The 55,771-nt window shown below is 72.9% G+C and carries 51 protein-coding genes (1 of these 51 cut by a window edge); 23 read left to right on the forward strand and 28 right to left on the reverse strand.

Features of this window, described 5'->3' with window-relative positions:
• From ACFY04_RS13940 to ptsP, 3 genes are all read left to right on the forward strand, one after another.
• The coding region (locus ACFY04_RS13940) for a hypothetical protein (protein ID WP_389116547.1) at positions 1-260 on the forward strand (260 nt) is incomplete at its 5' end.
• Between the two features lie 337 nt (positions 261-597).
• The gene (locus ACFY04_RS13945; protein ID WP_373040016.1) at positions 598-1,047 is read left to right on the forward strand and encodes a PTS glucose transporter subunit IIA; all 450 of its coding nucleotides are present in this window, start codon (positions 598-600) and stop codon (positions 1,045-1,047) included.
• Between the two features lie 74 nt (positions 1,048-1,121).
• Positions 1,122-2,792, forward strand: a complete 1,671-nt coding sequence (gene ptsP, locus ACFY04_RS13950; RefSeq protein WP_389116549.1) for a phosphoenolpyruvate--protein phosphotransferase — start codon at positions 1,122-1,124, stop codon at positions 2,790-2,792.
• A gap of 70 nt (positions 2,793-2,862) precedes the next feature.
• On the opposite strand, the gene ACFY04_RS13955 is transcribed toward ptsP, so the two are convergent.
• Both ACFY04_RS13955 and ACFY04_RS13960 read right to left on the reverse strand, forming a co-directional pair.
• Positions 2,863-3,792: a hypothetical protein gene (locus tag ACFY04_RS13955; protein ID WP_389116551.1), complete on the reverse strand. Its 930-nt coding sequence runs from the start codon at positions 3,790-3,792 to the stop codon at positions 2,863-2,865.
• Positions 3,793-3,854: 62 nt separating this feature from the next.
• Positions 3,855-5,831 (reverse strand): acetoacetate--CoA ligase, encoded by a 1,977-nt coding sequence (locus tag ACFY04_RS13960; RefSeq protein WP_389116553.1) that lies wholly within the window; start codon positions 5,829-5,831, stop codon positions 3,855-3,857.
• 221 nt (positions 5,832-6,052) lie between these two features.
• On the opposite strand from ACFY04_RS13960, the gene ACFY04_RS13965 reads away from it, so the two are divergent.
• From ACFY04_RS13965 to ACFY04_RS13980, 4 genes are all read left to right on the forward strand, one after another.
• On the forward strand, positions 6,053-8,401 hold the full coding sequence (locus tag ACFY04_RS13965; protein ID WP_389116554.1) for a TIM-barrel domain-containing protein: 2,349 nt from the start codon (positions 6,053-6,055) through the stop codon (positions 8,399-8,401).
• A 188-nt stretch (positions 8,402-8,589) separates the two neighbouring features.
• Positions 8,590-9,075, forward strand: coding sequence for an SRPBCC family protein (locus ACFY04_RS13970; protein ID WP_389116556.1), 486 nt, complete (start codon positions 8,590-8,592; stop codon positions 9,073-9,075).
• Complete coding sequence (locus ACFY04_RS13975) at positions 9,072-9,416, forward strand: ArsR/SmtB family transcription factor (protein ID WP_389116558.1); 345 nt, start codon at positions 9,072-9,074, stop codon at positions 9,414-9,416. The genes ACFY04_RS13970 and ACFY04_RS13975 overlap by 4 nt, the downstream gene beginning before the upstream one ends.
• Positions 9,417-9,439: 23 nt before the next feature.
• Positions 9,440-9,877: an SRPBCC domain-containing protein gene (locus ACFY04_RS13980; protein WP_389116559.1), complete on the forward strand. Its 438-nt coding sequence runs from the start codon at positions 9,440-9,442 to the stop codon at positions 9,875-9,877.
• A gap of 55 nt (positions 9,878-9,932) precedes the next feature.
• Here the strand turns inward: ACFY04_RS13980 and ACFY04_RS13985 are convergent, their stop codons facing one another.
• Positions 9,933-10,442 (reverse strand): NUDIX domain-containing protein, encoded by a 510-nt coding sequence (locus ACFY04_RS13985; RefSeq protein WP_389116562.1) that lies wholly within the window; start codon positions 10,440-10,442, stop codon positions 9,933-9,935.
• Between the two features lie 103 nt (positions 10,443-10,545).
• Between ACFY04_RS13985 and ACFY04_RS13990 the strand changes: the two genes are divergently transcribed.
• From ACFY04_RS13990 to ACFY04_RS14000, 3 genes are read left to right on the forward strand one after another with little or no spacing between them, the layout of a single operon-like run.
• On the forward strand, positions 10,546-10,914 hold the full coding sequence (locus ACFY04_RS13990) for an Mpo1-like protein (protein WP_389116565.1): 369 nt from the start codon (positions 10,546-10,548) through the stop codon (positions 10,912-10,914).
• Between the two features lie 34 nt (positions 10,915-10,948).
• Positions 10,949-11,425 (forward strand): Zn-ribbon domain-containing OB-fold protein, encoded by a 477-nt coding sequence (locus tag ACFY04_RS13995; RefSeq protein WP_389116567.1) that lies wholly within the window; start codon positions 10,949-10,951, stop codon positions 11,423-11,425.
• Positions 11,422-12,612: a lipid-transfer protein gene (locus ACFY04_RS14000; protein WP_389116569.1), complete on the forward strand. Its 1,191-nt coding sequence runs from the start codon at positions 11,422-11,424 to the stop codon at positions 12,610-12,612. The genes ACFY04_RS13995 and ACFY04_RS14000 overlap by 4 nt, the downstream gene beginning before the upstream one ends.
• A gap of 145 nt (positions 12,613-12,757) precedes the next feature.
• Here ACFY04_RS14000 and ACFY04_RS14005 read toward each other — a convergent pair whose 3' ends face one another.
• From ACFY04_RS14005 to ACFY04_RS14020, 4 genes are read right to left on the reverse strand one after another with little or no spacing between them, the layout of a single operon-like run.
• Positions 12,758-13,384 carry an ATP/GTP-binding protein gene (locus ACFY04_RS14005; RefSeq protein WP_030016310.1) on the reverse strand — a complete coding sequence of 209 codons (627 nt, stop codon included), beginning with the start codon at positions 13,382-13,384 and terminating at the stop codon, positions 12,758-12,760.
• Positions 13,365-13,832 (reverse strand): DUF742 domain-containing protein, encoded by a 468-nt coding sequence (locus ACFY04_RS14010; RefSeq protein WP_314253769.1) that lies wholly within the window; start codon positions 13,830-13,832, stop codon positions 13,365-13,367. The genes ACFY04_RS14005 and ACFY04_RS14010 overlap by 20 nt, the downstream gene beginning before the upstream one ends.
• A gap of 10 nt (positions 13,833-13,842) precedes the next feature.
• On the reverse strand, positions 13,843-14,280 hold the full coding sequence (locus tag ACFY04_RS14015) for a roadblock/LC7 domain-containing protein (protein WP_329388063.1): 438 nt from the start codon (positions 14,278-14,280) through the stop codon (positions 13,843-13,845).
• Complete coding sequence (locus ACFY04_RS14020; protein WP_389116571.1) at positions 14,277-17,096, reverse strand: nitrate- and nitrite sensing domain-containing protein; 2,820 nt, start codon at positions 17,094-17,096, stop codon at positions 14,277-14,279. Before ACFY04_RS14020 ends, ACFY04_RS14015 begins: the two co-directional genes overlap by 4 nt.
• A 425-nt stretch (positions 17,097-17,521) precedes the next feature.
• Between ACFY04_RS14020 and ACFY04_RS14025 the strand changes: the two genes are divergently transcribed.
• Positions 17,522-17,980: a hypothetical protein gene (locus ACFY04_RS14025; protein WP_389116574.1), complete on the forward strand. Its 459-nt coding sequence runs from the start codon at positions 17,522-17,524 to the stop codon at positions 17,978-17,980.
• A 26-nt stretch (positions 17,981-18,006) separates the two neighbouring features.
• Here the strand turns inward: ACFY04_RS14025 and ACFY04_RS14030 are convergent, their stop codons facing one another.
• The 3 genes from ACFY04_RS14030 to ACFY04_RS14040 all read right to left on the reverse strand — a co-directional run bounded on the left by ACFY04_RS14030 (position 18,007) and on the right by ACFY04_RS14040 (position 25,555).
• Positions 18,007-22,758 (reverse strand): hypothetical protein, encoded by a 4,752-nt coding sequence (locus ACFY04_RS14030; RefSeq protein ID WP_389116576.1) that lies wholly within the window; start codon positions 22,756-22,758, stop codon positions 18,007-18,009.
• A 75-nt stretch (positions 22,759-22,833) separates the two neighbouring features.
• Positions 22,834-23,736 carry a hypothetical protein gene (locus ACFY04_RS14035; protein WP_373040000.1) on the reverse strand — a complete coding sequence of 301 codons (903 nt, stop codon included), beginning with the start codon at positions 23,734-23,736 and terminating at the stop codon, positions 22,834-22,836.
• A gap of 313 nt (positions 23,737-24,049) precedes the next feature.
• On the reverse strand, positions 24,050-25,555 hold the full coding sequence (locus tag ACFY04_RS14040; protein WP_389116578.1) for a hypothetical protein: 1,506 nt from the start codon (positions 25,553-25,555) through the stop codon (positions 24,050-24,052).
• A gap of 99 nt (positions 25,556-25,654) precedes the next feature.
• Between ACFY04_RS14040 and ACFY04_RS14045 the strand changes: the two genes are divergently transcribed.
• From ACFY04_RS14045 to ACFY04_RS14055, 3 genes are read left to right on the forward strand one after another with little or no spacing between them, the layout of a single operon-like run.
• Positions 25,655-26,449, forward strand: a complete 795-nt coding sequence (locus ACFY04_RS14045; protein ID WP_389116580.1) for a LamB/YcsF family protein — start codon at positions 25,655-25,657, stop codon at positions 26,447-26,449.
• Positions 26,446-27,069, forward strand: coding sequence for an allophanate hydrolase subunit 1 (locus ACFY04_RS14050; protein ID WP_389116581.1), 624 nt, complete (start codon positions 26,446-26,448; stop codon positions 27,067-27,069). The genes ACFY04_RS14045 and ACFY04_RS14050 overlap by 4 nt, the downstream gene beginning before the upstream one ends.
• The gene (locus ACFY04_RS14055) at positions 27,062-27,931 is read left to right on the forward strand and encodes a biotin-dependent carboxyltransferase family protein (RefSeq protein ID WP_389116582.1); all 870 of its coding nucleotides are present in this window, start codon (positions 27,062-27,064) and stop codon (positions 27,929-27,931) included. Before ACFY04_RS14050 ends, ACFY04_RS14055 begins: the two co-directional genes overlap by 8 nt.
• A gap of 137 nt (positions 27,932-28,068) precedes the next feature.
• Here ACFY04_RS14055 and ACFY04_RS14060 read toward each other — a convergent pair whose 3' ends face one another.
• Positions 28,069-29,466, reverse strand: a complete 1,398-nt coding sequence (locus ACFY04_RS14060) for a HEAT repeat domain-containing protein (protein ID WP_389116584.1) — start codon at positions 29,464-29,466, stop codon at positions 28,069-28,071.
• Positions 29,467-29,797: 331 nt separating this feature from the next.
• A complete protein-coding gene (locus ACFY04_RS14065) occupies positions 29,798-30,220 on the reverse strand; it encodes an ankyrin repeat domain-containing protein (RefSeq protein WP_389116585.1) in 423 nt (140 codons plus the stop codon).
• Positions 30,221-30,549: 329 nt separating this feature from the next.
• Here ACFY04_RS14065 and ACFY04_RS14070 point away from each other — a divergent pair, with 329 nt between their 5' ends.
• Together ACFY04_RS14070 and ACFY04_RS14075 are read left to right on the forward strand one after the other, a co-directional pair.
• Positions 30,550-30,744: a hypothetical protein gene (locus ACFY04_RS14070; protein WP_007262923.1), complete on the forward strand. Its 195-nt coding sequence runs from the start codon at positions 30,550-30,552 to the stop codon at positions 30,742-30,744.
• A 69-nt stretch (positions 30,745-30,813) separates the two neighbouring features.
• Positions 30,814-32,442, forward strand: coding sequence for a hypothetical protein (locus ACFY04_RS14075; RefSeq protein ID WP_389116587.1), 1,629 nt, complete (start codon positions 30,814-30,816; stop codon positions 32,440-32,442).
• Between the two features lie 159 nt (positions 32,443-32,601).
• Here ACFY04_RS14075 and ACFY04_RS14080 read toward each other — a convergent pair whose 3' ends face one another.
• Complete coding sequence (locus ACFY04_RS14080; RefSeq protein WP_389116588.1) at positions 32,602-34,104, reverse strand: PLP-dependent aminotransferase family protein; 1,503 nt, start codon at positions 34,102-34,104, stop codon at positions 32,602-32,604.
• A 225-nt stretch (positions 34,105-34,329) separates the two neighbouring features.
• Here ACFY04_RS14080 and ACFY04_RS14085 point away from each other — a divergent pair, with 225 nt between their 5' ends.
• The 3 genes from ACFY04_RS14085 to ACFY04_RS14095 all read left to right on the forward strand — a co-directional run bounded on the left by ACFY04_RS14085 (position 34,330) and on the right by ACFY04_RS14095 (position 37,283).
• Complete coding sequence (locus ACFY04_RS14085) at positions 34,330-35,100, forward strand: glycerophosphodiester phosphodiesterase family protein (protein WP_389116590.1); 771 nt, start codon at positions 34,330-34,332, stop codon at positions 35,098-35,100.
• Positions 35,101-35,167: 67 nt separating this feature from the next.
• Positions 35,168-36,595 carry an MFS transporter gene (locus ACFY04_RS14090; RefSeq protein ID WP_389116592.1) on the forward strand — a complete coding sequence of 476 codons (1,428 nt, stop codon included), beginning with the start codon at positions 35,168-35,170 and terminating at the stop codon, positions 36,593-36,595.
• Between the two features lie 313 nt (positions 36,596-36,908).
• Complete coding sequence (locus ACFY04_RS14095) at positions 36,909-37,283, forward strand: RNA polymerase-binding protein RbpA (protein ID WP_007262928.1); 375 nt, start codon at positions 36,909-36,911, stop codon at positions 37,281-37,283.
• 116 nt (positions 37,284-37,399) lie between these two features.
• On the opposite strand, the gene fxsA is transcribed toward ACFY04_RS14095, so the two are convergent.
• The 4 genes from fxsA to ACFY04_RS14115 all read right to left on the reverse strand — a co-directional run bounded on the left by fxsA (position 37,400) and on the right by ACFY04_RS14115 (position 41,329).
• Complete coding sequence (gene fxsA / locus ACFY04_RS14100) at positions 37,400-37,972, reverse strand: FxsA family membrane protein (RefSeq protein ID WP_389116593.1); 573 nt, start codon at positions 37,970-37,972, stop codon at positions 37,400-37,402.
• Between the two features lie 78 nt (positions 37,973-38,050).
• On the reverse strand, positions 38,051-38,860 hold the full coding sequence (locus ACFY04_RS14105; protein ID WP_389116595.1) for a polyprenol monophosphomannose synthase: 810 nt from the start codon (positions 38,858-38,860) through the stop codon (positions 38,051-38,053).
• Between the two features lie 305 nt (positions 38,861-39,165).
• Positions 39,166-40,794: an amidohydrolase gene (locus ACFY04_RS14110; protein ID WP_389116596.1), complete on the reverse strand. Its 1,629-nt coding sequence runs from the start codon at positions 40,792-40,794 to the stop codon at positions 39,166-39,168.
• Between the two features lie 94 nt (positions 40,795-40,888).
• Positions 40,889-41,329, reverse strand: coding sequence for an Lrp/AsnC family transcriptional regulator (locus tag ACFY04_RS14115; RefSeq protein WP_030011705.1), 441 nt, complete (start codon positions 41,327-41,329; stop codon positions 40,889-40,891).
• A 217-nt stretch (positions 41,330-41,546) separates the two neighbouring features.
• Here ACFY04_RS14115 and ACFY04_RS14120 point away from each other — a divergent pair, with 217 nt between their 5' ends.
• The gene (locus tag ACFY04_RS14120) at positions 41,547-42,026 is read left to right on the forward strand and encodes a hypothetical protein (protein WP_389116599.1); all 480 of its coding nucleotides are present in this window, start codon (positions 41,547-41,549) and stop codon (positions 42,024-42,026) included.
• A 16-nt stretch (positions 42,027-42,042) separates the two neighbouring features.
• Here ACFY04_RS14120 and ACFY04_RS14125 read toward each other — a convergent pair whose 3' ends face one another.
• The 6 genes from ACFY04_RS14125 to ACFY04_RS14150 form a co-directional block, all read right to left on the reverse strand.
• Positions 42,043-43,134 (reverse strand): phosphotransferase family protein, encoded by a 1,092-nt coding sequence (locus tag ACFY04_RS14125; protein ID WP_389116600.1) that lies wholly within the window; start codon positions 43,132-43,134, stop codon positions 42,043-42,045.
• A gap of 60 nt (positions 43,135-43,194) precedes the next feature.
• On the reverse strand, positions 43,195-44,328 hold the full coding sequence (locus ACFY04_RS14130) for a hypothetical protein (RefSeq protein WP_389116602.1): 1,134 nt from the start codon (positions 44,326-44,328) through the stop codon (positions 43,195-43,197).
• 892 nt (positions 44,329-45,220) lie between these two features.
• Positions 45,221-45,700: a hypothetical protein gene (locus tag ACFY04_RS14135; protein ID WP_389116603.1), complete on the reverse strand. Its 480-nt coding sequence runs from the start codon at positions 45,698-45,700 to the stop codon at positions 45,221-45,223.
• On the reverse strand, positions 45,700-45,894 hold the full coding sequence (locus tag ACFY04_RS14140; protein WP_389116606.1) for a hypothetical protein: 195 nt from the start codon (positions 45,892-45,894) through the stop codon (positions 45,700-45,702). The genes ACFY04_RS14135 and ACFY04_RS14140 overlap by 1 nt, the downstream gene beginning before the upstream one ends.
• 421 nt (positions 45,895-46,315) lie before the next feature.
• On the reverse strand, positions 46,316-47,572 hold the full coding sequence (locus ACFY04_RS14145; protein WP_389116608.1) for a helix-turn-helix domain-containing protein: 1,257 nt from the start codon (positions 47,570-47,572) through the stop codon (positions 46,316-46,318).
• Positions 47,573-48,292: 720 nt separating this feature from the next.
• Complete coding sequence (locus ACFY04_RS14150) at positions 48,293-48,835, reverse strand: YrhB domain-containing protein (protein WP_389116610.1); 543 nt, start codon at positions 48,833-48,835, stop codon at positions 48,293-48,295.
• A gap of 281 nt (positions 48,836-49,116) precedes the next feature.
• Here ACFY04_RS14150 and ACFY04_RS14155 point away from each other — a divergent pair, with 281 nt between their 5' ends.
• The gene (locus tag ACFY04_RS14155; protein ID WP_351157425.1) at positions 49,117-49,257 is read left to right on the forward strand and encodes a hypothetical protein; all 141 of its coding nucleotides are present in this window, start codon (positions 49,117-49,119) and stop codon (positions 49,255-49,257) included.
• Positions 49,258-49,263: 6 nt separating this feature from the next.
• Here the strand turns inward: ACFY04_RS14155 and ACFY04_RS14160 are convergent, their stop codons facing one another.
• From ACFY04_RS14160 to ACFY04_RS14180, 5 genes are all read right to left on the reverse strand, one after another.
• On the reverse strand, positions 49,264-50,436 hold the full coding sequence (locus ACFY04_RS14160; RefSeq protein WP_389116612.1) for an acyl-CoA dehydrogenase family protein: 1,173 nt from the start codon (positions 50,434-50,436) through the stop codon (positions 49,264-49,266).
• A 147-nt stretch (positions 50,437-50,583) separates the two neighbouring features.
• A complete protein-coding gene (locus ACFY04_RS14165; RefSeq protein WP_389116614.1) occupies positions 50,584-51,273 on the reverse strand; it encodes a TetR/AcrR family transcriptional regulator in 690 nt (229 codons plus the stop codon).
• A gap of 156 nt (positions 51,274-51,429) precedes the next feature.
• Complete coding sequence (locus tag ACFY04_RS14170; protein WP_189748327.1) at positions 51,430-51,582, reverse strand: SCO1431 family membrane protein; 153 nt, start codon at positions 51,580-51,582, stop codon at positions 51,430-51,432.
• A gap of 179 nt (positions 51,583-51,761) precedes the next feature.
• Entirely contained in the window at positions 51,762-52,193 is a 432-nt protein-coding gene (locus ACFY04_RS14175; protein WP_314253709.1) for an SPW repeat protein, read from the reverse strand.
• A gap of 97 nt (positions 52,194-52,290) precedes the next feature.
• Positions 52,291-53,673: a peptidase C39 family protein gene (locus ACFY04_RS14180; RefSeq protein ID WP_389116615.1), complete on the reverse strand. Its 1,383-nt coding sequence runs from the start codon at positions 53,671-53,673 to the stop codon at positions 52,291-52,293.
• Between the two features lie 126 nt (positions 53,674-53,799).
• Between ACFY04_RS14180 and ACFY04_RS14185 the strand changes: the two genes are divergently transcribed.
• Together ACFY04_RS14185 and ACFY04_RS14190 are read left to right on the forward strand one after the other, a co-directional pair.
• Positions 53,800-54,432, forward strand: a complete 633-nt coding sequence (locus ACFY04_RS14185; protein WP_389116617.1) for a uridine kinase — start codon at positions 53,800-53,802, stop codon at positions 54,430-54,432.
• 380 nt (positions 54,433-54,812) lie between these two features.
• Positions 54,813-55,771 carry the start of an AAA family ATPase gene (locus ACFY04_RS14190; protein WP_389116619.1) on the forward strand. The gene runs 961 nt beyond the window's last position, so the window shows 959 of its 1,920 coding nt (coding positions 1-959); it begins with the start codon at positions 54,813-54,815; the stop codon falls past the right edge of the window.

The raw sequence follows: 55,771 nt of genomic DNA on the forward strand, positions 1-55,771 counted from the left end.
ATCCACCGAAGTGGACGGGGTATCAACTTCTGGCGTTGATTTTTGGCACGCTGTTGAGTTCTCAAGGAACGGACGCTTCCTTTGTACTCACCCTCAGCACATCGGCTGGGGCTTTCCTCCGGGCTTTCGTTCTGTTCTTGCGTTTCCGACTCTATCAGACTCTTTCGTGTCCGACTTCCTCGGCGCTTTCCAGGTTATTCGCTTTCGCGCTTTCCCTTTCCGGCGGTTCCGACTCTATCAGCGATTTTCCTTCTCCCTGACCACTCTCGCATTACCGAAAAGGCATACGAAAAGAAGGGGATCAAGATCGATGCTGAAGAGGAGGAGTCCCGTCCATCGGCCGTTCGCGAGAAGTTCACACGAGGCGTCCTGGCGGGAGTCACGACAGTACAGCTCTGGGGGTGCCCAAGCAAATCGATTCAGGCGTATGGTCTAGTCCACCGGTCTAGTCCACTAGTCTCCGTGCCAACGGAGACGCCCGGATCAGGACCTACATCGGGCGAACCCGAACATCTAGTGCCATATCCTTCTGAAGAGTACGCCGTTCGCGACAGGTAGTGACGGCGACACGAAGAGCCCCACCCCTGGGAGGCCCCCATGACCAGCGTGACGTCCCCACTTGCCGGGCGCGCCATCGGACTCGCGGCAGTGCCCGATCCGGTGTTCTCCGGCGCGATGGTGGGACCGGGCACCGCTATTGATCCCGTGCGTGAGCCGTCGGAGGCGGTGTCCCCCGTCGACGGTGTGGTCGTCTCCCTGCACCCGCACGCGTACGTAGTCGTCGACAGCGAGGGGCACGGTGTACTCACGCACCTCGGGATCGACACGGTCCAGCTCAACGGCGAGGGCTTCGAGCTCCTCGTGAACAAGGGCGACACCGTGACCCGCGGCCAGGCCGTCATCCGCTGGAACCCCGCCGCTGTCGAGGAAGCCGGCAAGTCGCCGATCTGCCCCGTCGTGGCGCTGGAAGCGACGGCCGAATCCCTCTCCGACGTCGTCGAATCCGGCGACGTAAAGGCTGACGACGCTCTCTTCAGCTGGCAGTGACGCGTCCGCCTGTACAGGCGAGTCGTACATCCACCGCGGCGGCTCGGCCCGCCGCTCAATCGGAGACGGGTGAAATGGAGACAACGCTGCGAGGCGTCGGCGTGAGCCACGGGGTGGCGATCGGCGAGGTGCGGCACATGGGCACGGCGGTTCTGGAGCCGCCGGCCAGGCAGATCACCGCGGATGAGGCGGCGCGCGAACAGGGGCGCGCCCGTCAGGCCGTGAGTGCCGTGGCGGCCGATCTGGTCGCGCGTGGCCAGCTGGCCGGTGGCGAGGCCCAGCACGTGCTCGAGGCCCAGGCGATGATCGCCGAGGACCCCGAGCTGATGGCGGACGTCGACCGGCGGATCGCCGTCGGCAGCACCGCGGAGCGCGGTGTGTACGACGCGTTCGCCGCGTACCGCGACCTGCTCGCGGGGGCCGGCGAGTACATGGCCGGCCGGGTGGCCGACCTGGACGACGTACGCAACCGCATCGTGGCGCGGCTGCTGGGTGTGCCGATGCCCGGCGTGCCCGACAGCGACGAGCCGTACGTGCTCATCGCGCGGGACCTGGCTCCCGCCGACACGGCGCTGCTCGACCCGGCGCTCGTCCTCGGTTTCGTGACCGAGGAGGGCGGGCCGACCAGCCACAGCGCGATCCTCGCGCGGGCGCTCGGCGTGCCCGCGATCGTGGCGCTGCCGGGTGCCGGTGAGATCGCCGAGGGCACCATGATCGCGGTGGACGGCAGCACGGGTGACCTGTTCGTGGACCCGTCGCCGCAGAAGCGGGCCGAGCTCGAGGCCGCGGCCGCCGAGCGCAAGGCGGCTCTGGCCGCGTCGTCCGGTCCGGGTGCGACCTCCGACGGTCACAAGGTGCCGCTGCTGGCCAATGTGGGCGGTCCCGCGGACGTGCCGGCCGCCGTCGAGGCAGGGGCGGAGGGTGTGGGTCTTTTCCGCACCGAGTTCCTGTTCCTGGACGACAGCAAGAAGGCGCCGTCCGAGGAGAAGCAGATCGAGTCCTACCGCAAGGTGCTCGAAGCCTTCCCCGAGGGCCGTGTCGTCGTGCGGGTGCTCGATGCCGGCGCCGACAAGCCGCTGGACTTCCTGACGCCGGGCGACGAGCCCAACCCGGCGCTGGGTGTGCGCGGGCTGCGCTCGCTGCTGGACCACCCGGACGTGTTGCGTACGCAGCTCACCGCGCTGGCCAAGGCGGCCGAGGGGCTGCCGGTCTACCTCGAGGTCATGGCCCCGATGGTCGCCGACCGGATCGACGCCAAGGCCTTCGCGGACGCCTGCCGGGAGGCCGGTCTGAAGGCGAAGTTCGGCGCGATGGTGGAGATCCCTTCCGCCGCGCTGCGGGCACGCTCCATCCTCCAGGAAGTCGAGTTCCTGTCGCTGGGTACGAACGACCTGGCCCAGTACGCCTTCGCCGCCGACCGTCAGGTCGGCGCCGTCTCGCGGCTCCAGGACCCGTGGCAGCCGGCGCTGCTCGACCTGATCGCCATGTCGGCGGATGCCGCCAAGGCGGAGGGCAAGAGCTGCGGTGTCTGTGGTGAGGCCGCTTCCGATCCGCTGCTGGCCTGTGTGCTGACCGGTCTGGGTGTCACCTCTCTTTCGATGGGTGCCGCTTCGATTCCTTATGTGCGGGCAACGCTCGCCAAGCACACGCTGGCCCAGTGCGAGCGTGCCGCGGCGGCGGCTCGTGCGGCGGACAGTGCCGAGGAGGCCCGGGTGGCCGCGCAGGCGGTGCTGTCCGGCGAGTAGCCGGAGGATGTGGTGCGGTTGCGAGGGGCCTTCGCCGGTGGCGAGGGCCCCTCGGTCCGTCCCGGACCGGTCAGTGGTGCGGTCCGGGTACGTCTACCTCGTAGCCCGGGCAGTATTCGACGCCCGATTCGGGGGCGACGGGGTCTCCGGTGTCGGCGTCGGTGCAGTAGGCGTTGAAGACGGCCGCGGCCGACAGGGCGGTGAGCCGGCCGCGGTCCAGGCGCCAGCCGTGGACCCGGTCCCCGCGGCCCTCACCGGTGGTGCGGACCACCAGTCCCCCGGTGCCGCCGAGGGCGAGTCCCGCGGCGAGGACCGTCACGAAGTCGAGGCCTTCCCGGCTTTCGATGCGGGGCGGGGTGTCCGGGTCGCCGGTGGTGTCGGCGTGCAGGACTGCGACGAGTTGCCGGGCCTCGGTCGGGATGCTGCAGACGAAGTGGTGGTGGCCGGGTCCGGCGCCGGCCACGAGGCGTTTGAGTGCGTCGGTGGCGCGGTCGAAGGAGGCGTGGCCGATGTCCTCGCCGCAGTCCGCGCAGTGGCCGACCTCGGCGAGGAGGCCGGTGGCGTACTCCCAGGTGGCCCGGCGGAGCGCTTCGTCGACGAGGAGTGGGACGAGCTCGTCGATGGGCTGGCCGCCGTAGGGCAGGAGGGCGCCGCTGCCGGCCAGCTCGGCGGTGAAGCGGGCGCGGGTTTCGGCGGTGTCCGGGTCGAGGCCGGTCTCCCCGCAGAACTCTGCGTACTCCTCGGGGTCGAAGAGGGCGACGGTGGTGTGGATGCCCTGGGCCGCGAGGGACCTGAGCAGGCCGTCCACGTGGTGGAGGTAGTCCTGGTGGTCGTCGAAGGTGAAGCTGCGGTAGCCGCGCATGGCCGCGAAGTCCCCGGCGTCGGCCAGTAGGCCGACGGTGCCGGGGACCTCGCGGCGCAGCAGGCGGCGCCGGTCGGTGGTGCGGGTGCGGGTCCGGTGCGTGCCCGTGGGCGTACCGGTGTCGTTCTTGCGTGGCATGGCTCCCCCTGAGTTCGCAATCACTTACTCACTCAGAGTAACCATCACCACTGACAGTGGCCTCAGCCGCGGGTGCGGGCCAGCTCCTCGTAGAAGTGGAGGAGGTCGAGGTTGTCGACGGATCCCGGGTTGACCGCCTTGGCGAGCGGGGCGCCCTGCAGGAGGCGCTTGACCGGGACCTCGATGCGCTTGCCGGTGAGGGTGTGCGGGATGCCGGGGACCTCGATGATCTCGTCGGGGACGTGGCGCGGGGAGAGTTCCTCGCGGATCGTCGCCTTGATCCGGGCGCGCAGGTCGTCGTCGAGGGTCGCGCCGGGGACGAGGTGGACGAAGAGTGGCATCCAGTAGCCGCCGTTCGGCTCCTCCAGGCCGATGACCAGGGATTCCTTGATCTCGGGGAGGCGTTCGACGGCCTCGTAGATGTCGGCGGAGCCCATCCGGACGCCCTGGCGGTTGAGCGTGGAGTCGGAGCGGCCGTGGATGATCACCGAGCCGTGGTCGGTGATGGTGATCCAGTCACCGTGGCGCCAGACGCCCGGGAACATCTCGAAGTAGCTGTCGCGGTAGCGGCTGCCGTCGGGGTCGTTCCAGAAGTGGATCGGCATGGACGGCATGGGGTTGGTGACGACGAGTTCGCCGACCTCGCCGATGACCGGCTTGCCGGAGGGGTCCCAGGCCTGGAGGTCCGTGCCGAGGCAGGCGGCCTGGAGTTCACCGATGTGCACCGGGAGGGTGGGAACGGCGCCCGCGAAGCAGCTGCACACGTCGGTGCCGCCGCTGACGGAGGCGATCCAGAGGTCTTCGGCGACCTCCTCGTGGAGCCAGCGGAAGCCGTCGGGCGGGAGCGGGGAGCCGGTGGTGGCCACGCACTTCACGGCGGAGAGGTCGAAGTCGCGGGCCGGGTGGACCTCCGCCTTGCTGCAGGCCATGACGTAGGCGGCGGAGGTGCCGTACAGGGTGGCGCCGGTGCGCTCGGCGATGCGCCACTGGGCGCCCGTGTCGGGGTAGCCGGGGCTGCCGTCGTAGAGGACGACGGTCGTACCGGTGAGCAGGCCCGAGATGAGGAAGTTCCACATCATCCAGCCGGTCGAGGTGTACCAGAAGAACCGGTCCCCGGGGCCGAGGTCGCAGTGCAGGCCGAGCTGCTTGAGGTGTTCGAGGAGGATGCCGCCCTGGGACTGGACGATGGCCTTGGGGAGGCCGGTCGTACCGGAGGAGTACAGCACCCAGAGGGGGTGGTCGAAGGGGACCGGCTCGAAGACGGGCTCGGTGTCGCCCGAGGTCAGCGCGGACCAGTCGAGGGCGCCTGCGGGTGCGGGCGTGCCGAGGAGCGGGATGTGGACGACGGCGCGCAGGGAGGGGAGGTCGGCGCGGAGCTCGGCGACGGTGTCGCGGCGGTCGTGCTCCTTGCCGCCGTAGCGGTAGCCGTCCACGGTGAACAGGACGACGGGCTCGACCTGCTGGAAGCGGTCGAGGACGCTGCGGGCTCCGAAGTCGGGGGCGCAGGAGGTCCAGACCCCGCCGACGGCGGCGGTGGCGAGCAGGGCGACGGCGGCCTCGGGGATGTTGGGGAGGTAGCCGCTGATCCGGTCGCCGGGGCGTACGCCGAGGGCGCGCAGTTCGGCCGCGAGCGAGCCGACCTGGCGGCGGAGCTCTGCCCAGGTGACGGGGACGGGCTCGTGGGTCTCGTCGACGTACAGCAGGGCGGCGTCACCGGCGCGGGCCGGGTCCTCGGCGGCGCGCAGGGCGTGCTCGGCGTAGTTGAGGGTGGCTCCGGTGAACCACTGGGCGCCGGGCATGGACCGGTCGGCGAGGACGGATGTGTACGGGGTGGTGAAGCGCACGTCGAACCACTCGGCTACGGCCTGCCAGAAGGTGTCGAGCTCGTCGACGGACCAGCTGTGCAGGGCGGGGTAGCCGCCGTCTGCGGGGGCTCCGTGGCGCTCGGCGGCCCAGGCCTGGAAGGCGGTGATCCGGGCCGCGGAGATCCGGTCGGGGCCCGGCGCCCAGAGGGGTTCCGGCTGCGTGGCTGAGGTCATGGGTCGGCTCCCGGTCAAGTCTGCGGCTCGCGCTTCGTGTGCGTACGGTGCCGTCGCGCGGGGGTGTGGGCGCGGCGGCTCACAGGGACCATGCCATGTGATCGTCCGCTGCACCAGGGCTGTCCTGGCGGGTCGGGTGATCGGCATGGGGATGCCGCCGGCGGGTGAACGGCAGTTGAACGCCGTCCCCTGGGCCGGGGGCCGGTGGCAGGGTGAGCGGCATGGACGGTCGTGATCTGGTACGTGCGGTGAAAGACATCGGTACGGAGCGCGGTCGGCGCGCCTGGCGCTCGGCGTGGCGCCACCGGCGCTCGGACGCGGTGGGGCTTCCGCGCCGGGGCGCGGAGCGGGCGCGCGTGCCGGGGCTGCTGACCGGTACGGAGGCCCGGCCGGGCGGGGGCGTGCTGCGGTTCGCGCGCTCCGAGCTGCTGGTACGGGTGATGGTGGGCGGCGCGGTGTTCTGGAGCTGGGACGGGGCCGGGCCGACGCCCTCGTACGCGGTGGTGGGCGACGGCCCCGAGCCGGATCCGCGGGCGGTGCTGGAGCCGGACACCGGGGGCGGCTGGCGGGTGGTGTCGGAGCGGGTGACGGTGGCGGTGTCGCGGCACGGGGCGCTGGAGGTGCGTACGCCGGGCGGGACCGTGCTGCGGCGGGAGGCGCCGCCGCGGTGGTGGGAGCCGGTGGATCCGCGGATGGGCGCGGCGCGGTGGCTGCAGCGGAGCGAGGTGCCGGCGGACGCGCGGTTCTTCGGGCTGGGCGGGCGGGCCGCGGGGCCGCGGCTGCGGGACGGGGCGTACCGGCTGTGGAACACGGATCCGAAGGGGGGCTTCGGGCCGGGGGTCGATCCGCTGTACCTGACGATGCCGGTGCAGCTGGTGGTGGCGGACGCGGGGACGCATCTGGTGTTCCACGACAACTCGTGGGACGGGCGGGTGGTGCTGCACGAGGGCGAGGAGGGCGCCGGTTCGGGGGCGGACCGGCCGGGGGCGAGCGAGCTGCGGATGGAGGGCGGGCCGCTGCGGTGCTGGGTGCTGGTGGGGACGCCGGCGCGGGTGCTGCAGGGGTGGTCGGGGCTGACGGGCGCGGCCGCGGTGCCGCCGGAGTGGGCGCTGGGGTACCAGCACGCGCGGTGGGGCTTCGGGAGCGCGGACGAGGTGCGGCGGGTGGTGGCGGGGTACGCGGCGCGCGGGCTCGCGCTGTCGGCCGTACACCTGGACATCGATCACTACGACGGGCACCGGGTGTTCACGGTGGACGCTGGGCGGTTCCCCGATCTGCCGGAGCTGGCGCGGGAGTTGGGGGAGCTGGGGGTGCGGCTCGTGTCGATCGTGGACCCGGCGGTGAAGGCGGGCGACGGGGTGCACGCGTCGGGGCTGACGGTGGGGCCGGGCGGGGCCTTCGTGCGGGACGCGCGGGGCGGGGAGGTGCGCGGTGAGGTGTGGCCGGGCGAGTGCGCGTACCCGGATTTCACGGATCCGGCGGTGCGGGAGTGGTGGGGCGGGCTGTACGAGGAGCGGCTCGCGCAGGGCTTCGCCGGTTTCTGGCACGACATGAACGAGCCGGTGTCCTTCGCGCCGTTCGGGGACACGACGCTGCCGAGGTCGGCGCGGCACGCACTGGACGGGGCGGGCGGTGACCACCGCGAGGGGCACAACGTGTACGCGCTGGCGATGGCGCGGGCGGGGTGGGAGGGGCTGGTGCGGCTGCGCCCCGCCGAGCGGCCGTTCCTGTTCTCCCGGTCGGGGTGGGCGGGGATGCAGCGGTACGGGGGCACGTGGTCGGGAGATGTGGAGTCCAGCTGGGAGGGGCTGCGGGCCTCGCTGGCGCTGGTGCTGGGGCTCGGGCTGTGCGGGGTGCCGTACTCGGGCCCGGACGTCGGCGGGTTCGGGGGGTCCCCGTCGCCGGAGTTGTACGTGCGGTGGATGCAACTGGGGGCCTACCTGCCGCTGTTCCGGACCCACTCGGCGATCTGGGCGGGGCGGCGGGAGCCGTGGGAGTTCGGGCCGGAAGTGGCGGAGCAGGCCGGGGCGGTGATGGCGGAGCGGGAGCGGCTGCGGCCGTACTTCGTGACGCTGGCCCATCTGGCACGGCGGACGGGCGCCCCGTACGTGCGGCCGGTGTGGTGGGGGACGCCGGAGGAGCGGCGGTTGCGGGACTGCGAGGACGCGTTCCTGCTGGGTGATGCGCTGCTGGTGGCGCCGGTGCTGGAGTGCGGGGCGGACCGGCGGGCGGTACGCCTGCCACGGGGGCGCTGGTACGACACGGCGACCGGGGCGGCGCACGAGGGCCCGGGCCAGATCCTGCTGGACGCACCGCAGGGCCGGATCCCGGTGCTGGCGCGGGCGGGGGCCGTGCTGCCGGTGCGGGCCGCTTCCGGCGACGGGGTGGAGCTGGAGGTCTGGGCTCCGGCGCGGGGGCGCACGGGGGGCGGGGTGGTGATCCGGGACCCGGGGCCGGGCTTCGAGGCGGGCGAGGTGGAGCGGTACACCGTGCGGTGGCTGGGGGACGCGGTGGTGGTGGAGGACGAGGCGGGGAACCCGGTGGAGGGGGTCGCCGTACGGGGCCTGTAGGCGTGCGGGGCCGGTAGCCGTACGGGCCCGTGGTGCCGCTGCCACCTCCGCCTCCCGCCCTCCCACCTCCGCCTCCCGCCCTCCCGCCTCCGCCTCCGCCTCCGCCTCCGACGGATGCGCAACCATTTGTTGCGCATCCGTCGGAGGAGGGTTAGCTTTATATGCAACCGAAGGTTGCGAAAGGAAAGGTGGAGACGGCCATGGAGTACGGGAGCATCGAACGCGAGCTGCACATCGAGGCCTCGCCCGAGGTGGTGTTCGAGGTGCTCAGCAGCCCCGAACACATCCGGGAGTGGTGGAGTGCCGAGACCACCGCGTTCGAGCCGGCCGCGGGCGCGGCGGGCCGTCTCACGTGGACGGACCAGGACACCGGCGGGCACCAGTCCGCGCCGTTCACGGTCGTCGAGGCCGACCCGCCGCGGACGTTCTCGTTCCGGTGGACCTACGACGAGACGGAAACGGAGCCGGTGGGTCCGGGCAACTCGCTGCTGGTGACCTTCGAGCTCGTCCCCGCGGGGACGGGAACCATGGTCCGTTTCCGCGAGAGCGGCTTCCGCGAGCGGGGCTGGGAGGCCGCCGTGCTCGAAGCCCACTACAACGACCACCGGCAGGGCTGGGACTTCTATCTGCCGCGCCTGGTCGCGACCGCCGACCGGCTGGCGGCCGCGCGATGAGCACCGCCGTCGACGACGACCTGTGGTCCGCGATAGGTGACCCGACCCGGCGCCGGATGATCGACCTTCTGCTTGCCGACGGCCAGGGGACCGCGACGACCCTCAGCGCGCACCTGCCGGTGACCAGGCAGGCCGTGACCAAACACCTGGCCGTGCTCGACCGGGTCGGACTGGTCCGGTCCGCGCCGGCGGGACGGGAGAAGCGCTATCAGGTGGACGAGGCCCAGCTGGCCCGGGCCGTGGCGCAGCTGAACTCGGTCGGCGAGATGTGGGACGCCCGCCTGCGGCGCGTCAAGAGCCTCGCCGAAGCGATCCAGCGGGCCGAGAACGCGAAGAAGTGACACGGAGAAGTGAGGAGAGCGAGATGGTGGACATCCTGCACCGGGTAGGCATCACGGCGACCCCGGAGAAGGTGTACGAAGCGCTCACCACGGTCGAGGGCCTGGCCGCGTGGTGGACGACCGACACGAGCGGAAACGGCGACGGCGTCCTGGAGTTCCGGTTCGGCGACGTCGGCGGCTTCGACATGAAGGTGCTCGACCTGCGGCCGAACGCGCGGGTGCTGTGGGAGGTCGTCGACGGCCCGGCCGAGTGGGTCGGGACCACGGTGAGCTTCGAGCTGACCCAGGACCGCGAGTGGACGATCCTCATGTTCGCACACGCGGGCTGGCGCGAACCGGTCGAGTTCATGAACCACTGCAGCACCAAGTGGGCGATCTTCCTGATGAGCCTGAAGTCCCTGGTGGAGACGGGCTCCGGCGCACCGCATCCGCGCGACGTACAGATCAGCAACTGGCACTGACCCCGGCCCCGCTGTGCCCGAGGCTGCGAGCGGCCTCGGGCACAGGGCGGCGGGCTCAGGCGTACTTGCCCGCGAACCAGGACGCCGCCGCCTGGGTGTGCAGGGGGAAGGCCAGTACCGACGGGGTGCGCAGGATGTGCCAGCCCGTGGTCTCGTCCGTCGGCTTCGATTCGGGCAGGTCGGCGGCCGGACGGACCGGGAGGAGGCCGAAGAGGAGGAGGTGGCCCGCCGGGGAGCTCAGGGCGTCGGCCAGGACGACCTCCGAGGCCGGGGCCGTGATGCCGGTCTCCTCGCGGAGTTCGCGGACGATCGCGTCGCGCCAGTCCTCGCCGAAGTCGATGAAGCCGCCGGGGAGGGCGACGCCGCCGAGGGCCGGTTCGATGGTGCGGGTGATGACCACGAGGCCGGTGCCGTCCGCGTCCTCGACGGGGAGGAGGGTGACGGCCACCGGGAGCGGGTTGCGGTAGGCGGTCGCCCCGCAGGCCGTGCAGGTGCGGGGCCACGCAGGGGTGGAGTACGGGGCTCCGCAGGTGGAGCAGTGCGAGTCCTTCAGCTGTGCCGGCATCCGGCGATGGTATGCCAAGGGGCATGGGGATGAGGGCCGTTGCGGGGCTCCCGGGGCTTGCCGGAGACTGTCGCCCGCGTGCGGCCGTGAGTAGCGTGCCCGCATGACTTTCACCTCGTACGAGGAATTCTGGCCGTACTACGTCGCGATGCACTCGCGCGCCGCCACCCGCTGGATCCATCTCACCGGCACCCTCACCGGCCTGGCCGTGACCGTGTACGGGCTGACGCGCGGCCGCCGGCGGTACCTCGCCGCCCTCCCCCTGATCGGGTACGGGACCGCCTGGCCCGCGCACTTCCTGATCGAGGGGAACAATCCGGCCACCTTCGGCCATCCCGGATGGTCGCTGCGCGGGGACGCGCAGATGATCCGGATGATGCTGGCCGGGCGCGACGCGGAGCTGGGCGAGATCGCGCAGAAGTGGCTTGCCGAGAACCCGTGTCAGGGCCGGTCACCCGTGGCAGACTCCTGACGATCCGTCAGATTACTGACCAGGGAGGGGCATCGTGGCACGCACACGCACACCCGTCGTGAGCCGGTGGTTCACCGAGGACGCGCCGGACGGCGGCGGCTTCCGGCTGCTCGGCACCCGCTGCACGGCTTGTACCGCGGTGTTCTTCCCGCGCGAGGACGCGTACTGCCGCAATCCGCACTGCCCCGGCGGCGGTGAACTCGCCGAGGTCCCCCTCTCGCCCCGCGGCCGGGTCTGGTCCTACACCGACGGGCGCTACCGGCCGCCCGCGCCGTACGTGTCCGACCCGGCCGCGCCCTGGGAGCCGTACACCCTGGTCGCGGTCGAGCTGGAGGCCGAGGGGATGGTGGTCCTGGGGCAGGCCGCGCCCGGGGTGGGGGTCGCCGATCTGGCCGTCGGCATGGAGGTCGAGGTGGTCGGGGGCGTGCTGAACGAGGATGCCGGGACCCCCGGGACCCCCGGGACCGTCTGGACCACCTGGCAGTTCCGGCCGGTGGAGGGCGCCGAGTGAGCGCCGACATCGCCGTCCTCGGGGCCGGTATGCACCCCTGGGGCAAATGGGGCCGCAGTTTCGTCGAATACGGGCGGGCCGCCGCGCGGGCGGCGCTGGCCGACGCCGGACTGGACTGGACGCAGGTGCAGTCGATCGTCGGCGCCGACACCGTGCGTTCCGGCTACCCCGGCTACGTGGCGGGCGCCACCTTCGCCCAGGCGCTCGGCTGGCAGGGCGCACGGGTCACCAGCGTGTACGCGGCCTGCGCGTCCGGCGCCCAGGCCATCGGAGCCGCCCGCGCGCAGATCCTGGCCGGCCTGGCCGACGTGGTGCTCGTGGCCGGCGCGGACGCCGCGCCCAAGGGGTTCTTCGCCCCGGCGGGGGGCGACCGGCCCGACGATCCTGACTGGCTGCGGTTCCGCGTGCTCGGTGCCACCAACCCGGCCTACTTCGCGCTCTACGCCCGGCGCCGGATGGCCCTCCACGGGGACACGCTGGAGGACTTCGCCCAGGTCAAGGTGAAGAACGCGGCGGCCGGTCTGCTCAATCCGTACGCCCGCTACCGCAAGCAGGTCACCGCGGAGGAGGTCGCGGCCTCGGCGGTGGTCGCCGATCCGCTCCGGCTGCTCGACATCTGCGCCACCTCCGACGGGGGCGCGGCCCTGGTGCTCACCAGCATGGACTTCGCCCGTGCGCACGGGGTGGCCGATCCGGTGCGGATCCGGGCCGTCTCGACGGTGACGCCCACCTATCCGCGGTCGGTGCTGGACCTGCCGGACATCGCCACCGACTCGGCGGTGGCGGTGGCCCCGGCGGCCGGGTCGTTCAGGTCCTCGATCGCGCGCGCCGCCTACGAGGAGGCGGGGCTCGGTCCGGACGACCTCTCGCTCGCCGAGGTGTACGACCTGTCCACCGCCCTGGAGCTGGAGTGGTACGAGGACATCGGGCTGTGCGGGGAGGGTGAGGGGGCGAAGCTCGTACGGGAGGGGGCGACGGCGCTGGGCGGCCGGATCCCGGTCAACACCAGTGGCGGGCTCGCCTCCTTCGGGGAGGCGGTGCCGGCGCAGGCGATCGCGCAGGTGTGTGAGCTGACCTGGCAGTTGCGCGGTACGGCCGGGGAGCGGCAGGTGCCCGGTGCGCGGGCCGGGATCACCGCGAACCAGGGGCTGTTCGGGCACGGGTCGGCCGTCGTCGCCGTGCGCTGAACTGCCGGTGTTGTCCGAACGCTTGACGGCCCCCGGCGGCAGGTTCACACTCGCTCCACAGTCCCGCGCCGCGACCGGGACCCTGGTCCCCCCGTGAGAGCTGCGGCCCGTACCCCAGTCGGCGGGGGTACGGGCCGCCTCCGTGTCAGGCTCCCGCCGAAAGGCTCCGGCGGCGCTCGCGGGCCAGGGACATCGCGTGTTCCACGACCCCCACCAGCACGTCCTTCACGGATTCCCGGTCCCGTGCGTCGCACAGCAGCACCGGTACCCCGGGGTCGAGGTCCAGTGCCGTCCGTACGGTCACCACGGGGTGCCGGTCGGCTCCGTCGAAGCAGTTGACCGCGACGACGAACGGGATCGCGCGCCGCTCGAAGTAGTCGATGGCGGCGAAGCAGTCGGCGAGGCGGCGGGTGTCCGCCAGGACGACGGCGCCGAGCGAACCCTGTGCGAGCTCGTCCCACAGGAACCAGAAGCGGTCCTGCCCGGGCGTGCCGAACAGGTACAGCACCAGGTCCTCGCGGAGCGTGATGCGCCCGAAGTCCATGGCCACGGTGGTGGTGCTCTTGCCCTCCACTCCCCCGGTGTCGTCGACACCGACGCCCGGCTCGGAAAGCCGTTCCTCGGTGCGCAGGGGTCTGATTTCGCTCACCGCGCTGACCAGGGTGGTCTTGCCCACCCCGAAGCCGCCCGCGACCAGGATCTTCAAGGTCAGCGGCTCGACCGGCGACACCGCGTGCATGGCACCGGTGCGGCTAAAGCGCCCGAAGGCCATCGATCACCTCACGCAGAATGGATTCATCGGGCAGTTCGGCCGGTGGAACCGGCCTGGTCACGTGGACCAGTTCCTCGTCGACCAGGTCGCCGATCAGGACGCGGACGACCCCGACGGCGAGGTCGAGATCGGCCGCGAGTTCGGCGACCGACTGCGGTCGGCCCCGGCACAGCCCGAGGATATGGGCGTGTTCCGGGGAGAGGGTCATGTCCCAGACCGGATCGTCGGCCGCCGGTTCGGCGACGACGAGTGCGATCAGGTCGAGTCGGTGCTGGCCCGCATGGCTGGTCCGGCCGCGGGTCATGGCGTACGGGCGGACGACGGGCCCCGCGTCGTCGTCGAACCAGTGCGCGTGGTCGGGGTCCAGGTGGTCGGGGTCGGAGTAGGACGGGTCGACGGTGAAGCCGGCCGGAATTCCGGTGGGGTGGTCCTGGCCTGAATCGCTCATGCCTTACGACTCACCCTCCGGCTGGCAGCCCGGTGCGCGGGGCGGTCGCCAGGTGATCGCCGACGCGCTTGACCATCAGCGTCATCTCGTACGCCACCTGGCCGACGTCGGAGTCGGCGTCGGCCAGAACGGCCAGGCAGCTGCCGTCGCCCGCGGCCATGACGAAGAGGAAGGCCTCGTCGAGCTCGACCACGGTCTGGCGGACCCGGCCGGAGTCGAAGTGCCGGCCGACGCCCTTGGCCAGGCTGTGGAAGCCGGAGGCGACCGCCGCCAGGTGCTCGCTGTCCTCGCGGGTCAGGTCGTTGGAGCTGCCGGTGGGCAGGCCGTCGCCGGAGAGGACCACCGCCTTGCGGATGGAGCCGACCCGGTCGACGAGCTCGTCGAGGAGCCAGTTGAGCGGGCCGGAGCCGCGGCCCCTGGTGTCGTTGCCGGTCTGCGGTGCGGTCATCGACCGTCCCCTTCGTTCTCGTTCGCGGGACCGTCGGCGGCGGATGTGCCTGCCTCGGTCTCGGACTTCTGCTGTGCGTGCTGGTTGCGGCCCGCCGTCCAGCCGCGCTGGAGTGCGGACATGCGCGTACGTACGTCATCCGCGTCGCGGTCGGCCGCCTGGTCGGGGGCGGCTTCGGCGGGTGCGGCGGACGGGGACTTCTTGAGCTGGGGCGCCAGGCTGGCCTGGCGGACCCGGCGGGGCAGCCCGCCGATGCCGGGGCCGGGTGCGGCGGCCGTGTCATCGGGTCCGGCCGTGGAGGCCGGGGAGGGCTGCGGGACCACGGACACCGGGCGGGGCTCCACCCGGCGGCCGTGCTCGGCGACCAGAGTCGGGGTCGGGCGGCGCCGCGGCAGCGGTACGGCGGCGCCCTGGGAGCGGGGGCCGTCCGGACGCGGGGTCTCCACGCGCTGGGTGTCCAGCCGGACCGGGCCGGTGGGCGCGAGCGACTCGCGGTCGCGGTCGCCCTTGCGGGAGCCGCCGCGGTCCGTGTGCCGGTCGGTGTGCGGCCGGTCCGCCGGGCGCAGGCCCAGGAGGGCGCTGCGCGGGATGCCGTTCGGCGGGGTCTCGTCGTCGAGCGTCGCCATGACCGGGCGGTCGGCGGCGCCGATGCGGCTCGTGATCGCCGTGGGGGCGTCGTCGAGCGCGGCGGCGTCGAGGCCGTCCAGCCGGTCCAGGCCGCCGGCCGGGAGCGGGGCCTCCAGCTCGACCGGTCCGCGCAGTTCGGCGGCGGGCAGCTGGCGACCGGAGGGTGCGCGCTCCATGGCGGCGGGCGCGGGCCGCTCGGACCCGGCGCGGCCGAGGTGGCCGGCCTTGTCGGACCTGAGGGGCTTGGCGGCGGCGCGGGCACCGTCGAACCGCGCGCCCGCGCCGTTGGTCTCGGGAGCCTCGGTCAGCAGGGCCGCGGGGAGGAAGAGCACCGCGGTGGTGCCTCCGTACGGGCTGGGCTGGAGGACGACCTTGACGCTGTGGCGCTGTGCGAGGCGGCTGACGACGAACAGGCCGAGGCGGTCGGTGTCGGAGAGCTCGAACTCGGGGGTCTCGGCGAGCCGGAGGTTCGCGTCGAGCAGCGCTTCCGGGGTCATGCCGAGGCCGCGGTCGTGGATCTCCAGGGTGAAGCCGTTGGCGACGCGTTCGCCGTGCACCTGGACCGCGGTGTGCGGCGGCGAGAACACGGTGGCGTTCTCCAGGAGTTCGGCGATGAGGTGGGTGATGTCGGCGACGGCCGGGCCGACGATGCCCAGGCGCGTGAGCCGGCGTACCTCGATGCGCTCGTAGTCCTCGACCTCGGCGACGGCGGCGCGTACGACGTCCATCAGCTGGACGGGCTTGCGCCACTGGCGGGAGGGCGCGGCGCCGGAGAGGATCACGAGGCCCTCGGCGTGCCGGCGCATACGGGTGGTCATGTGGTCGAGGCGGAAGAGGTCGGCCAGTTCCTCGGTGTCCTCGGTACGGCGTTCCATGGTGTCGAGGAGGGTCAGCTGGCGGTGCAGCAGCACCTGGTTGCGGCGGGCCAGGTTGACGAACACCTCGGAGACGCCGCGGCGCAGGTCGGCCTGCTTGACGGCGGCCTCGACGGCGGCGCGCTGGAGGGTGTTGAGGGCCTGGCCGACCTGGCCGACCTCGTCCTTCTCGTATTCGAGGTGGGGTGCCTCGGTCTCCACGTCCACGTGCTCGCCCGCGGCGAGGCGGCGCATCACGCTGGGCAGCCGGACGCCGGAGGCCTCGTGGGCCTCCTTGCGCAGCCGGGACAGGTCGCGGACGAGGTCGCGGCCGATGCGTACGGAGAGCACCAGGGACACGGTCAGGGCGAGGAAGCCGAGGATGCCGGCGGCGGCGGCCTGGACCATGACGTCCATGGCGACGGGCTCGATGCGCTCCTGGTAGCGGTTGCCGGCGTCGGTGTTCATGGCGGCCAGGTCTTCGAGGACCTTGGTGGAGGCCTCGTCCCACTGGGCGGCGGTGACGCTGCGCGGCTTGTTGACGGCGCCGCCGGCTATGAAGCGTTCCTCGGCGTCGCGCAGGGGCTGGGTCTCGGGGTCCTTCCAGAACTTCTCGAAGCGCTCCCGGTCCTCGGCGGGGAGGGTCACGAGGGTGAACTCGTAGAGCAGGCTGCGGTTGGCGGCGAAGTCGGAGACGTGGCGGACGTCGGGAGCGGTGACGTTGCGCGCGGCGAGGGCCGAGGCGATGACGGCGTCCTCGCGGGAGAGCAGTTCGCGGGCGCGGCTGATGCCGACGAGTGCGCGGCCTTCCTTGTCCACCTCCACGTTGTCCAGGCCGTGGAGGTTCATGAGGAAGTCGTAGCAGGGGTCGACCAGCCGGTTGTAGAGATCCAGGGCCTGCGTGGGGTCCACGGCGTTCTGGTCGACGGAGCGGCGCATGGTGCCGATGCCCTGGAAGGCGGCGACGATCGAGCGCAGGCGCTGGGCGCTCTGCGGGCTCAGCTCGTCGATGACCTTGGCGTCGCGGGCGCTGACGCTGATCTGCTCGACGGCCAGGTCGGTTTCGGCGCGGCGCTTGGTGAGTTCGGCCGTGGCGGTGGCGGCCCGGGGGTCGCCGAGGACGACCAGAGTCTGGCGCCGTTCCTTCTGGATGACGCGGACGACGTCCTCGACGGGGTAGCCGACCTTGTCGATGATGTAGGCCACGTCGAAGAGTTGGACGGCCTCACGGCCGGTGATGACTGTCGCGAAGCCCCAGAGGGCGGTCAGGGAGACGAGCGGCACAAGGAGCAACGCCACGATCTTCCGGCGGATGGACTTCCCGCGAAAGCGCATGGCCTCCCCAGCCTCCCCCAGGTCAACCCCGTTACCGGGGGTCGGTGTTCCGTCATTTAAACGGCGTGAGCCTACTACTGCTGCGGGGCAGCTTCGAAGGCGTGTCCGGACGTTTTCGGCCTGACCCTGGGAGGAAGATCACCAGTTGTCCGACACTTCCGGTCAACTGCGGCCCGATATGTGGCAGATGACACTCCGTGGGGCGTCGGCTCCCGCAACCCGATGGATGGCTGGAATTGTTCGTTCCGCGATCATTCCGGGCCGTGAGGGTATCCGCGATCCGGGAATCTCTCGGCACCGCCGAACGTCTGTCTGTTCGAGGGAGCACGTCGGAGCGGACGTGAGGGGTGGACGTGGTGGGCAGACGTGGCAAGTAGGCAGGGCGAGCAGGCATGACGGACCGCGCGGTGGGGAGTGAGCGGACCATGAGCAGTGACGAGGGCGGCGGCGCGAGTGCGGGCCTGGGGGCCGGTGCGGCCGGGCGGGGACTGTGGGTCGAGGAGCCGGCCCGGCGGCGCCGGATGCCGGATTCGGTACGGACCTCCGCGGTGCGGGCGGTGCTGATCGTGGCCGTGACCCTGACGCAGGCAACGATCACGTTCTTCCTGACCCTGACCGGGTCCTGGCTGGCCCTCCCGATGGGGCTCGGCGCGATAGCGGGGACGATCGTGGCCACCTGGGGCGTGCTGGACGTGTGGATCACCCGGCAGACCTGGAACCAGCGGTACGGGGTCCTGTCGGAGCCGAGCAGCACGGCACGCAGCCGCCGCCGGGAGGCCTCCCGGGCCTCCCGGGCGGCCCGGGAGGCCCGGAAGGCCGCCACGGGCCGAATACCCCGCGAGGACGGCCCTCTGGCGGCCTCCGGCCGCTATTCCGCGCGCTGACGCCCTCGTACCGGCGTCCCCTCGCGTCAGGAAACGCCGCTGCGGCGGAACATGCGGGTTGCCGTGATCTCGCCGTGGATGGTCTCCGTCTCCGCGGACTGCTGCGGCAGCCCCGGGCGCAGGTGCTCCTCGACGCTGATGTACTTCAGGCCCGCCCGCAGGTCCGCGTCGTTGCGCAGGCGGATCACCAGCGGGAACTCGGCAAGGGCCGTGGTGTCGAACAGGCCGGTCGTGTAGAGCAGCTGGACGCCCAGCGCGTCGGAGACGGCCCGCTGGAGCTCCAGCAGGTACGTGGCGTTGGCGCGGCCGATCGGGTTGTCGAGGAACAGCGTGCCCGCGTGCCGGTGTTTGTCGCGGCCGCGGTCGTTGCTGCGCAGCGCCGCCATCGTGCAGTACAGCGCGATCGCGGCGGTCAGCAGCTGCCCGCCGGAGAACACGTCGCCCATCTGCCCCACCGGCACCCGCTCGGCGCGCAGCACCGCGTCCGGCTTGAGGATCTCCACGGAGATGCCCTTGGGCTCCAGGGCCGCCTGGACGCCCCTCAGCAGCAGGGACATGCCGTCACGGCGGCCCTCGCCGAAGGAGGCGCTGCTGTTCTTCTTCACGGCCGCGCGGGTCGCCTCGTCGATGACCTCGCCGAGCCGCTCCGTGAGCGTGGCCTGGTCCGGCTCCTCGAAACGGATCCGCAGGAACTCCTGGCCCGACCATTCACCGAGGCCCTCCGGGAGCTGCGAGAGCCGCTGCGCGGAGCGGAGCGTGGCCAGGGCCGATTCGACGAGGCCGCGCAGGCGGTCGACGATGCTGTCGCGGTTGCGCTCCAGCTGGGCCAGTTCGTCGGTGAGGACGCGCAGCCGGGGCGCGAAGGCCGCGGCCCAGGCCGCCGCGTGCTCGGGCAGGGCGGAGGCGGGCAGTTCGCGGATCTGCTGGCGCGCGGGGGTGCGTACCTGCTCGTAGCGGGTGGCGTTGGCGTGCCGGACCAGGATGTCGCTCGCCTCGCGCACCGCGGACTCGGCGGCCGAGAGGTCGGCCGAGCAGCCGCGCAGGGAGCGGCGGGCCTCGGTGGCGGACCGGCGGGCCTCCTCCAGAGTGCCCGCATGGGGCACCGGCTCCTGCTCGTCGTCCTGGTGGGTGTGGTCGCGCAGCAGGTCCCGGAGCATCGCCGCGGTCTCGTCGAAGCCGCCGGCGCCGTCCTCGGCGGTGCGGTGGGCGCGCAGCAGGTCCGCGTGGGCGGCCCGGGCGCTCTCCACGGCCGCGCTGTGGGCGGCGAGCTGGGCGGTGGCCGTACGCAGCAGGGCCTGGGCCTGTTCGACGTCCTCGGGGACGAGCTCCCCGGGGAGTTCGGTGTGTGCCTCCCCCTCGGTGGGCGCGTGCCGTTCGGCCTCGCCGCGCAGCCGGCCGAGCTGCTCGCTGGCGGTGGACGCGCGGGTCTCCAGCATCTGCACGAGGGACTCGGCGCGGGCGGCCGCGGCCTGCCGGGAGGGGCCGTCGGCACCGTCGGTGCCTTCGAGGAGCTGGGCGGCCCGGGTGCGGACCTTGTTGGTGAGGCGGTCGAGTTCGGCCAGGGCGGCGCTCTCGTCGCTCTCGGCGCGGGCCTGTTCGGCGCGCAGGTCGGCGCCGACGCCGACCTTCTCGTAGAGCTGGGAGGCGGCGCGGTAGGCCTCGCGCAGGTCGGGCAGCGGGGCCCGGGGGCCGTCACCGTCGCTGTCGGGCAGCTGGTCGGGGGCGCCGGCGATCTCGGCACGTTCGGCGCGCAGGGCGCGGGCGGTGCGGCGGGCGTCGTCGGCGGCGCGCTGGGCGGCGCGGCGGTCCTCGTCGGCGGCGCGGGCCCGGTCCAGGCACACCTCGGCGCGGGCCTCGGACTCGGCGGCATCGTCGGCGAGTTCGCGGAGCCTGGCCTGCCAGCCGGCGCGCTCGCGCAGCCGGAAGGCGAGCCCGGCGAGGGCGTCGGCGGCGCGGCGGGCGCGCTGGGCGGCATCCTGGCGCTCCTCCCGGACCCGGGCCGCGTCGGCGGCGGCCTCATCGGCCTCGGCGCGTACGGTACGGGCCTCCGCGAGCTCGGCGTCGGTCTCCTCGGCGAACATCCGGGCGGCGGCCGCCGCTTCCGCGAGTTCGGTGAGGCGGCCGGGCGGGCAGCCGGTGCGCCAGGAGCCGAGGCGGGCGGCGAGCTCGCGGTCACCGCCGAGGCGGGCCGCGAGGTCGCGGATCTCGGTGTCGCGGGCGGCGGCGCGGGCGCGCAGCGCCTGGCGCTCCTCGTCGGCGGCGTGCTCGTCGTGCATGGCCGGGTTCGGCGGTACGAGGAACACCCCGGAGTCGTCACCGGCGTCGGCCGGCGGCAGCGGGGCCAGCAGTGCGGCGGCCGTGCCGACGGCGACGGTGGAGCGGGGCAGCAGGGCGGCGCCGGAGAGGACCTCGCGGGCCCGGCCGTGGGTGTCGGGGTCGGTGATGACGACGCCGTCGACGAGTTCGGGGCGGGCGGCGAGGACGGCGGCGTGGTCGGCGGGGTCCACGGACTGGGCGAGGTAGCGCCAGCCGGGGAGGGCGGGAATGCCGTGCTCGCCGAGGTACTCCACGGTGGCCAGGACGTCCGGGCCGGGCGGCAGCAGGCCGCCGTCGCCGAGGGCGCCGAGGATGCGGGCGTCGTCGGCGGCCGCGGTGCGCAGCTCGAAGAGCTGGCGTTCGGCCGCGGCGACCCCGTCGGTGAGCAGGGTGCGCAGGTCGTCGGCGTTGCGGTCGAGGTCGGCGACGGTGAGCCCACCGCCTCCGGCGGCGTCGGGGCGGCCGGCGGGACCGGCCGGGGCCGGACCGTGCCCGGCGGATCCGTGCGCGGCCGGTCCGTGCGCAGCCCCGGCCGACGCGGCCTGCGCGCCGGAGCCCGCGAAGGCGCCGGAGGTACCGCTCTGCGTGCGCGGGTGGGGAAGGAAGGAGGCGGGGACCGACGGGAGCCCCAGCAGCTCGGCCAGGCGCGGGGCGGTGGCGAGGGAGGCCGCGGCCCGGTGCTCCGCGTCGTGGGCGGCCTCGGCCGCGTCGGCGGCGTCCGCCGCGCGGGCGGCGGTGAGCTCGGCGCGGGATTCCGCGGCGGCGGCCTCGCGGGCGGCCTCGGCGGTGGCCCGGGCGGCTTCCCGGGACTCGTCCCAGGCGGCCACGGCGGTCTTCTCGGCGTCGGTGGCGGCGAGGGCCGCGCGGGCCGGGTCGGCGTCGGGGGCGGTGTCGTCGAGCCAGCCGGCGCGGACGGCCTCGGCGGTCTCCTGCTGGACCTCGGCCAGCCGCGAGCGCAGGTGCTCGGCCTCGCTGCGGGCCCGCTGGGCGGCCGTGGCGGCGGCGGTGGCGTCGCGGTGGGCGTCCTCGCCGGTGGCCTGGAGGGCGGCGGAACGCTCCTCCTCCTCGTTCGCGAGCCGCTCACCGTGCTCGGCGGCGGTGTGCAGGGCGCGGACGAGCTCGCCGGCGGCGGTGGCGCGGGCGGCCAGCGCCGGGGCGGCGTCCCGCTCGGCCTCCAGGATCGCGGCGGCGACGCGGGCGGAGCGGTCGGCGGCGGCCCGGTGGCGCAGCACGTTCTCGGCGGCCTGCCACGCGGAATGCAGGGTCCGGGCTTCGAGGAGTTCGCGGCGCTGGGCCGCGGCGGCCTTGTCGGCGACGGTCAGGGCCAGCGAGGCGTGCCGGTAGGCGAGTTCGGCGGAGACGGCGGCGCTGCGGGTGCGCGCGGACTCGGCGGCGGTGACCTGGTGGGCGGCGCCGGTGACCTGCTGGGCGAGTTCGGCGGCCCGGCCGCGCTCCTCGGCGGCACGGGCGGACAGCCGCCGGGCGAGGGTGCGCGTACGGCGTTCCGCGCCCGCGTGCACGTCGCGCAGCCGGGCGCGGGCTCCGGCGGCCTCGACGATGCGGGTGAGCAGGTCCACCGAGCCCGCCGTGAAGTCCCGTTCGGCCATGAGCTCGGCGCGGCGGCCGAGCTTGTTGCCGAAGCCGTGGACGAGGTCGGCGAGACCGTCCGTGTCGCGGGTGTCGGTGACGGCGCGCAGCAGGAGGTCGGTGAAGTCGGAGTCCTTCTTGACCGCGAAGAGGCCGGCCGCCTCGCCCTCGTCGGCGTTCATCTCGCGCTGGTAGCGGAAGAGTTCGGGGTCGAGGCCGAGTTCGGTGAGGTGCTCGTTCCAGCGGTCGTGGATCTCCTCGAAGTACACCTCCAGGTGCGGGTACGCCTTGCCCGCCTCGGTCAGGGAGTCGCGGAAGCCCTTCATCGTGCGGCGGCGGCCCTGGGCGCCGGAGGCGCCTTCGACGGGCGGGCGCACGGAGGTGGCCTCGGCGACGGGCAGGCTGTCGAGGCTCAGGCCGGGGCCGGGGCGGAAGGAGTACCAGGCCTCGGCGAACTTGCGCGGGTCGTTGGAGACCTGGCGTCCGCGCCATTCGCTGACCTTGCCGACGACCACGCACTCGCCGGTCTGGGTGTGCTGCCACTCCAGGGCGACGTGACCGCAGTCGTCGGCGAGCAGGAACTTGCGCAGGACGCCGGAGCTGGCGCCGCCGAGGGTATTGCGGTGACCCGGGAGCATCACCGAGAAGATCAGCTTGAGGAGGACGGACTTGCCGCCGCCGTTCTCCAGGAAGAGCACACCGGCGGGCGCGGGCCGGCGCGGCGGGCCGGTGGGCTCGTCCTCGAAGAACTCCGCCTGGGTCGGAGCCGGGTGGGGCACCGGCTCGCCGACTCCGCGCAGGTCGAGCACGGTGTCGGCGTAGCGCGCACCGGCGGGCCCGATGGAGTAGAGGCGGATCCGGGACAGCTCGTACATGGCGGCGGACTCTCGTGGTGTCTTGGTGAGGCAGGACGTACGGGGATCGGGGCGCGGGCCGCGGTGGCCCGGGGCTCAGGCGTGGAACGGAAGCCCTGCGTCGGCGGCCAGTTCCAGGTCGTCGCCCTCGGGCGGCGGCAGCAGGGTGGCGGAGCCGTCGCTGACGGGAACCACGCCGAGCTCCAGGAGCTCGGCCATCGCCGCGCTGCCCGCCATGTCACGGACCTGGAGCTGGTAGCGGGGGGTGGTGCGGTAGGTGCCGCCGGCCTCGTCCCCGGTGCGCTGGAGGAAACCGGAGTCGGTGAGGAAGGCGGCCGCCTTGCCGACGATGCCGGTGGTGGAACCCGCGAGGCGGCGGGCGTCCTTGGTGGCGCCGGTCGCGCTGCGGCGGGCGTAGACGCGCCAGGCGGCCTCCAGGCCGGGGGCGTCGGAGGCCGGGTCGGTGTTCTCGCCGAGCTCCTCGGCGCGCTCCTCCAGGCGGCGGCAGGTCTGCCGGACGAAGGCGTCGACGCCGTTGACGGTGATGCGGCCGATGTAGCCGTCGTCGGCGAGGTCCTCGGGGCGCGGGAAGGCGAGGGCGGCCACGGCGAGGTGCGCGAGGCCGTGCAGGAAGCGGTCGGCGGAGTCGGCGGCGGTGCGGCGGGCGTAGTCGCCCATCCGGACGGCGAAGACGGAGTCCTCACCGGCGGCCACGGCCATGCCGGCGCGCGGGGACACCTCCAGGACGACGAGGCCGAGGCCGGTGGCGACGGCATCGGCGAGCCGGCCGAAGGCGGGGTCCTCGCGGTAGCGGCGGAGCAGCTCCGCGTACTCGGCGTCCCGGGCGGGGAGCAGCTTGGGCTGGAGCCCGAAGGCGACGAGCCGGGCCGCGTCGGCGGCGTCGGCGGGGGTCACCGGGGCGGCGGCCTGGACCGGCGCGGCCGGGACCGTCTGCACGGGCTCGCTCCACGCGGGGTGCTCGGCGTGGTGGTCGCTCACGGGTACGTCTCCTCGGCGGTGCGGGTCGTTCGGGCGGTACGGAGGGCGCGGCAGAGCCGCACATGGGATTCGGCCTCGCCTGCGTGGTTCGCGACGCGCGGGCGTCCGGCTGGCGGCTCCGCCACATCCAGCCTCGCCGGCGTTAGAGGCGCGGGGTCTGGGGCGGAGCCCCGGAAAACCCGGCTCCGCCGGGCACCGGGCTCCGCCCGGACCCTCCCCCGGCTACCGCTGGGAGGTACCCCCTGCTCAAACGCCGACGGGGCTGAACGGGGAGCCGGCCAGGCTACGACGGGCCAGGCCAAGGCGACGGCGGTCATGAGGCCTCCGCGCGGTCGGCGGCCATGCCGGCGGCGTCCAGGAGGGCGGTGCCGACGATGAGGTCGGCGCCGCCGAATTCGGGGTCGTCGAGCCGCGTGCCGTCGTCCACCGCGAAGAGGAGCCGCTCCTCCCCCTGCCGGTAGGCCGTGCCGACGGCCGGGCTCGCCGCGTGGACGGCCAGCAGGGCCACCAGGTACGGCAGTTCCGGATCGCTGCGGCGGGCCTGTGCCAGGAGCCCGGACAGCCGCCGCGGGGCGTCGTGCGGGAGGTCCAGGAGCTCCATCGCGGCGGCGAGCTGCTCCTCGCTGAAGCGGCTGTCGTCCGGGGTGGCGATGAGGTCCGGTTCGGGCATCTCCGCGCCGAGGTGCTCGCGCTCCACCGGCGGGGTGAGCAGGATCTCGACCAGGTCGGCCACCCGCACCGAGACGGGCGTGCGCAGCCCCGCGCCGGAGGCGAAGAAGGCGGCGGTCACCCGGCTCGCCTGCTCCAGGGGGAGCGGCAGGAGCGGGGCGACGAGCTGGCCGTACAGGTCGATGCCGGAGCGGGGTGCCGGGGCGGCGAAGGCCTGGCGGTCCTGTTCGGCGCGGAACAGCGGCCCGGCGTCCAGCAGCCGGGACTGGAGCTGGGTGTGACGGCGGATGCAGTCCTTGACGATGTCGACGAGTTCGGCCGCGCGCCGCTTGTTCTCCGGTTCCTCCGCCTCGTCACGCGCCTTGCGGATGTTGGTCAGGATCGCGTTCTCGTGGCGGTAGCGGTCGGCGACGTGGTCCAGGGCCTCGGCGATCATGTCGGGCACGGCCTGGAGCCAGTCCACCGCCCGGACGTTGCGGCGCGTCGCGTCCAGCGTGCGGCGCAGGGTTTCGGCGTACTGGACCGTCCGGTAGCGGGCCTGCTCGGCAGCGAGCTGGGCGTCGGCCAGCCGGCCGCGGCTGATCAGCACCTCCAGCTTGACCTCGGCGGCGATCTGGGCGCTGGTGACGTCCGTGTCGAGGGCTCCGACCAGGACGTTGACGGCCTCGTCGGTGGTGCGCAGGTAGACCACGCCGCCGTAGCCGGGGACCTCTTCGATCAGCTTGAAGTCGTAGTCCCGGCGCACGTAGACGCCGTCGGGGCCGAAGGTGCCGTAGATCGCGCGGAAACCGCGGTCCACGCTGCCGACGTTGATCAGGTTCTCCAGCACCCAGCGGGCCACCCGCTCGTGCTCGGCCGCCGGGCGGGCGGGGGCCTGGGCCGCGACACGGGGCAGCAGCCTGGCCACTATCTGCTCGTGGTCGGCGCCCGTGTCGAAGTCCATGTTGAGCGTGACCAGGTCGATCGCGGCCAGCGCGACCTCCGCCATCGCGTAGACCCCGTACTCGCCGGCCAGATTGGCCTTGCGTACGTCGAGGTCGTGGAGCGGGGCGGTGCAGGCGAGGGCGCGCAGCCGCCGGGCCAGGCCCTCGTCGGCGGCCGGGCCCGGCGCCGGGGACGGAAGGGTCTTCGCCGGGGCGGGGAGAGTCACGGACAAAGACTAGGTCCTGTTACTGACAACATCCCAAACGGCATGGTTCGGCCGGATCGTCCCGGCCTCCGGTCCGGCCGCCTGCTCTACGCTCGGCGCATGGATTCCATGATCGCATCCGTTCCTGTGATCGACCTCAACGCCGACCTCGGCGAGGGCTTCGGGCGCTGGACGCTCACCGACGACGAGGCCCTGCTCTCCGTCGTCACGAGCGCCAATGTGGCCTGCGGCTTCCACGCCGGTGACCCGTCGATCATGCGCCGCGTCTGCGAGCTGGCCGCGGAGCGGGGCGTGCGGATCGGCGCGCAGGTGTCCTACCGCGATCTGGCCGGCTTCGGGCGGCGCTCCATGGACGTGCCGCCCGGCGAGCTCGCCGACGAGGTGGCCTACCAGATCGGGGCGCTGGAGGTGTTCGCGCGGGCGGCCGGCTCCCGGGTGTCCTACGTGAAACCGCACGGCGCGCTCTACAACCGCACCGTCCACGACGCGGGCCAGGCCGCCGCCGTGGTCGCGGGCGTCCGGCTGGCGGCCGGGTCCGGCGCCACCGGGGGCCTGCCGGTGCTGGGGCTGCCCGGGTCGCTGCTGCTCGCGGCGGCCGGGGAGGCCGGGCTGGCTCCCGTACCGGAGGCCTTCGCCGACCGCGCCTACACGCCGGCCGGGACGCTGGTCCCGCGTGGCGAGCCGGATGCCGTGCTGCACGACCCGGACGCGGTCGTGGCGCGGGCCGTCCGGATGGCCGCCGAGGGGGCGGTGACGGCGGCCGACGGGTCGCCGGTCCGGGTGGCCGCGCGCTCGCTGTGCCTGCACGGGGACACCCCGGGGGCCGCCGGGCTCGCCCGCCGGGTCCGGGAGGCGCTGGGCGCGGCCGGGGTCCGGGTGGAGGCCTTCGCGTGAGGACCCTCGTGGTGGGCGGTGGGGCGCTGCTGATCGAACTGGACTCGGCGGACGAGGTCGCCGCGCTCCACGCCGAGCTGCTGCGCCGCCGGGACGCGGGCGAGCTGGGTCCCGTACGGGACCTCGTACCGGCCGCGCGGACCGTGCTGCTGGACGGCGTACGGGACCCGGCGGGGCTCGGTGCCCGGATCGCGCGGTGGGAGGTGCCGCCGCTCGCGCCGGCGCAGGGGCCGCAGGTCACCGTCCCGGTGCGGTACGACGGCCCGGACCTGGTGGAGGTGGCCCGGCTGTGGGGGGTCGCCCCGCGGGAGGTCCCGGGGATCGTCGGCGCGACCGTCTTCCGGGTGGCCTTCTGCGGTTTCGCGCCGGGCTTCGGCTACCTGACGGGGCTGCCGGAGCGGTTCCACCTCCCCCGCCGCGAGACGCCCCGTACGGCCGTCCCGGCGGGCTCGCTGGCGCTGGCCGGGGAGTACGCGGGGGTGTACCCGCGCTCCTCCCCCGGCGGCTGGCAGCTGATCGGCTCCACGGACACGGTGCTGTGGGACCCGCGGCGGGAACCGGCGGCGCTCTTCGCGCCCGGGGTCCGGGTGCGGTTCACGGAGGGGGACGGCCGTGGCTGAGGGGCTGCTGGTGGTGCGGCCGGGGGCGCTGACGACGGTCCAGGACCGGGGGCGCCCGGGGTACGCGCATCTGGGGGTCCCGCGCTCGGGAGCCCTCGACACGGCGGCGTACGCGCTGGCCAACCGGCTCGTCGGCAACGCGCCGGACGCGGCGGCGCTGGAGACGACCCTGGACGGGGTCGGGCTGCGGGCCCTGGCTGCGACCACCGTGGCGGTCACGGGCGCGCCCTGTCCGGTACGGATCTCCGGTCGCCCGGTGGCCTGGGGAGCGCCGGTCCGGCTCCCGGCCGGGGCGGAGCTGGAGGTGGGCCGGGCGGAGTCGGGAGTGCGCGGCTACGTCGCGGTGCGGGGAGGCCTGGCCGGCCCGCCGGTCCTGGGCAGTCGCTCCACGGACCTGCTGTCCGGTCTGGGGCCGCCGGTCCTGTCGGCCGGGATGCTGCTGCCGGTGGGCCCGCCGGGCCCGGATCCGGCCCCCGGGGCGGACGCCTGCGGCCTGCCGGGGCCGCCTTCGGAGCTGCTGCTCCCGCTGCGGCTGGGGCCGCGGGCGGACTGGTTCACGGGGGCCTCGCTGGCCGGGCTGTGGCGGGCGGCGTTCCGGGTGTCGGCGAGGTCGAACCGGATCGGGCTGCGCACGGAGGCGGGCCCCGCCCTGGTCCGCGCCCGGGCGGGCGAGCTGCCGAGCGAGGGCATGGTGCTGGGCGCGGTCCAGGTGCCGCCGGACGGGCTGCCGGTGGTGTTCCTGGCCGATCACCCGGTGACGGGCGGCTACCCGGTGGTGGGCGTGGTCCCGCCGGGCCCGGCCCTGGACGCGGCGGCGCAGGCCCGGCCGGGGGTGCCGGTCAGGTTCGTGAGGTCCCGGTGAGGCCCGCGAGGGGACTTCGGCCGGGCACCGCGGCCTGGAGGGCCCGGCCACGTGGCCGGGCCCTCCACACAGCGCTCGGCCCGGCCCCTCGTGTTCGGGGGCCGGGCCGAGATGCGTCGTGGTGCGGGCCGGCGGGGCTACACGGCGGATTCCGGTGTGATCCGGCTCCGGACGGCCGACTGGACGTCCTCCTCCTCCGCCGGATCGGCGGCCAGGCGGCGCAGCCGGGGCGCCACGCGGGCGTCGGCCGTTTCGGCGTGGCGGGCCGCCACCTCGCGGGTGGTTTCCTCGCAGTCCCAGAGGCATTCGACGGCGAAGCCCGCCGCGAAGGAGGGGTCGGTGCTGGCCAGGGCCCGTGCGGCCCGGCCGCGCAGGTGGGACGAGGCGGTCTCGCGGTAGATGTGGCGCAGCACGGGGGCCGCGCAGCCGATGGCGAGCCGGCCGGCCCCGTCCACCAGGGCGAACAGGCGCCGGGTGTCCGGGCCCGCACCGCGCACGGTGGAGCGCAGGGCGCCCAGCACCAGTCCCGCGTCCTCGGCTCCGCCGCGGGCGGCCAGGGTGGCCGCGGCGGCCTCGCCGAGCGCGTCGGGGCGGTGGACCCAGCGCCGGGCCCGTTCGACGGCCTCGGGGCCGCACATGCGCTCGTAGGCGGCCACGGCGGGCTCGTCGGCGGCGGCTTCGATGAGGTCCAGCACGGCCGGGTTGTCCGGCTCGGCGAGGACCAGGTGGTGCAGGGCGGTGGCCCGGGCGGCCTCGCCGTCGGCGCCGGCGGCGGCCGCGAGGATGGCGGAGCGGTCCTCGGGCTGGGCCACGGCGGCGAGGCAGCGGGCCGCGGGGACGTGCAGCGGGGTGCCGCGGCGCAGTCCGCCGGCGGCCCAGTCGAAGACGGCCTGGACGCCCCAGCCGGGCCGGGGCCCGCTCGGGGTCATCTGGCGCTGCCAGCGGTCGAAGGAGCCCTGCTGACGGGCGGCGCGCAGGCGCTCCCCGTACTGGGGGGTCTCCTCCCACAGGCACCACGGGCGGGGCTCGTAGGCGTCGCGGACGGCGGCGGCCAGCCGCGCCTCGCCCTCCGCCGTGGCGGGGAAGCGGGCGAGGACGGCCGAGGCCAGGGACCGCAGGCCTTCGTCGTCGTCGCGCAGGGCCAGCTCGTCGAGCGCCCAGGCCCAGTTCGCCCCGGAGGCGGCGTAGCGGCGCAGCAGCATGAGCGCGTCGTCGCGGCCGTAGGAGGCCAGGTGGCCCAGGACGGACAGGGCGAGGCCCGTGCGGTGGTCCTCTTCGTCGACGAGGTCGTCGGCGCTGAAGAGGTGGGCCTCGATCTCGCCCAGGGGACCGGCGAGGTCCAGGTACAGCCGGGCGTAGTACAAGGAGCGGTTCTCGACCTGCCAGTCCTGGCGCGGGTCGCGGAGCACGCACTGGTTGAGGGCCTCGAGGGCCTCCGCCCTGGGTGCCGCGAGTGCGTGCAGCGTGCCGTCGCCACGGCCCCGCTGGAGGAGCCCGAGCAGGGTACCGCTCGGCGCTATGACTGGTTCGAACATGGGAATGGCCTCAAATCAAGCTGGGGACGCAACCGGGAATCGGGATTCACAGGGCCGCGTAACAGCATGTGAGGACGTCCGCCGTCATGTTCCGCTCGATGTAGACCATTGCCTTCTCACTCTCGTCGGTGCTTCGTGACCATGGAGGCCGGGCCGGCCGGCACACCCTTCGTGTCTCGCCCGCTTCTGCCCGTCCCCCGTGCTCGCGAATCGAATCCGACGCCATGATGACCCAGCCGGTTTGTGCACCGCGACCACATTTATGGCCGCCGTGACCAACCTGTGAGGTCGGGATGTGCCCGGGCCGGGCCAGATCCCAGGCAAAACCGGACTACTTGGCTCCGAAAAGTTCCAGCAGGTCGGCCTTGGCGAACATGCGCGCCGTGTCCACGGCGGAGGGGGTTCCGGCCTTCGGGTCGGCCCCGCCGGCGAGCAGCGCGCGGATGACGGCCCCCTCGCCCTTGAAGACCGCGCCGGCGAGCGGGGTCTGGCCGCGGTCGTTGGCACGGTCGGCCTCGGCGCCGCGGGCCAGCAGGGCCGACACGGCGTCCGCGTGGCCGTGGTAGGCGGCGAGCATGACCAGGGTGTCGCCGCGGTCGTTGGTGAGGTTCGCCGGGACCCCGGCGTCCAGGTAGGCGGTGAGCGCCTCGGTCTCGCCCTGGCGGGCGAGGTCGAAGATCTTGGTGGCCAGCTCGATGACGTCCTCGTCGGGGACGTCCTGGGAACCGGAGCCCTCGGCTGCGCGCTCGCTCATGGTTCGTACCGCCTTTCACTCGTTGCTGACATGGTCCGCCCACCCGTCACGACGTCGTAGACCCGGTCGGGGGCCGGGCGGGCAGGGGGTGCACGGCGCTGCGTCCGTACGGGTGAATCGTCAGAGTAGCGCCCTGGCCTGCACATGTCCGGGTCGGACCGAGGCAATGATCACCTTCGGCCCCCTGCGCGCCGGGCGTGCCGGCCGGGCTGAGCCGGTCAAGTGAAAAACCCTGGAATTCACTCGTATGCACCTTTTGTCGCATTGATACTTCCTGTGAGCCTGGAAGAACTGATGGTGACTGTCCCCACCAACCAGGAGAAAACCTCATGGTCCTGTCCATCTCAGGCGTGGTCCTGCTGGGCATCATCTGCTTCCTCTTCTTCAAGAAGGACGGGATGAAGCTGACGCACGCGTTCGTCTGCGCGCTTTTCGGCTTCTTCCTCGCCGGCTCCGCCATCGCCCCGAGCATCACGGCGAGCACGGCGAGCCTCGCGAGCCTGCTCGGCGGGATCAAGCTCTAGCCCGGCCATCAGGCAGCCACACCAGCAGCACCCGGAACACCGTCACACCCACAACTCCAGGAGACGCCCGTGGCCCGGCGCCCACTTCCCCGCATCCTCAGCAGCGGCACCACGTCGCTGGCCCGGGGCCGCGACCTCGCTCGCACGGCCGCCGACAGTGCCACGGACGTCCTCCATCCGCTCCTCGTCATCGGACGCGGCCTGCGCATCCTGGCCGCGGCCGGGCTGCGCCGGTGGTCGCAGACCCCCAAGGACAAGCGCGGTCCCGCACTGTTCCTGGGAGCCGCCTGCGTCCTGGTGGTCGCACTCGTCCCCTACGGCCCCCTCCTCGCCCTGATCACCCTCATGGCGGCGGCGGCCTGGCACGGACGCGACCACACCCCGGCGAAGACCGGACCCAGCGATGCCGAGACCGAACGGCTCGGCTCCCTCTACGAAGCCCTCGTGCCGTACTTCTCCATCCCGGAGGACCCGAGTCCGCTCTTCGCCCACGGCGGGGACTGGGACAAGGCCTTCAGCGGCTACGAGTTCGACGAGGCGGGCCGCATCACCCGGCTCCACATCCGCTACCCGGCCTACTTCACCGACGGCGAGGCCACCTCACGGGCCCGGATCGAGGCACTGCTGCACGCCAAGTCCGGGCGCGGACGGGAGTATCTCTTCGACTGGGACGAGGAGGGCAACCAGCTCGACCTGAGGGTGCTGGCGGCGCTGCCGACGGGCATCGCCGCCCAGCCGTTCGTCACCTCCCCCGGCGAGACCGTGCTCGGCTTCACCGACGCCGGCGGCGTACACCGCACGCTGCCCGTCCTGGACGGCGACGAGCCCCGGGACGTGCCCCCGGTGATCTGGCGCAGCGGGCCCCGCTCCGCCGAGCCCCACCTGCTGGCCGTCGGCCAGCCCGGCAGCGGCACCTCCACCCTGCTGCGCTCCGTCGCCCTGCAGGCCCTGCGGCACGGGGGCGACGTACTGATCGTCGACGGCGGCGGCGGCGAGTACTCCTGCCTGTCCGGCCGGGCCGGCGTCCTCGCCGTGGAATGCGGGCCGACCGGGGCGCAGGCCACGCTGGAATGGGCCGCGCAGGAGACCGAACGGCGGCTCATCGCCACCCACCGGGCCCGCGAGGTCGGACGGCCCGCGCCCGAGGACACCCGGCGGCCCCTGTGGATCCTGCTGGACCAGCCGAGCGTGCTGGCCCACCTCTCCGTCGCCGGGGGCGGCCCCGACCCGCTGGCCCAGCTGCAGGTGCCGCTGCGGCACGGACGGCCCGCGCACGTCACGGTGGTGGTGGCCGAGCAGTTCGGGCACCTGGAGCTGCTGAACGACGCCGTCTGGCAGCACACCCGCGCCCGCGTCGTGCTCGGGCCGTCCTCGGTCCAGCAGGTCGCCGACGTACTGGGGCTGCCGCCGCACACCACCCCGACGGCCCAGGTGCCGCCGGGGCGCGGGTACGCCCGGCTCGGCACCGGGCCCGTGCACCGGCTTCAGGTGCCCGCCACCCCGGACCCGTACGACGAGGCCACGCACCCGGCGTACCGCCAGGCCGTGCTGGAGCTGCTGCCGGGTCGGCTCGCGCCCGGCGGGGGCGGCGGGCGGGACCGGAGCACGCCGGGCAAGCCGCTCCAGGGGCAGCCGCCGGCGCAGGGCTCGGCTCTGGACGCCCCGGAGATTCCGGAGGTGCCGGCCGAGGCTTCGTAGGCCGGTTGCGACGGGGCCGGGCGCGCGCCGGGTCATCTCCTCGGGCGCCGAACGTGGCGAGGGGCCGGAGCGTGAGGGGTGGTTGCGCCGGGCGCCCTGCGGGGACGCCCCGGCACACGCCCGACCCCGCCACGACCAGCGGGCAGCGGGTCCGGCGGGTTACGCCACGAACGTGCGCGGCGGCTCCGCCCCGCTGCCGCCCGCGCCCGTGCCGACCAGCCGGGCCGCCGCCGCCAGCCGGGAGGCGGCCTCCTCGGCCACCGGCCCGCCCACGGTGAACGGCAGCCGGACGTAGCCCTCGAAGGCCCCGTCCACGCCGAACCTCGGCCCCGAGGGGACCCGTACCCCGACCCGCTCCCCCACCTCGGCCAGCCGCGAGCCGGAGAGCCCGCCCGCGCGGGCCCACAGGGTCAGCCCGCCCTGCGGCACCACGAACTCCCAGTCCGGCAGCTCCCGGCGGACCGCCGCGACCAGCGCGTCGCGGTTGTCCCGGGCCTGCTCGCGGCGGATCCCGACAGCCTCCTGCCAGCCCCCGGTCCGCATCAGCCAGTTCACCGCGAGCTGTTCCAGCACCGGTGTGCCCAGGTCGGCGTAGGCGCGGGCGGCGACCAGGCTGCGGATCACGTCGGGAGCCGCGCGGACCCAGCCGATCCGCATGCCCGCCCAGAACGCCTTGCTGGCGGAGCCGACCGTGATGACCGTGCTGCCGGCCGGGTCGAAGGAGCACACCGGGCGGGGCATCTCCAGGTCCGGGTCCAGCTGGAGCTCGACCATGGTCTCGTCGGCCACCAGGACGGTGCCGGCCGAGCGGGCGGCCTCCACCATCGCGCGGCGCTGGTCCTCGGAGGCCAGGGCCCCGGTCGGGTTGTGGAAGTCGGCGACCACGTAGGCGAGGCGGGGGGCCGAATCGCGCAGCACCTGCCGCCAGACGTCCATGTCCCAGCCGCTGAGGCCGCCGGCCATGGCGACGGGCACGAGGCGGACCCCGGCGGCGCGCATCAGCTGGAGGATGTTGGCGTAGGAGGGGGACTCGACGGCGATCCGCTCCCCGCGCCCGGCGAAGAGACTGCAGATGGCGTCGATGGCGCCCATCGCTCCGGTGGTGACCATGATCTGCTCGGGCATGGTCGGAATGCCCTGCTCGGTGTAGCGGTCGGCGAGCATCCGGCGCAGCGCGGGCAGGCCCGCCGGGTAGTCCCCGTGGGTGTGCGCGTACGGCGGCAGCTCCTCCAGGGCGCCCTGGACGGCCTTGGTGAGCCACGGTTCGGGGGCCGGGAGCGCGGCGCAGCCGAGGTCGATCATCGAACCCAGGGACTCGGGCGGCAGCGGTTCGAGGCCCCGGGCGGGCAGCGGGTTCCCGGCCGGGACGGAGGTCCAGCTGCCGGCGCCGCGGCGGGACTCCAGGAACCCCTCGCCCCGCAGGGCCTCGTAGGCTGCGGCGACGGTGGTGCGGCTGAGGGAGAGGGCGACGGCCAGTTCCCGCTCGGCGGGCAGCCGGGCGGCGACGGGGACGCGGCCTTCGAGGACGAGCAGGCGGATGCCGTCGGCGAGGGTCCGGTAGGCGGGCAGCTTGCGCGCCCCGGGGACGCTGGGCCGCTCCTGCTGGGAGGTGATGAGGCGGGCGAGCTGTGCGGCACCGACCGCTGAGGTCCATTCGGCCATGCTGTCCGGTCCACCTTCGTCGAATTGGCCCCGCCCGACCCCGGGCGCGGCCGGTATTGGATTGCTTCCGCCCCTACACCCTGTCACGCCGGGGGCCACCCGGACCAGGGGCGGGGGTACCCGAACGCTCGGCGGTGAGGGCCGCACGGCTACGGCGGCGCGCCGTTCACCACGCAGCCATCGAGCCGCACCCTTCCCACGGGTAACAAGAGGCATACTGCCGCCGTGACGCACGTACGCCTTCGCCATCCGTATCTGGACCACCCGGCCCCGATCCCCTTCGCGCACCGGGGCGGTGCCGCGGACGGGCTGGAGAACACCGCCGCCGCCTTCCGCCGGGCCGCCGAAGCGGGCTACCGGTACTTCGAGACCGATGTGCACGCCACGGTGGACGGGAAACTCGTCGCCTTCCACGACTCCACGCTGGACCGGGTCACCGACGGCCGGGGCCGGATCGCCGAACTGCCCTGGAAGCGGGTCCGTGAGGCCCGGGTGGGGGGCACCGAGCCGCTGCCGCTCTTCGAGGAGCTGCTGGAGGAGTTCCCGGACGCCCGCTGGAACATCGACCTCAAGACCGAGTCGGCGCTGCACCCGCTGGTCAACCTGATCGCCCGGGCCGGGATCTGGGACCGGGTCTGCGTGAGCTCCTTCTCGGAGAGCCGGGTGGCCCGCGCCCAGAAGATCGCCGGGCCCCGGCTGGCGACCTCCTACGGCGTACGCGGGGTGCTCGGCCTGCGGCTGCGCTCGTACGCCATTCCCGCGGCGCTGCGCGTGGGCGCGGTGGCGGCGCAGGTTCCGGAGACCCAGGCCGGCATCCGCGTCGTCGACCGCCGGTTCGTACGGACCGCGCACGAGCGGGGACTGCAGGTACACGTCTGGACCGTGAACGAAACGGAACGTATGGAGGCTCTCCTCGACCTGGGTGTGGATGGCATCATGACCGACCGGATCGACATCTTGCGCACGGTGCTGGACCGGCGCGGGGCCTGGGCCTGACGCGCCCTTAGCCCCCCGCCCGGGCCGGGATGCCGCTGCGGAACGGGATCAGCGAGGGGGACACCGCATGAGTGCGGAAGAGAGCAGCAGGACCGAGGAAGCGGAACCCGGGGCGGAGGACGGCAGAGCCGCAGCCGCCACGACGGCCGAGGCCGCCACGTCCGCCACGACGGCCGCGACCGCCCAGCGCAAGCGCGAGCAGCGGGGCTGGTACTTCTACGACTTCGCCGTCTCGGTCTACTCGGCGAGCGTGCTGACCGTGTTTCTCGGGCCCTACCTGACCGCGGTGGCCAAGGCCGCCGCGGACGCCGAGGGCTTCGTGCACCCGCTGGGCATCCCGGTGCGCGCCGGATCCTTCTTCGCCTACTCCGTCTCGGCCTCGGTGATCCTGGCCGTCCTGCTGATGCCACTGGTGGGGGCCGTCGCCGACCGGACCGGTCGCAAGAAGCCACTGTTGGCGGCGGCCGCCTACACGGGCGCCGCGGCGACCGCCGGAATGTTCTTCCTGGGCGGTGAGCGCTATCTGCTGGGCGGCCTGCTGCTCATCGTGGCGAACGCCTCCCTGTCGGTCTCGATGGTGCTCTACAACGCCTATCTGCCGCAGATCTCCACCCCCGACGAACGGGACACCGTCTCCTCGCGGGGCTGGGCCTTCGGCTACACCGCCGGGTCCGTGATGCTGGTGGTGAACCTGGTCCTCTTCCAGGGCCACGACTCCTTCGGCCTCACGGAGGGCGAGGCGGTCCGGATCTGCCTGGCCTCCGCGGGCCTGTGGTGGGGGGCCTTCGCGCTGATCCCGCTGCGCCGGCTGCGGGACCGGGCCGTGGTGCGGGAGCCGGGGGCGGCTCCGGCCGTCAGCGGCTGGAAGCAGCTCGTCGCCACCCTGAAGGACATGCGGCGCTACCCGCTGACCCTGTCGTTCCTGCTGGCGTACCTGATCTACAACGACGGCGTGCAGACCGTGATCTCGCAGGCCTCCATCTACGGCTCGGAGGAGCTGAAGCTGGAGCAGTCCACCCTGATCGGGGCGGTGCTGCTGGTGCAGATCCTGGCGGTGGCGGGCGCCCTGGGCATGGGCCGCCTCGCCCGGATCTACGGAGCCAAGCGGACGATCCTGGGCTCGCTGGCCGCGTGGGCGGTGACGCTGGCGGCCGGATACTTCCTGCCGGCCCGGACCCCGGTGTGGTTCTTCGCACTCGCCGCGATGATCGGGCTGGTGCTGGGAGGCAGCCAGGCGCTGTCGCGCTCGCTGTTCTCGCACCTGGTGCCGGCGGGCAAGGAGGCCGAGTACTTCTCGGCGTACGAGATGAGCGACCGGGGCCTGAGCTGGGTGGGGCCGCTGGTGTTCGGCCTGACGTACCAGCTCACGGGCAGCTACCGGGACGCGATCATCTCGCTGGTGGTCTTCTTCGCACTGGGATTCGTGCTCCTGGCGCGAGTGCCGGTGCGGCGCGCGGTGGAGGCGGCAGGCAATCCTGTACCGGAGCGGATCTGAGCGTGGGTCCGCGAGTGCGCCCCGCCCGGATCTACGAACGAATTCCGAACGAATTTAGACGTTGAAGCAAAGGGCCGGTAGTGTACGCCTTTGGCCTGCCAGGCGGACCGTTACTGCGCGCCTAAGAAGCGTGGACGTTGGGTGACATCTGCTGCCAGATGTGACAAAACGGGCATTGGTGGGTACAACAAGGGGCGGCACGACGGGCGACGCACGACCCGGAGCGGGAATCTATACCGCCGACCGGACGTTGACCGGATGACGACGACAGCGACACCTGTCCTGTGGGCGACAAGCCCGGGAGGCACGATTCATGAGTGAGCGAGCTCTCCGCGGTACGCGCCTCGTGGTTACCAGCTACGAGACGGACCGCGGCATCGATCTGGCCCCGCGCCAGGCGGTGGAGTACGCATGCCAGAACGGACATCGATTTGAGATGCCGTTCTCGGTTGAGGCAGAAATTCCGCCGGAGTGGGAGTGCAAGGCGTGCGGCGCCATGGCACTCCTGGTGGACGGGGATGGGCCCGAAGAGAAGAAGGGCAAGCCTGCGCGAACGCACTGGGACATGCTCATGGAGCGACGCACCCGCGAGGAGCTGGAGGAAGTGCTGGCCGAAAGGCTTGCAGTCCTGCGTTCCGGCGCCATGAACATTGCCGTGCATCCGCGGGACAGCCGCAAGTCCGCCTGACAGCCGGACGGATACACAAGCCGAGGTGCCCCGCCGCACAGTGTGTGGCGGGGCCCCTCGGCTTTTCCGCGTTCTCTTCGCCCCACGGGCGGCTCTGCAGGCGCTCTGCGGGCGCCTTACGGGGCCGGCGGCGGGCGGTACGCCGTGTCCGGGCCGTCCTGGCGGCCGGGACGGTCCTCGCGGATGACCTCACCCTGGACGACCTTGCCGTCGGGGTAGTGGATGCGGGCCTGCTGGAAGGCGTCACCGAAGCTGCCGGCGGGGGCCGAGGCCATCTTCCGCTCCAGCGAACGGGCCGCCCTGCGGCCGATCCAGGCCCGGACGGGCGGCAGCAGCAGGACCAGTCCCGCCACGTCGGAGATCAGGCCGGGGAGCATCAGGAGCAGACCCGCCAGCATCGTGAGGCCATTGCCCTGGCCGGGCTGCTGCGGAGTGGGCTGCTGCCCCTGCTGGGCCTGCTGGAAGGTGCTCGCCAGGTTCTCGAAGGCACGCCGCCCGGCCCGCTTGATGACCACCGCGCCCAGGACGATGCCGCCCGCGAGCAGCGCGGCCACGGCGAGGCCGCCGGCCACGCCCGCGACCACGGTGAGCAGCCAGATCTCCAGGATCAGCCAGGCGGCGATCGCCAGGGGGAGGAACGTACGGGCGGGCGAGCGCCGCCGGGGGGCCGTGGAAATGCCGGTCGTCATACCGTCCAGTGTGCCTGGGGCCGCATAAAAGCGGCCTCAGCCGGAGGTACCGGACATCCCCTAGGGGTGTCTTGCCGGTCAGGCCCCGCTGCCCGGCTTGCCGGTCTCCGGGCCGCCGTCCTTGCCGCTGTCCTTGCCCAGCAGCTTGGAGGCCTGGGCCTTGATGCCCCACTGGGTGACCCGCCACAGCGCCTCGACCAGGATGTCCTTGCTCATCTTGCTGTCGCCGAACTCACGCTCGACGAACGTGATGGGGACCTCCACCACGCGGAAGCCCTTCTGCACGGCCCTGCGCGCCAGGTCGACCTGGAAGCAGTAGCCCGCCGAGGCCACCTCGTCCAGCCCCAGCCCCTCCAGGGTCTCCCGGCGGAAGGCCCGGTAGCCGCCGGTCACGTCCCGCATCGGAAGGTTCAGCATCAGACGGGAGTAGGTCGAACCGCCGCGCGAGATGAACTCCCGGCTCTTCGGCCAGTTCACCACCCGCCCGCCCGGCACCCAGCGGGAGCCCAGGACCAGGTCCGCGCCGGCCAGCGCGGTCAGCAGGCGGGGCAGCTCCTCGGGCTGGTGGGAGCCGTCGGCGTCCATTTCGACGATCACCCCGTAGCCCTGCTCCAGGGCCCAGACGAAGCCCGCCAGGTAGGCGGCGCCCAGCCCCTCCTTGCCCTTGCGGTGCAGCACGTGGACGTGGTCGTCGCCGACCGCCAGCTCGTCGGCGAGCTTGCCGGTGCCGTCCGGGCTGTTGTCGTCCGCGACGAGGATGTGGGCCTCGGGCACGGCCGCGCGCACACGCCCGACGATCAGCCCGATGTTCTCCGCCTCGTTGTAGGTCGGAATGATCACCAAGGCCGTACCGAGCGGTCCGTAGGTCCGCTGTCCGCCGTCGCTCACTGAGTCCCCTTTTGTGCTCTTGCACGTCCTGTACGTCTGGTCGCAGAGGATGACTTTAGAACAGTGGCCGGGGCCCGCGGTCCTTCGGGCCGGTCAGACGCCCGCTGGCTGCGGGCCGCCGTGACCGTTGTCTACTGGACCGCGGACCCCGACCCGGGGCCACCCGCCGCCCGGCGAAACCTTCCCTCGCCCCCGAGGCGCGGGCGCGCTGAGCAGACGGAGTCGTCCGGCACGGACTTCCTGGCGGTGGACCCGGCCGAACCTATCCGGGTCCGACCGCCCGTACCGAACCGAGGCCCGCCGGATCACCCCTGTGGGCGTACGAATACCTCCCGCCCGCCGACGACGGTGGCGAGGCACACCGGCAGTGCGGATCCGGGGGTCAGGTCGGGCAGTCCGGGGGTGCCCGAGCGGGGGTCGGTGGACCAGCGGGCGACCCGGTCGTCGGGGGCCTGGACGACCAGGTCACCCGTCTGCCAGACCGCGTAGTCGGCCGGTGCGCCGGGGACGAGGACGCCCGCGTCGTCGCGGCCCAGGGCCCGCCAGCCGCCCCGCGTGTGGGCGGTGAAGGCGGCCCGTACGGAGATCCGGTGTTCGGGGGTCCGGTGGAAGGCGGCCGCGCGGACGGTGCCCCACGGGTCGAGCGGGGTGACCGGCGCGTCCGAGCCGAAGGCCAGCGGGACACCGGCCTTGAGCATGGCCGCGTACGGGTTGAGGGTGCGGGCCCGCCCGGCGCCGAGCCGGTCGGCGTACATGCCGCCCTCGCCGCCCCAGGCCGCGTCGAACGCGGGCTGCACGGAGGCGGTCAGCCCCAGCTCCGCGAAGGCCGCGATGGTGGCGGGGGTCATCATCTCCGCGTGCTCCACCCGGTGCCGGGCGGCGCGGACCCGGGCCAGGCCGACCTTCTCGGCCGCCGCACGGACACCCTCGACGACGGCGGTGATCGCGGCGTCCCCGATGGCGTGGAATCCGGCCTGGAGGCCCGCCTCGGTGCAGGCGGCCACGTGCTCGGCGACGGCGTGCACGTCGAGGTACTCGGTGCCGGTGTGCGCGGCGTCCGCGTACGGGTCGTGCAGGCAGGCCGTGTGCGAGCCGAGGGCGCCGTCGACGAACAGGTCTCCGGCGGCTCCGACGGCCCCGAGCTCCCTGGCCAGTTCCAGGTCCCGGTCGGCCCAGTACCCGAAGACGCGCGGCCCCGGCCGCTCGGCGGCCAGGGCGAGCAGACCGGTGAAATCCTCGGCGGAGGAGATCTCGGGCCCGCCGCACTCGTGGACGGAACCGATACCGAGGGACGCGGCCCGGTCGAGGGCGGCCCGCTGGGCCTCGGCGCGCTGGGCGGGGGTGACGGCGGCCAGCGCGGCCCGCCGTACGGCGTGGTGGCCGTCACCGGTCAGCGGCCGGTCACCGTCGGGCCGTACCCCCGGGACGAGGGCGAGCAGGGCGGTGGTGACCACGGCCGAGTGCACGTCGACGCGGCTGAGGTAGAGCGGGCGGCCGCCGGTGGCCTCGTCGAGCTCGGCCCGGTGCGGGGCCCGGCGCTCGGGCCAGCGGGCGGCGTCCCAGCCGTGGCCGAGGAGCACCCGGTCGGCCGGGCGGCTCGCGGCGTAGGCGCGTACGAGGTCCAGCGCGGCGGAGAGGGTGCGCGCCCCGGAGAGGTCCAGCCCGGTGAGGGCCAGACCCGCGGAGGTGGTGTGGACGTGGGCGTCGGTGAAGGCCGGCGTGACGAGCGCGCCGCCGAGGTCGACGACCTCGTCCACGCCCTGCGCGAAGGCGTCGGCGGCGCCCTCGGAACCGACCCATGCGATGCGGCCGCGCTCGACGACCATCGCGGTGGCGAAGGGGTCGGCGGGGCTGTGCACCTCGCCCCCGCGGAGGAGAACGGTCCTGGTCGGTGCTCCGGCGGCGTCGGCGGAGTGGGCGGTGCGGTCAGTCATGCCGACCAGTGTCCCGCGTCGCCCACCCCGGCCCGACCACCGGGTCCCTGCTCGGGCACCGCTCGGGCACCGGTCAGACGCGGGCGGGCACCGGTCAGACGCGGGGCGGGCGCGCCTCGTAGGGGGTGGACAGGACGACCGTCGTGCGCGTCGAGACGTGGGCGAGGGCGCGCAGGCGGCCCAGGAGGTCTTCCAGCTCCAGGGGGGTGGCGACGCGTACCTTCAGGATGTAGTTCTCGTCGCCGGCGACGCTGTGGCAGGCCTCGATCTCGGGGACGCCGGCCAGCCGGTCGGCGATGTCGTCCGGGGCGCTCGGGTCGAAGGGCTTGACCGAGATGAACGCGGTCAGCGGCAGGCCGACGGCCTCCGGATCGACCACGGCCGCATAGCCGCGGATGACCCCGCGCTGTTCCAGACGTCGTACTCGCTGATGAACTGCCGACGTGGACAGTCCCGTGGCCTTGCCCAGATCCGTGTAGCTCATCCGCCCGTCCCGCACGAGCAGATCAACGATCTGGCGGTCCAGCTCCTCCATTGCGCTCATAGCCGCTCAACTTACGGCCCAAGGGCGCTCCAGGCCCAGTGCTGTCCGCCCACTGGAGGCATCTGCGGCAGGCATGTGACCAAGGCCACAGGGGTATGCAGGTGGAGGCCCGTCTGTTGTGGTTACTCGTGACGCTCGACGGGAATTGGTTGCTGTGGCCGAGGCCGAAGAACCTGCCCGCCCGGCCCACCCAAGGGGGAGTACATCCATGCTGAACACCAAGCGCGCCGGTCGCACCGAACCGGAGCCCCTGGAACTGCTCGATTCCGGGGACGGAACGTACCCGGACGACGGCGGGGACGGCGATTACCTCGACGAGATCGAGGGATTCGAGATCCACCACGCGATCTGCCCCGACTGCGGCCAGTCGATCGCCCTCGTCGCGGACGAGGAGTACCTGCCGCAGCACGCCCTCTGCCTGACCCCGTGGAACCCCTTCGGCCTCACCGTGTGCGCGGGCACCGGCCGGCCCGCGAGCGACGCCCTGCCCAGCGTCGGCATGATCCAGCCGGTGGAGGCGCCGGAGGTCGAACCCGTCATCCTGTCGACCCTGCCCCAGGGCCTGGACTGGCGGACGCAGCCCTTCTCGCACGTCGGCGGTCCGGGCTCGCGCCCGGTCCGTGTGGTGAGCCCCGTGCTGCCGCGGCCGCAGGCGCAGACGCGGCAGCAGCACGCGCAGGCGGCCTGACGGCCGCTCCGCTCCCCTACCAGTACGTTCCCTGCACCATGGCGGCCAGGCCGGCGTGGTGCAGGATCAGGCTGTCCGGGTCCGCCGGGACCTCGACCTCCCCGAAGTGGGCCTGCCGGTAGGCGATGCGCAGCATCACGATCCCGTGCCGCAGGGCCGCGTAGAGGGTGTGGAACTCCATGTCCCGCGGGGTGTGGCCGGTGAGCTCGGCGTACCGGCGCTCCAGGTCCTCACGGCGCAGGAAGTCCGGCAGGCCGGGCTGGCCGAAGCCGACCGTGAGGTCCTGGAAGAACCGGTGCAGGTAGACGGTCCAGCCGAGGTCCACCTCGCGCGGGGTGTACGCCGCCATCTCCCAGTCCAGTACGGCCACCGGCGCGAATCCGTCGTAGATGACGTTGCCGATGCGTGCGTCGCCCCAGTTGAGGACGGCGGGGCCCTCGTCCTGCGGCCACAGCTCCTCCAGACGGGCGAACGCCCGCTCGATGAGCGGGGACGGCGCGAGTCCGCCCACCACCCAGGAGTAGTAGGCGCGTTGGGCGTCCACGTGCCGGCGCAGCGGGGTGCCCTCGCCGTCGGGGAGCAGGAACTCGGCCTCCTTGGAGGGGAACTGGTCGTGCAGCCGGGCCAGCAGCGAGATGCTCGCCTCCTGGAGGACGGCGCGCTCGGCGTCGGTGGCGGCGTGCAGCCAGTTGCCCTCGTAGGTGTAGGGCATGACATCGGGCGGGACCCGGCCCTCGGCACGGGCCATCACGAAGAACGGCGCCCCCAGCGGTCCCGGATCCTCCTCCAGCCACTGCACGCGCGGGACGGGCAGGTCCGTGTGCTGGGCGACCAGGCTCATCACGCGGTGCTGGCGCGGCATGTCGTACGCCGGAAAGACGGTGTAGGCGGCCGGGTCGGCGGCGAGCCGCAGCGCGCAGGCGCGCAGCGGGGTGTCGGGGTGCTCTATGTCGAAGAGCAGGGTCTCGCTGGACATCCCGTTGGATCCGGGGACCGAGACGTTGGTGACCTGCGCGCCGGGGAGCCTGGTGTCCAGCCAGGCGGCGAGGCGGCGGCCGAGCTCCTCGGGCTCCCGGGTGGAGGTGCGCGGACGTGGTGCGGTGGCCATGGGCGATCCCCTTTCCTGCTGGGCTTCTTACCGGTCTTGCTGCTGGGCTTCCGCTGGGTCCTACTGGGCGACGGAGGAGTAGTCGGCGAAACCGCTCGGATCGTGGCGCCCGAAGCTGCCGTGTTCGAAGATGCCGTGGCCGATCTGCCCGTCGAGGGTGAAGCGGGCCGAGTGGTCGGTCACCCCGAAGGCGGCCATCGGGTGGGCCGCGGGGTCGGAGAGGTCGTAGACGCGGCGGTCGCTCCAGCCGCGCCCCTGCCAGGTGCCGTGCTGCCAGTCACCGGCGGGCGGGTATCCGGCGCCGACCGCGAGCGGGGAGGAGTTCAGGATCTCCACGCCCAGTTCGAGGGGCTTGCGGGAGGGGTCGGTGAGGTGGACGACGGCCCGCTCGGGGTGCCGGCTGCCGGGCCGGTAGCGGATCTCGGTGTGCGGCCAGCCGAGTTGTACGTCGTGGCGTCCGCTGCCCTCGGGGAAGACCTGCACGGCCTCGTTGAGGGTGCGGTGGCCGTCGGCGTCCTCCTGGGCGATGACCATGACGAAGCGGTCCTCGAAACGGACCGGGATCCACAGCCAGTGGAAGCCCTCGGGCCGGTACTCCTCGGCCGCGCGGCCCCCTTCCTCCCCCGGGATCGGCCGCACGCCCCAACTCCGGTCGCGGGTGCCGGTCCACTCCCCCGGCGTGAGGGTGTACTCCTCCCCCTTGGCCCGGATGGTTCCGGTGACCTGGCCGGCCTGCACGAAGCGGCGGCCTTCCAGCATGAGGCGGTCGCCGCGCCGCTGGACGTGGTGCGGCTCCCACACGGCGGGGAACTCGGCTGTCCAGATGATGTCGTACGAGAGCCCGTGCGGGTCTGCCGGATCGGCGGCGCAGCGCAGCGTGAGCTGCTTGAGCGGCACGTCGACGGTGATGGACAAGGGCCCCACCGAGAGGTTCATCCGGTCGTCGGTGAGGGCGTCGGAGGCCCGGACGGCGAGCAGCTCGTCGCCGACGCGGAGGGTGGCGTAGGCGTCGATGACCCCGGCGTTGGGGTAGACGCCGAGGCCGAGTATCAGGACGGCGCGGCCGACGTGGTCGAAGACGTGGAAGATGCACCGGTCGTAGGCGTTGCGGTCACCGCTGACGACGTGCTTCATCGACAAGGGCGCCTGGTGGATGGGGTATTCGTCGAGCGCGACGGGCCGGTCGGCGGGCATGGCGAACCTCCTGGACAGACGGCTTCGGGGCGGCTTGGGGGCGACTTGAGGGGCGGCTTCGGCGGGCAGCCGAGCGGATATGACGGTACGTCAGAAACCAGCCCCGGGGCCACCCTTCTGGCACGCTCTGACAGAGCGGCGCAACATGCCGGGGCCTCGGGGCGGGGGGCGGGGGGGGGGCGGAGGCTCGGGCATGCGGGAGTCACTTGATCGGAATCAGGGATGCGTATGGGGGTTTCCCGTCAGTCTCATCGTCTCTCCGTGTCGGGCCGATCCCTCAAGGGCGCTCCTGCGTCGCGTCGCTTCGCGATGTCGCTGCGCTCCCCCCTTGACCGACCGTCCCGCCCCGGAAAGTCGAAGACTGCCGGGAAACCCCCAAGAGAACGGGCCGGGCGACAAGAGACCACCGGAGCGGTCGGAGATGCCCAGGGAGATCCCGGCGGCCGCGGTCCCGAGACGGGGCCCATCCCGAGCAGGGCCCGCGTCGGGGGAAGCGCGTCCAATCGCTACGCGCTCCTCATCCCTAAGCGTCTCCAGCCCGTCTTGGGCCGGAGACAGGCGGCCGCTGTGGATCAAGACTGCTCTGGTCGGGAGACGGATCCGGCCACGGCGTTTGTTCCGCGGATCAGGCTTCGGACGGGGAGCACGCTCCGCACTGCACGTTCCGGGATGCATGAGTCTTGAGATCAACCATGATGGTCACTCCGGCTCCGTGGGGGCAGATGCGACGGGCTCGCTTGCCCGGTCTGCGCTCAACCCGGTTCGCGCTCCAGCTCGCCACCGCGTCACGGAAACGAGGATCGACCCACACCCCACGCCACGCTTCTTCTTCGCTCACCGCAGCCCCTTCCTCACGGAATGCAGTCGACTGTAGTGGACCGGAGGCGGCACGTCAGGCAGGCGGCGGGGCGGCACACGCCGACCCTCCCTCCGTGCACTCGCTGTGCATGCAGTCACCGGCGTGAACCTCCGTGTCCGCCGAGGGCCCCCACAGGTACGCGTCCGGCTCGTACCCAGCTTCCCGAATCGCGTGCATCGTGCGGTCCAGTGTGTCGGCATCGCGCCGCAACGTTTCTGGGCCCTCTGGCCTGTGGTCGACGAAACGACCGCCCGCGATGCACAACTCCCGATACAGGGCCGTGTGGAGGATAAGGGCGTGCCAGCCCAGGTCCACCAACTTGGATGGGCGCAGGTGCCGACCTGTGGCCTGCGTGGCGGTATCGACGAACTTCAGTGCCTCGTCGACGATCCGGACGGCGAGTGCTTCCTCCACACCGTCGTTGTCGCGCTGTACGAGATGCACGACACGGTTGAACCCGTCGTCGGACAGGAGGTGTCGGGCGGAGGGCTTCAGAACGGCGGGTGTTGCCATCAGCTTCCTTTGCCTTCGGAGGGGACGGCGAGCGCGACCCGCCTGCGGCGTGAAGCCGGCTCGCAGGCAGGGTCGTCGGCCTCGTGCGCCCAGTTGTTCGGACGCGCGCCGGAGGCCGATTCGAGTGGGATCACCAGCGCCACGCCCTGGATGACGAGGTCGCAGTACACGCAGTACTTGCTGCCGGTGTTCACGTCGATCCAAGAGTGACGGGCTGCCAGCAGGACGCCGGATGGTGGTCGACCGCCCAGCCGTAGCCGCACGGACGGCAGTGCGCCATGGTCTTCCCGCAGTACCCGGGTACGAGAGGCGCCTGCAGGCCGCAGGAGCAGGGAAGATGTTCGGACGCGCACGTCCCGTCCTGGTGCGGGCCCTCTGAGCGTGTGACTTCCAGCGTGAGTCGGGAGAGGTCGTAGGCTGCGCGCCGCAGTTGGACCACACGCGCGTCCGAATCCGGGCGCACCCCGCTGCTCATCGCGCCGCCCACGTTGCGCCCAAGCTCTCTAACGCCATGTCCAGGGTCATACGTGCTTGCTCCCTACCGTCGTCAGCGGGTGATACGACGACGGTAGGGGCGCTCCAGTTGAATCAGGGGCCCGGTTTCGGCCCCCTTGGTCAGGCAGCCATGAGGCCGATGTCCACGGCCAGCCGACTGGCCCTCTGACGTCTCTCCGGAACCCGCGATGCGGTTTCCTCCAACACGATGCGACGCGCGTACCCGTTGTATCGGATCGTCTCGGGCGCGGCCTCGTGCGCCTGCGCCAGCGCGGCGAGCGCGACGTCCGGCTGCGCGTCCAGGTGGTAGGCGCGGGCCTGTTCAATCCGATGGCGAGCCCGTCGGGGCCGCGACGGGATCCCATCCGCCTCTGCCCTGTTGGCCTGCCGGACGGACTCCCTGCCGGCGCGCAGTTCGACCGCGACAGTGACACCGTGCGCACCCATCACTGCCTTACCGAACGACGTCACACGGTGGAAGTAGCCGACAGGGAGTTGCGCCGCTACCTGCCCGGCTCGTTCCCACCAACCCCACGCAGTAGCGGAGTCGCGGCGCTTGGCCGCAGTGAATCCCGCCTCGAATCGCAGGGCACCAACGATGGCCTGGACGTCCGGGAGGGCCTCCGACAAGCCTGGCTCCAGCAGGCGCAGGGCGTCCATGACGACGTTGTCGGCCGCGTCGTAGTGGCCTGGTCCGGAGTCTCGGTGCGCCTGTGCCGACAGCCATGCCGCGAGGCCGATGGCGTGCGGGTCCTCCGACTCCTGTGCCGCCATGACGCCTCGTTCTGAAACACGCCACAGCAGTCCGGCGTCCGGCTGGTAGGCAACGAAGAACTGAGTCAGAAAGTACGTTTCCGCCAGCAGGACCTGGGCCGCCCGCCGGTCGGCGGCCGTGTCAGCATGCCTGACGCTCCGCTGGGCGTCTCGGATGAGACCGGGCAGCAGCCCGCCGATGACGTCCCGGTGATTCGGAGAGCTGTGCCGGGCGGCCCAGGCCGTGTCAAGTGCGGCGCGAAGAAACACGGTCGTGGGGGCCGGTCCGTCGCCGACCGAAGGGAACGCGGACAATGCTGCGCGCACAGCGGGTAGTTTGTCGTGCCCTGGGCCGACGAACAGGTCGGTGTACGGTTCGGCGCCCACGTCCCCTACAAGGTCGTTGAGACGGCGCACACGAAGGGCCTCGGCAATGCGGAGGATCTCAGGCAGTCGCGGCATGCGCATGGTTCCGGTCTCGACTTTCTTGACCCACGACGCGTGATGACCGAGAAGGCCGGCCAGTTGTTCGCGGGTCATGCCTCGGCGGGTGCGGTAGATCTGGACACGTTGCCCGAACGCGATGGGGTTGTCGTAGGGGTCGGGACTAGCATCAGGTGACATAGCGGCCTTGCCCTTCTGCCGTACAGCTCGACGCTGACAGCGTATGGGCCAAGGCCGCCTCCGTGTGATCGAGAACCCCCACAAGCACCCCCTCCTCCGGCCTGATGGCGTGAGACAGCGGCTCTTGCGTTATGGAGCCGGGTCAGCGCACGCGGACGCCCCAAAAGGCCAACCATTTGCCCCGACTATCCCTGTCTGCAACCCTGCTTGTGGACTCAATCCGGCGCTGACCCGGATCCACGACGGAATGGCCGCGAAATCAGCCGTCATTCCCTCGCAACGGCCCCGGCCGGTCGTCGGACGCGTGAATGAGAGGCCCCTGGGGTGGTGGACGGCCTATGCCCAGCCCAGGACGGACTGGAGACGCTGAGACGTGCGGAGCGCGTAGCGATTGGATGCGCTCACCCGACCCAGCAGGCTGCCCCCATGGGCCTGTCTCTTGGCCGCCCCACCACGGCGTGCCCGGTGGTCCCTGATGTCCCCGTCCTTGAAAAGGAACGCCCGGCCCGTTCCTTTGGGGGTTTCCCGGCAGTCTTCGTATGTCCGGGGCGGGACGGTCGGTCAAGGGTGGAGCGCAGCGACATCGCGAAGCGACGCGACCGTAGGGAGCGCCCTTGAGGGACCGGCCTGGCACGGAGAGACGATGAGACTGCCGGAAAACCCCCATACGCATCCCTGATACCGCCCGAGCGGCTCCCGCACACCGAAGCCCCCAGGCCTCTACTGGACCGGGCCGGCCAGTGTTTCCACGGGCAGAGCCGCCGAATCGCCCTCTCTCCGGGTCAGGCTCGCCAGCTCTTCCGGTGGTTCGGCACCCTCCCGGACGGTCGCCACGTAGGCCTTCGCTTGCTGCAGGCTCAGTCGCGGGGCCTGCTTGCGCAGGTGGTTCATGGCGGCCACGACGCCGGCGGAGTTCGCGAGCTCACGAACCGCGGCGGCCAGCGCATCCGGCGGTCTGGTGCCCTTGGTCTGCAGGAGGTACTGCTCCTGCCAGCCCTCGTCCTGCCACCAGGCGGCGGGGACGTAGTGGATGCTCCCGTCGTACCGGTCCACCAGGCAGTGGCCGCCGCCGCCCATGAGGCTGTCGCTCACGTCGCGGGTGCGGGCGTACTCCGCCGTGTTCCAGAAGGCGAGCCAGCCGACCGCGTATTCCTCCACGTGACAGACGGCCAGCTCGGGTACCGGCCCTCTCCACTGCCACGTCAGCCGGTCCCCGGCCAGGAAGGAATCGACGAGCTCGACGGCGCGTTCCCTGGAGATCATCCTTTCATTCTTCACCACGGGCCGACCGGTTCCGGCTTCCCGGCCGCGGGCGGCCCATGGCCGCCCGCAGGCGGTGGCCGGACGCCGAGGGCCCCGCCCGGCCACCACGCCCCCGGCGACACCTCGAACGGATAGCCGCACCCCGGGGGCGATTACCCGGTCCTTCGGTTCCGCGTTGGCCGGGTATGACCATGCTTCAGTCTTCAACGGGCCGAAGGCGTCGCCCGGCGGCGCCGGGTTTCGAAGAATCGGTTCAGCGTCCGCGTGAGCAGGCGCAGCAGGTGCCGGACCCGCCGATCTACCGGGATCTGCTGGCGCGGTGGGCCGATGCCGGCCGGACGCTGCCCGGCCGGCGCGACCCGGAGTGGTCGCGGCTCACGTCCTCCCCGGTCTGGCCCACCACCAGCAGCGGGCTGTACTGACCGCGGTCAGCGCGTCTCCGGGCCCGCCAGGTGGCGGGCGATGACCATGCGCTGGATCTGGTTGGTGCCCTCCACGATCTGGAGCACCTTCGCCTCGCGCATCAGCCGCTCGACGGGGAAGTCCGCCGTGTAGCCGTATCCGCCGAGGACCTGCACCGCGTCCGTGGTGACGGCCATCGCCGCATCCGTGCAGAACAGCTTGGCCATGGCCGCCTGGCGGGAGAACGGCTTGCCCGCGTCCCGCAGCCGTGCCGCGGCGAGGTAGAGCGCCCGGCCCGCCTCGATCTTGGTGGCCATGTCGGCCAGCATGAAGCGCAGCCCCTGGAAGTCCGCGATCGGGTGCCCGAACTGCTTGCGGTCCAGCGCGTACGTCAGGGCCTCGTCCAGTGCGGCCTGGGCGACGCCGATGGCGCAGGCGGCGATGCCCAGACGCCCGGCGTCCAGCGCGGCCAGGGCGATGGTGAAGCCCTGCCCCTCCTCGCCGATGCGGCGGGCGTCGGGAACCCGTACGCCGTCGAAGTGCAGCTGGGCGGTGGGCGAGCCCTTCATGCCCATCTTCTTCTCGGGCACGGCGGCGGTCAGGCCCTGCGCGTCCCCGGGGACCAGGAAGGCCGTGATGCCCTTGGGGCCCTGGGCGCCGGTGCGCGCGAGGACGGTGTAGAAGTCGGCGACCCCGCCGTGGGTGATCCAGGCCTTGGTGCCGGTGATGACCCAGTCGTCGCCGTCGCGCACCGCCTTGGTGGTGAGCGAGGCGGCGTCGGAGCCGGCGGCCGGCTCGGAGAGGCAGTAGGCGCCCAGGAGGCCGCCGCCGAGCATCGAGGGCAGGTGGGCGCCCTGCTGCTCCTTGGTGCCGTAGCCGGCGAGGCCGTGGCAGGCCAGGGAGTGCACGCTGACGCCGAGGCCGACGGTCAGGCGGGCCGCGGCCAGCTCCTCCAGGACCTGCAGGTAGACCTCGTACGGCTGCTCGCCGCCGCCGAATTCCCCGGGGTACGGAAGGCCGAGCAGGCCGGCTTCCGAAAGCAGGGTGAAGATCTCCCGCGGGAACCGGCCGGAGTCCTCCTCCTCGGCTGCCTTGGGGCGGATCTCCCGCTGCGCGATCTCGCGTACGAGGGCGAGGAGGTCCCGGGACTCCTCGGTGGGCAGCTGTCGGTCCACCGGCTGCGGGGCGCGGTCAGTCATGGCGGCGCTCTCCTCCCTGGTCGGGCACGGCGGCGACGCGTGAGGTGTGGGACGCGCCGCCGGGTCTCGGTAATCTCACAGCCGATGCTGCCCTCCCGGGTCACGGAAGGGGCTGTTCAGCGGCTGCGGCGGCTTGAGTATGCCCGATCAGGGGCTTCCCGTCACCGGGGCAAGATCACCGAGTGGATCGAACGGCTCCACGGGACCGGGAGGTGCCGGACACTCCGGGACGAACTCCTCGATCACCTCCAGTGTCGCGCGCAGCTGGCGCACCAGCAGGGCCCCGAGCTCGGCGCGATCGGGCCGGCCGGGGGCGCTCAGGACCCCGATCCAGTCCAGGGTGGTTCCTTCGACCCCGGAGAGCCAGCCCACGAGGGCGAGCCGGGCGATCGGCGGGAGGGTGCGGCGTCCGTACGCGCCTTCGGCGATGGTGGCGACGAGCTCCTCGCGGACGGTGTCGCGGATGGCGAGGACCTCGGCGTCGGAGCCGACGCCGCCGGTGACGATGGTGCGGTAGGCGGCGCGGTGGTGCTCGGCGTAGGCCAGGTAGGCGTCGATGGTGCGGCGCACGCGCTCCGCGCCGGGGAGGCCGGTGTCGCCGCCGGCCCGGGCGACGAGCTCGGCCACGGAGTCCTCGACGATGGCGAGGTAGTAGCCTCGCTTGCTGTCGAAGTAGTAGTAGATCAGCCCCTTGGCGACGCCCGCGTGTTTGGCGATGTCGTCCATGGAGAGCGCGTCGTACGAGGTGTCGGCGAACAACTTGCGCCCGGTGGCTATGAGTTCGGCCCTGCGCGCCTGCGATCGGCCGGTCGTTCCACGCTGTTGACCAATATTCAAATTCAGCCCTAGCCTCGAACTGGCACAGGACGCCCACCATAGGGCAGACCCGCGTGCCGAGCTCATTTCAGCAGGTGCGCCGAAGGGCTGCCGTGCGTCACCTTCAACCCGGACGGGCTGCGGCCGGCGGCCTCGTGATCCCGGAACGGGAGGGGCTCAGAGCCAGCCGACCTGGGTGACGAACATGGCGACGACGACCACGAGGGTCCAGCCGAGCACGTGCTCCAGCCAGGTGGAGTCGTCCTTGGGGCCTCCGGTCCGGACGAGGTCCCGGGGAGCGGCGATGGGGGCGGCGCTGTCGGCAGTCATGGCGTCCAATGTGCCAGCGTTCGCGGCTTTCGCGGTAGGGACGTCACGGGTGGCATGCGTCACGCAAACCCCGACATACAGGGACAGGGCCAGGGCCTCGGCGACAGACGGCCGGGCCCCGACCTCCTCGGACGGGACCCGGCGCGCTCATTCATCCGGCGCCTCCTCCGGCGCCCCGGTCAGGCGCGGGACTCACGGTCGCGGCTCGCCATGCCCGCCATCGCGAGGCCGAGACACAGGGCGACACCTCCGGCGATCACATTGCTGACCACCGTTCGCGTCGTGTCCATCTCACCGGCGATGGCCCACGGGGCGATGATCGTCCACGCACCGAGGGCGACCGCCGTCCACGCCATCGCGTGGGTGCGCTCGTAGGCGGAACCCAGCCCGCTCATGCACAGGCAGAAGGCCAGGCCGGCGATCAGGTTGTTGATGGCCAGCGGGGTGAGGCCGCTGAACCCGACGATCCACGGCGAGGCGGCCAGGTACAGGCCCGTGATCAGGGCCAGTGCTTCGACTGCCTGCGCCCGGGGAGTGCTGGTCACCCGCTCGAACCGAGTGCGCATCTCGGCGAGGTCGGGGTGGTGCTCGATGCTGGGATGGGTGGTCATGGCCGGCCGCCTCCTACTGAGAAGCCTTTATGTGCCATTTACCCCCTATATTCCGCTTATCCGTACCGCTTGGTCAACGGGGAATTTGGCGGCATGCTCACAGCACCCCCACCGCCCGCAGCGCCCGGAACTGCGTCCGGCTCAGACGGGCCGGCGCGTAGAGGTAGCAGATGCCGCCGGAGCCCGAGGTGACCTTGCCGGAGACCCCCACGCGCTGGGTGCGCAGCCAGATGTTCTCCCACTCGGCACGCTTGTAGACGCGGCGCACGGCGGGGTTGTCCGGCGAGTTGGGGTCGTTCGCGATCACGTCCCCGGCGGCGGTGAAGCCGATGACGGTCATCAGGTGGCCGGCGGTCCCGTAGCCCGCGCCCGTGAGCTCGTCGGGGCGGAAGGACTGGGAGGTGATGGCCGGGATGCCGGACCGGACCAGGGTTTCCAGGTCGGTCAGGGAGGTGAGGCGGGTGACGACCCCGGCCAGCCCGCGGTAGGTGGCGGCGTACGCGGCGTTGAAGGGCCAGTTGCCGCAGCCCTTGTAGGCGGCGTCGTAGGTGGAGCGGGCCGCGTGGCAGATCTGCGGGTCGGAGTACTTCGGGTCGACCCAGGTCAGGGCGGAGGGGGCGGCCCTGCCGCCCCAGTACTCGATGATCATCTGCGAGGAGGTGGGGCTGCACCAGGCCTCGCCGCCGTTGTCGTACTCGGGGTAGCGGCCGGTGTGGACCTCCTGCGAGTAGCGCGGGACGTTCAGCTCGTGGGCCGTACGGGAGGGGACGGAGGGCGGGACGGTGAAGCGGTCCGGGACGTCGGAGACCATGGCGCCCGCGAGCCGCACGGTGGGACCGTGCTGGGCGCCGGGCCTGCGGTGGAGGGTGAGGCGCAGCTGCCAGGCCGTGATCCGCAGGCCGGCGGTGGCGGCCGGGGCGTCGAGGGCCAGGGTGTCGGTCCAGACGGTGGACCTGCCGTCGCTCTGGCCGTCCACGGAGGTGCGGCGGATGTCTGCGTCACCGGAGGCCCAGCGGCCCATCACGTACCAGGGGGTCTCGGTGCCGTCGGTATAGGTGCCGCGCAGTTCGATCTGGATCCAGGTCCCGGCCGGGGTGCGGGCGTTCCAGGAGGCGATGGCCTCGGTGGCGGGCACGGTGGAGCGGTGCACGGGGGAGGTCCAGGTGGCGTACTCCCAGGTGCTCTTGCGGCCGGTGTGCGAGTCGTCGTACTCGGTGCGGCCGACGGCCGTCGCGATCTCCAGGCCGGGGCGGGCGCCGCCGACGGCGGTGGTGCCCCGGTGGGTGCCGGCGAGCCAGTGGCCGTAGGAGTACCAGAAGCGGTTGTCGACGGTGCGGCCCGGTGTCCGTGGGGCGGGAGGGGTGGGCGGAGTGGGAGGGGCCGCCGAGGCGCTGCCGCCGGAGACGGTGGCGGCGGTGGCCGCGGTGGCGACCGCGAGAGCCGCGACGAGTACGGCCCTGCGCGGCGTGGGTTCGGTCATCGCGTGTTCCCCCAGGGTGGGTCGGTACTTCGGTGGCTCTCGGGTGGCATCCGGCATCACCCTTCCAGTTCCCGGCGGCGGCGGCCCGAAGCCACGGGTCGTGTCGGGCCTGTCTACGCTGGTCGGGTGGAGTCACAGCAGTCACTTGAGTCACTCGCCCGGGAGCTCGCCGCCCTGCCGCCCTCCCTCGGTCCGGTGCGCCTGATCGGGATCGACGGGCACGCCGGATCCGGGAAGAGCACCTTCGCGGGGCGGCTCGCCGGGGCGCTGGGGGCGCCCGTGCTGCACCTGGACGACGTGGCCACCCACGAGGAGCTGTTCGGCTGGGAGGAGCGGCTGCGCGCGCAGGTGCTGGAGCCGCTCGCCGCCGGACGGCCCGCGCACTGGGCCCCGTACGACTGGGTGGAGCGCCGGTTCGGGCCGGAGCGGGTGCTGGAGCCGGCGCCGGTGCTCCTGGTCGAGGGGGTCGGAGCGGGGCGGGCGGCGCTGCGGCCGCGGCTGGCGCGGCTGCTGTGGATGGAGACGCCGCGCGAGCAGTCCTGGCAACGGGGCCGAAACCGGGATGGGCGTGAACTTTCCGACTTCTGGGACGGATGGGAGCGCGCGGAGCGCGCGCACTTCTCCAACGACCCTTCGCGCCCCTTCGCCGACACCCTGGTACGCCAGAGCGGTACGGGATACGAGTGGTCTTCCGGGGCCCGTGCGACCGCAGGAACCTCCGCTTCCGTCACCAGGAGTGACGAACTCCCCCGGGCCTGAACGCCCCCGGAAATCCGCTCCGCCGGGGGCCAGGCCGACCCGCTTGACCTGGGGCCCGCAGCGGCCTTACGTTCTCAATGCGAGGCCTTTACCGGCCGCCGCGGACACGAAGCCCCCGGTTGTTCCCCCGTGATCGGGGGCTTCGTTCTGCCCGCGAACCCCCTCCCCGGCGGTGTCACGCGAGGCCGATCCACCCCGATTCTTCACCCTGAGTCACCGGCCGCCCCAGGGGCGCACGCCGGAACCGGACCTGTCGCGCCCTACGTAAGGTGCGTGACCGCAGGTACGATGCAGCCCTGATTTCATCGGCGCAGTGGGCAACTCATGTGCTCGTCACGGAGGTTGCCGCGCACCACGGGGGCGGGCTTGTGGGGGACGTGATGGATTTCGGCACGCCGGGCAGCATGCACGCCCCGGCCGAACTCGCCTGGCTGCGCGGGGTCGACGCCTGCACCATGGGCGCCTATCCGCAGGCCGAGGAGGAGTTCCGGGCGGCCGTACGACTCGACCCCTCCATGGCTGACGCATGGCTGGGCCTGCACGCGCTCCGGGTCGACACCGGAAACGCGTTACTTCGCATGTACGCCCACCGGGACCGGTTCGGCGAGCAGCGCGCCCGGCATCGGCGGACGCTGAACTCCTGGTACTGGCTGGGCTGGTGGGTGCAGCCGGTGCTGGAGAGCCGGCGCGACCTGCTCCTCGCCCACGCCTCGCACTGGCTGGACGGCCGCCACGTGCCCGAGCTGGACCAGGCGCTGGCCGCACTGCCGCCGGTGGACGCCGACGCGCAGGTACGGTTCCTGCACGCCTGCCGGGCCTATCTGGTCAAGGACTGGGAGCAGCTGGTCCGGCACACCGAGCCGCTGGTCAACGATCCGCTGCTGGGCATCGAGGCCGGGCTGTTCGGCGGGATGGCCCGGGTCCGGCTGGAGATGTACGGGCAGGCGGAGCCGATGCTGGCGGCGGCACTGATGCGGTGTCGCAGCGAGCAGCCCCAGCGCAAGGAGCTGCGGTACTGGCTGGCGCGGGCGCGGGAGGGCATCGGGCGCAGTGCGGCGGCGCTGCCGCTGTACCGGGCGGTGCACCGGGTGGATCCCTCGTTCATGGACACCGCGGCCCGGCTGACGGCCATCGAGGACAGCGACGACACCGACGGCGTGGCCGATCTGGCGGGCCTGGCGGGGTACGCCGCGTACGGGGGCTACAGCGGGCACGGCCCGTCCCCGGCCGGCGGGGACTTCGCGGCGGTCGCGCTGGGCGGCGGGCCCGTCCAGGACATCGCGGCGGACGGCCAGGTGGAGCCCGATCCGCTGGCTCCGCCCACTCCCCCGGCGGGACG

This window comes from Streptomyces sp. NPDC001549 (assembly GCF_042894025.1).
GTDB lineage: Bacteria > Actinomycetota > Actinomycetes > Streptomycetales > Streptomycetaceae > Streptomyces > Streptomyces kutzneri.

Bases quoted from the DNA above. Each gene is read 5' to 3' on its own strand.
- ACFY04_RS14145 (WP_389116608.1), bottom strand. From the start codon at position 47,572: ATGTCACCTGATGCTAGTCCCGACCCCTACGACAACCCCATCGCGTTC.
- ACFY04_RS14125 (WP_389116600.1), bottom strand. From the start codon at position 43,134: ATGGCCACCGCACCACGTCCGCGCACCTCCACCCGGGAGCCCGAGGAG.
- ACFY04_RS14065 (WP_389116585.1), bottom strand. From the start codon at position 30,220: ATGAGCGAGCGCGCAGCCGAGGGCTCCGGTTCCCAGGACGTCCCCGAC.
- ACFY04_RS14115 (WP_030011705.1), bottom strand. From the start codon at position 41,329: ATGGAGGAGCTGGACCGCCAGATCGTTGATCTGCTCGTGCGGGACGGG.
- ACFY04_RS14070 (WP_007262923.1), top strand. From the start codon at position 30,550: ATGGTCCTGTCCATCTCAGGCGTGGTCCTGCTGGGCATCATCTGCTTC.
- ACFY04_RS14135 (WP_389116603.1), bottom strand. From the start codon at position 45,700: ATGGCAACACCCGCCGTTCTGAAGCCCTCCGCCCGACACCTCCTGTCC.
- ACFY04_RS14015 (WP_329388063.1), bottom strand. From the start codon at position 14,280: ATGACCGCACCGCAGACCGGCAACGACACCAGGGGCCGCGGCTCCGGC.
- ACFY04_RS14160 (WP_389116612.1), bottom strand. From the start codon at position 50,436: ATGACTGACCGCGCCCCGCAGCCGGTGGACCGACAGCTGCCCACCGAG.
- fxsA (WP_389116593.1), bottom strand. From the start codon at position 37,972: ATGACGACCGGCATTTCCACGGCCCCCCGGCGGCGCTCGCCCGCCCGT.
- ACFY04_RS14170 (WP_189748327.1), bottom strand. From the start codon at position 51,582: ATGACTGCCGACAGCGCCGCCCCCATCGCCGCTCCCCGGGACCTCGTC.
- ACFY04_RS13975 (WP_389116558.1), top strand. From the start codon at position 9,072: ATGAGCACCGCCGTCGACGACGACCTGTGGTCCGCGATAGGTGACCCG.
- ACFY04_RS13955 (WP_389116551.1), bottom strand. From the start codon at position 3,792: ATGCCACGCAAGAACGACACCGGTACGCCCACGGGCACGCACCGGACC.
- ACFY04_RS13965 (WP_389116554.1), top strand. From the start codon at position 6,053: ATGGACGGTCGTGATCTGGTACGTGCGGTGAAAGACATCGGTACGGAG.
- ACFY04_RS14060 (WP_389116584.1), bottom strand. From the start codon at position 29,466: ATGTTCGAACCAGTCATAGCGCCGAGCGGTACCCTGCTCGGGCTCCTC.
- ACFY04_RS14090 (WP_389116592.1), top strand. From the start codon at position 35,168: ATGAGTGCGGAAGAGAGCAGCAGGACCGAGGAAGCGGAACCCGGGGCG.
- ACFY04_RS14130 (WP_389116602.1), bottom strand. From the start codon at position 44,328: ATGCCCGCCGACCGGCCCGTCGCGCTCGACGAATACCCCATCCACCAG.
- ACFY04_RS13985 (WP_389116562.1), bottom strand. From the start codon at position 10,442: ATGCCGGCACAGCTGAAGGACTCGCACTGCTCCACCTGCGGAGCCCCG.
- ACFY04_RS14080 (WP_389116588.1), bottom strand. From the start codon at position 34,104: ATGGCCGAATGGACCTCAGCGGTCGGTGCCGCACAGCTCGCCCGCCTC.
- ACFY04_RS13990 (WP_389116565.1), top strand. From the start codon at position 10,546: ATGACTTTCACCTCGTACGAGGAATTCTGGCCGTACTACGTCGCGATG.
- ACFY04_RS14030 (WP_389116576.1), bottom strand. From the start codon at position 22,758: ATGTACGAGCTGTCCCGGATCCGCCTCTACTCCATCGGGCCCGCCGGT.
- ACFY04_RS14175 (WP_314253709.1), bottom strand. From the start codon at position 52,193: ATGACCACCCATCCCAGCATCGAGCACCACCCCGACCTCGCCGAGATG.
- ACFY04_RS14045 (WP_389116580.1), top strand. From the start codon at position 25,655: ATGGATTCCATGATCGCATCCGTTCCTGTGATCGACCTCAACGCCGAC.
- ACFY04_RS13980 (WP_389116559.1), top strand. From the start codon at position 9,440: ATGGTGGACATCCTGCACCGGGTAGGCATCACGGCGACCCCGGAGAAG.
- ACFY04_RS14110 (WP_389116596.1), bottom strand. From the start codon at position 40,794: ATGACTGACCGCACCGCCCACTCCGCCGACGCCGCCGGAGCACCGACC.
- ACFY04_RS14025 (WP_389116574.1), top strand. From the start codon at position 17,522: ATGAGCAGTGACGAGGGCGGCGGCGCGAGTGCGGGCCTGGGGGCCGGT.
- ACFY04_RS14010 (WP_314253769.1), bottom strand. From the start codon at position 13,832: ATGAGCGATTCAGGCCAGGACCACCCCACCGGAATTCCGGCCGGCTTC.
- ACFY04_RS13960 (WP_389116553.1), bottom strand. From the start codon at position 5,831: ATGACCTCAGCCACGCAGCCGGAACCCCTCTGGGCGCCGGGCCCCGAC.
- ptsP (WP_389116549.1), top strand. From the start codon at position 1,122: ATGGAGACAACGCTGCGAGGCGTCGGCGTGAGCCACGGGGTGGCGATC.
- ACFY04_RS14120 (WP_389116599.1), top strand. From the start codon at position 41,547: ATGCTGAACACCAAGCGCGCCGGTCGCACCGAACCGGAGCCCCTGGAA.
- ACFY04_RS14005 (WP_030016310.1), bottom strand. From the start codon at position 13,384: ATGGCCTTCGGGCGCTTTAGCCGCACCGGTGCCATGCACGCGGTGTCG.
- ACFY04_RS14180 (WP_389116615.1), bottom strand. From the start codon at position 53,673: ATGACCGAACCCACGCCGCGCAGGGCCGTACTCGTCGCGGCTCTCGCG.
- ACFY04_RS14150 (WP_389116610.1), bottom strand. From the start codon at position 48,835: ATGATCTCCAGGGAACGCGCCGTCGAGCTCGTCGATTCCTTCCTGGCC.
- ACFY04_RS14095 (WP_007262928.1), top strand. From the start codon at position 36,909: ATGAGTGAGCGAGCTCTCCGCGGTACGCGCCTCGTGGTTACCAGCTAC.
- ACFY04_RS13945 (WP_373040016.1), top strand. From the start codon at position 598: ATGACCAGCGTGACGTCCCCACTTGCCGGGCGCGCCATCGGACTCGCG.
- ACFY04_RS14020 (WP_389116571.1), bottom strand. From the start codon at position 17,096: ATGCGCTTTCGCGGGAAGTCCATCCGCCGGAAGATCGTGGCGTTGCTC.